This is a genomic window from Pseudomonas sp. sp1636 (assembly GCF_030376615.1).
In the GTDB taxonomy this organism is placed as follows: Bacteria; Pseudomonadota; Gammaproteobacteria; order Pseudomonadales; family Pseudomonadaceae; genus Aquipseudomonas.
In genome coordinates this window covers 1-55150 of the sequence record NZ_JARRAB010000022.1, presented here as the reverse complement: position 1 = coordinate 55150, position 55150 = coordinate 1, and the positions used below count along the sequence as shown (strand labels likewise).

The following is a 55150-nucleotide window of genomic DNA, read 5'->3' as shown; positions in this document are numbered from 1 at the left end:
CGCCTGATCGATGACGGCAAGGCCGTGATCGAGAAGTTCCGTGCCAACGGCTTCGAGCCGGAAGGCTACACCCTGTATTCCTACGCCTCGGTGCAGACCCTGGCGGCGGCCTTCAACGGTGCCGGCGATAACGACCCGGCCAAGGCCAGCGCCTGGTTGAAAGCCAATCCGGTGCAGACCGTGATGGGCAAGAAGGAGTGGGACGCCAAGGGCGACCTGAAGGTCTCCGACTATGTCGTCTACGAATGGGACGAGCAGGGTAAATACCACCAGCAGTAAGTTCAGGGCGCCCGCCTGGCTCTGGCCTGTCCCGCTCGGGATGGCCAGGCCCGGCAGGCGCCTTGCTCGGCTAACCGCTCGGCTGCTGTGTGCGTCTGAGCGGTTAGTGCCTTCCGGGAACTGCTGAGTCGCCGCCCCTGTTCGCCGCTGTGTCCAGTGCAGCGGTGCTCGGCAGTACCCGTCTGAAATCACCTGAGGCATCCGGGCCCACCCAGGCCGGTCAGCCCAGCAGACGAGACTGAGTCAATGGACGGTATCTTCCTGCAGCAAACGATCAACGGGCTGACCCTCGGGGCGGTCTATGGCCTGATCGCCATCGGCTACACCATGGTCTACGGCATCATCGGCATGATCAACTTCGCCCACGGCGAGGTGTACATGATCAGCGCCTACCTCGCGGCCATCACCCTGGCCATTTTGGCTTCTTTCGGTCTCGAATCCTTTCCGCTGCTGATTCTCGGCACCCTGTTGTTCACCATCTGCATCACCGGCGTGTATGGCTGGGTGATCGAGCGGGTGGCCTACAAGCCGCTGCGCAACTCCACCCGCCTGGCGCCGCTGATCAGCGCCATCGGCATGTCGCTGGTGTTGCAGAACTACGTGCAGATCAGCCAGGGCGCGCGCCAGCAAGGCGTGCCGACCCTGCTCGAGGGCGCGTTCAAGCTGAACATCGGCGAGGGCTTCGTCCAGCTGACCTACACCAAGGTGTTCATCCTGATCGCCGCCTTCGTCGGCATGGCGCTGCTGACCTACGTGATCCAGTACACCAAGCTCGGGCGCATGTGCCGCGCCACCCAGCAGGATCGCAAGATGGCCTCGATCCTGGGGATCAACACCGACCGGGTGATCTCCTACGTGTTCGTCATCGGTGCGGCCATGGCCGCGTTGGCCGGGGTGCTGATCACGATGAACTACGGCACCTTCGACTTCTATGCCGGCTTCATCATCGGTATCAAGGCGTTCACCGCCGCGGTGCTCGGCGGCATCGGCTCGCTGCCCGGGGCGATGCTCGGCGGGCTGATTCTGGGCGTGGCCGAGTCGCAGTTCTCGAGTATGGTCAACACCGACTACAAGGACGTGTTCAGCTTCTCGCTGCTGGTGTTGATCCTGATCTTCCGACCCCAGGGCCTGTTGGGCCGTCCCCACGTGGCGAAGGTGTAACCATGTCCTCAACCCTTGCAAGCAAGCGTCTGGATGTAAAGAAGAGCCTGGTCGATGCGGTGCTCGCCGGCCTGATCGCGCTGATCGTGTTCGGTCCGATCGTCGGGGTGGTGCTCGACGGCTATCAGTTCAACCTGGAGATCGAGCGGGTGGCGGCGATCATCGGCGTGGTCATGCTCGGTCGCTTCGCCCTCAGTCTGTTTCTGCAGACGCCCAAGGGCCTGGCGATCCTCGCCACTTTCGAGAGTGCAGGCTCGGGCGTGCATGTGCTGGCGCCGGAGCACAAGAGCCGGCTGCGCTGGGTGCTGCCGCTGTTGCTGGTGGTCGCCCTGATCTTTCCGTTCTTCGCCAGCAAGTACCTGCTGGCCGTGGTGATTCTCGGCCTGATCTACGTGCTGCTGGGCCTCGGCCTGAACATCGTGGTCGGCCTGGCCGGCCTGCTCGACCTCGGCTATGTGGCGTTCTACGCCATCGGCGCCTATGGCCTGGCGCTCGGCTATGAGCACCTCGGCCTGGGCTTCTGGACGGTGCTGCCGCTGGCGGCGCTGCTGGCGGCGACGGCCGGGGCGATCCTGGGGTTTCCGGTGCTGCGCATGCACGGCGACTACCTGGCCATCGTCACCCTGGGCTTCGGCGAGATCATCCGCCTGGTGCTGAACAACTGGCTGGAGTTCACCGGCGGGCCGAACGGCATGTCGGTGCCCTCGCCCAGCTTCATGGGCCTGGAGTTCACCCGCCGGGCCAAGGACGGTGGGGTGCCCTTCCATGAATTCTTCGGCATCGCCTACAACCCCAGCATGAAATTCATCTTTATCTACGCGGTGCTGTTTCTGGTGGTGCTGCTGGTGCTTTATATCAAGCACCGCCTGACCCGCATGCCGGTCGGCCGCGCCTGGGAGGCGCTGCGCGAGGACGAGATCGCCTGCCGCGCCATGGGCCTGAACCATGTGCTGGTGAAGCTCTCGGCGTTCATGATCGGCGCCTCCACCGCGGGCCTGGCCGGGGTGTTCTTCGCCAGCTACCAGGGCTTCGTCAACCCGGCCTCGTTCACCTTCTTCGAGTCGGCGCTGATCCTCGCCATCGTCGTCCTCGGCGGCATGGGCTCGACCGTCGGCGTGGTGCTGGCGGCCTTCGTCCTGACCGTCGCCCCGGAGCTGTTGCGCGCCTTCGCCGAATACCGGGTGCTGCTGTTCGGCGTGCTGATGGTGCTGATGATGATCTGGCGGCCGCGCGGGCTGATCCGGGTCAGCCGTAGCGGTGTGCAACCACGTCAAGGAGTAGCGCCATGAGCGAAGAAATTGTCCTCTCGGTCGACCGCCTGGCCATGCACTTCGGCGGGATCAAGGCGCTCAACGATGTCAGCCTGGACATCAAGCGCAATTCCATCTCGGCCCTGATCGGCCCCAACGGCGCCGGCAAGACCACGGTGTTCAACTGTCTGACCGGCTTCTACAGCGCCACTGGCGGCAGCATCAAGCTCAATGCCCGGGGCAAGAGCACCGACGTGATCAAGGTGCTCGGCGAACCCTTCGCCCTGGAGGATTTCGTCTCCCCGGCGAAGTTCTGCAAGCGCCTGTACTACAAGATGTTCGGCGGCACCCACCTGGTCAATCGCGCCGGCCTGGCGCGCACCTTCCAGAACATTCGCCTGTTCAAGGAAATGTCGGTGGTGGAGAACCTGCTGGTGGCCCAGCACATGTGGATCAACCGCAACCTGCTGGCCGGCGTGTTCAATACCCCGGGCTTTCGCAAGGCCGAGAGCCAGGCGCTGGATCATGCCTTCTACTGGCTGGAGGTGGTCGACCTGGTCGACTGCGCCAACCGCCTGGCCGGCGAGCTGTCCTACGGCCAGCAGCGCCGCCTGGAAATCGCCCGGGCCATGTGCACGCGGCCGCAGATCATCTGCCTGGACGAGCCGGCGGCGGGCCTCAACCCGCAGGAAACCGAGGCGCTCAGCCGGATCATCCGCCTGCTGCGCGACGAGCACGACCTGACCGTGCTGCTGATCGAGCACGACATGGGCATGGTCATGAGCATTTCCGATCATATAGTCGTGCTCGACCATGGCCTGGTGATCGCCCAGGGTGGCCCCGAGGCGATCCGTAACGACCCCAAAGTGATCGCCGCCTACCTGGGCGCCGACGAGGAGGAACTGGTATGAGTCAGCCGATCCTCGAATTGAAACAGCTGGACGTGTTCTACGGGCCGATCCAGGCACTCAAGCAGGTCGACCTGCACATCGACGAAGGCGAGACGGTCAGCCTGATCGGCGCCAACGGGGCGGGCAAATCCACCCTGCTGATGTCGATCTTCGGCCAGCCGCGGGCGGCGTCCGGGCAGATCCTCTATCGCGGCACCGATATCACCCTGAAGTCCTCGCACTTCGTCGCCTCCAACGGCATCGCCCAGTCGCCGGAGGGGCGGCGGGTTTTCCCCGACATGAGCGTCGAGGAGAACCTGATGATGGGCACCATCCCGATTGGCGACCAGCACGCCGAGCAGGACATGCAGGCGATGTTCGAGCTGTTCCCGCGCCTCAAGGAGCGGCGCAACCAGCGGGCCATGACCATGTCCGGTGGCGAACAGCAGATGCTCGCCATCGCCCGCGCGCTGATGAGCCGGCCCAAGCTGTTGCTGCTGGACGAACCGAGCCTGGGTCTGGCGCCGATCGTGGTCAAGCAGATCTTCCAGACCCTGCGCGAACTGGCCCAGAGCGGCATGACCATCTTCCTGGTCGAGCAGAACGCCAACCACGCCCTGCGCCTGTCCAACCGCGGCTATGTGATGGTCAACGGCGAGATCCGCCTGAGCGGCAGCGGCGAGGAGTTGTTGGGTAACGAAGAGGTGCGCAAGGCCTACCTGGGCGGGCACTGAGTCCCTTGCGCTAGCGGAGCGCGCGTGCCGTCCTGGCATGCGCGGCTCCTGCGGTTTGGGGCGCTTGGGCGCGACCCCGTCACGGCTGTGCGCATGCACTTTCTCCGGGGTTGCATGCGCTCTGCTCAAGTTGCCCACAAAGACTGTGGAGCGAGCTGTGGATAAGGTGGGTGTAGGCGTATGCAGGCCTAGTTGTGCGGCTGTTCGGGCGCCTTGTGTGTTTTTTGACCAGCCTGGTTTTCATCGATAAAACAGATGCTTGGCTGAGTTATTCGAGGGTTGGGGATAACAGCCGAAAGTTGTCCACGACTATTGTGGGTAGGCCTGTGGGTAACTCTGTATGCCTGGCTGAATGCCTTGCCAGTCCTGGCGTTGCGCGGGTTGATCAGCTTTTGCTCAATTCGCCCAGGCGTTCGGCGGAGGCATGGCGACTCGCCTCCGGTCAAGGAATAATCCAGCTATTTCAAGGGTTTGTCCGGCGTGTTGGGCGCCGGCCGAACAGTTATCCAGCGCCGCTGTGGAGCGATCTGTGGATAAGCTGAGCGTGCTTGTGCCCAGGCCGTGCAGGACTAAGCGTGGCCGCAGTTGCTGCTTTTTTGCTCAATTGCATGGCTCTGTGCCCGTTAGGTGTTGCGGGGCGGCGGCAGGTTTTGTCCGCTGCGCACGCTGGTGTGGGCAGGATCAGCAGTGCTCGCCACGCCGAAGCTATGGCTGCAATGCTTGCCGGGTTTCTTTTAGTTCGCCGAGCAGTTGCATCGGCTCATCGCTCGGCAGGGCGAAGGCGTTGCTGGCGAACAGAACCAGTAGCAGGCTGGTGGCTAAGGCATGTTTCATGAGGGGCTCCTGGGTGTAGGCCGCAATGGTTACGCTGGCCATACTAAGGCGCTGGCCGTAAAGCAGAAGTCGAACGGCGCGATAGTGCCCATCGATCCTGTCGATGGCGGTGCGCGCGCGGTTGGCCGAATGAGCGATGCTTTCGCCTGATTTCAGGCGAGGCCGGGTCGCGCCCCGCGCACCTGCCGGCCAGACGCTGGCAGTGCAGATCCACGCGTTTGAACAGGGATGATGGGTTATGTCGAATACCGCTGCGCCACGTTACCCCCTGGTGTTGGTGCCGGGCTTGCTCGGCTTCATCCGTTTGCTGGGGTATTCCTATTGGTTCGGGATCATCGCGGCGCTCCGCCGACAGGGCGCCAGGGTCTTTCCGGTGCTGGTGTCCGCGGTGCACTCCAGCGAGGTGCGTGGCGAACAACTGCTCGAACGCATCGCCCAGGTGCTCAAGGAGACCGGGGCCGACAAGGTGCACCTGATCGGCCATAGTCAAGGTGCGCTGAGCGCCCGTTACGCCGCGGCGTTAAGGCCTGACTGGGTCGCCTCGGTGACCTCGCTGGCCGGCCCCAATCATGGCTCGGAGCTGGCTGACTTTCTCCAGCGCAAGGCGCCTCATGGCAGCTGGCGCGAGCGCTTGCTGGCCGCCGTGCTGCGCGGCGTGGCGCGCTGCATGGCCTGGCTGGAGACGGGCTACCAAGGCCCGCGCCTGCCCATCGATGTCGGCGCCGCCCAGCATTCGCTGACCACCGAGGGCGTCGCCGCGTTCAATCGGCAATTCCCCCAGGGCCTGCCGGATACCTGGGGCGGCGAGGGGGCTGCCGAGGTCAATGGCGTGCGCTATTACTCTTGGTCGGGCACCTTGCAAGCCGGTATCACCGACCGTGGCGGCAACCGCTTCGACGGGCCCAACCGTGCCTGCCGCTTGTTCGCCCGCAGCTTTCGTCGCGAAGCCGGGCAGTGCGACGGCATGGTTGGGCGCTACAGCTCGCACCTGGGCACGGTGATTGGCGATGACTTTCCGCTCGACCACTTCGATATCGTCAACCAGAGCTTCGGCCTGGTCGGCAAGGGCGCCGATCCGCTGGGGTTGTTCCTGGAGCATGCCCGGCGCCTGCACGACGCCGGGTTGTAGGGCGTGCAAAGCCCTGGCCGTTTCAGCTTGAGCCGGGCGGCCAGCAACCGGCTGCTGGCGCAGCGCCCGGTTCATGTTGGCTTTACTGAATGTTCAACTAGAGTTTCACAATAGCCAATATTTTGCGGGTATGGTGCATGCCTAAGGTCATACGGGTATTCGTGCGCGCGGTGGACGCGATCAATCGGGTCGTCGGCCGCTTCGCCATGTACCTGATTTTCGTCATGCTGGCGGTGCTGCTGTACTCCTCGGTCAGCAAGACCTTCGCCGACCCGGCGATCTGGACCCTGGAAACCGCGCAGTTCCTGATGGTCGCCTACTTTCTCCTCGGCGGCGGCTACTCCATGCAGCTCGACGCCCATGTGCGCATGGATCTGTTCTACAGTCGCTGGTCGCCGCGCACTGCCGCGATCATGGACGCCATCACCGTCGGCTTCCTGATCTTCTACCTGGTGTTCCTGCTCTACGGCGGCATCTCCTCGACCCAGTACGCCCTGCAGTATGGCGAAACCAGCTATTCGGCCTGGTCGCCGCAGATGGCGCCGATCAAGATCGTCATGACCCTCGGCGTGGCACTGATGCTGCTGCAGTCGATTGCCACCTTCTTCAAGGATCTCGCTGCGGCCCGCGGGGAGACGCTGTAATGAGTTACGAGCTCATCGCGCTGCTGATGTTCTCCTCGATGATGCTGTTGCTGCTCACCGGCAAGCGGGTGTTCGGCGCCATCGGTTTCGTCGCGGTGGCCGCCGCCCTGCTGCTGTGGGGCGACGGTGGTGCGGAGGTGGCCTTCAACGCGGCGATGAAGTTGATGAAGTGGTACCCGCTGCTGACCCTGCCGATGTTCGTCTACATGGGCTATATGCTCTCCGAGTCCGGGCTGGCCGAAGACCTCTACCGCATGTTCCATGTCTGGATGGGGCCGCTGCACGGCGGCCTGGCAATCGGCACTATCGCCCTGATGGTGGCGATCTCGGCGATGAACGGCCTGAGCGTCGCCGGCATGGCCATCGGCGCCAGCATCGCCTTGCCCGAATTGCTGCGCCGCGGTTACGACAAGATCATGGTCACCGGGGTGATCCAGGCCGGCAGCTCCCTGGGCATCCTGATTCCGCCCAGCGTGGTGCTGGTGCTGTACGGCATGATCGCCCGCCAACCGGTGGGCCAGTTGTGGCTGGCCGGGGTGTTTCCCGGGCTGATGATGGCGACCCTGTTCGTGCTCTATATCGTCATCCGTTGCCGGCTGAACCCGGCGTTGGGGCCCGCCCTGGCCGAAGAGGAGCGCCAGCAGATCAGTTGGGGCGAGAAACTGCGGTTGCTCAAGGCCGGCATCGCGCCGCTGTTTATCTTCTTCTCCATGACCGGCCTGTTCCTGATGGGCATCACCAGCCTGGTCGAGAGTTCGGCGGTGGGGGCGGCGGCGGCGACCCTGGCCGCCTTGGTCAAGCGCCGGCTGACCGCCCAGGTGATGGAGGAAACCCTGCGCAAGACCCTCGGCATCACCTGCATGTTCATGTGGATCATCCTCGCCGCCCTGTGCTTCGGCGCGGTGTTCGATGGCCTCGGCGCGGTGAGGGCCATCGAGGGCTTCTTTATCGACCGCCTTGGCCTGGGGCCCTGGCAGGTGCTGATCATGATGCAGCTGTCGTTCATCCTCATGGGCATGTTTCTCGACGATACCGCCATGCTGGTGATAGTCGCGCCGCTCTATGTGCCGCTGGTCGGCGCTTTGGGTTTCGACCTGATCTGGTACGGCGTGCTCTACACCATTACCTGCCAGATCGCCTACATGACCCCGCCCTTCGGCTACAACCTGTTTCTCATGCGCGCCATGGCCCCGCCGGAAGTGACCTTGCGCGACATCTATGTCTCGGTCACGCCCTTCGTGCTGGTGATGATCCTGGCGTTGGTGCTGGTGATGGTGTTTCCGCAACTGGCGCTGTGGCTGCCGCAGTGGCACTACGCACGTTGAACCCCCGAATTCAGGAACGGCAGTACATAACGATTGGATTGCTGATGCGAACCACAACTGTACAGACACCCATGAGGATCGAGTTGCCCACCTGAAACGCTGCACCGACCCTAGGAGCCTGGCGGACTTAACGCTGTCCTACTGCGGAAAAGCCGGATTTGCCCAGTTTTGTTGCTCTTTCTCGTTAAATAGCCAGCTATTCGCCTCGAAAGAGCCACAAAACTGAATCAAACCGGACTTTCCCTCGCTACGGACGGTCAAGCCCGACAGGCTCCTAGCGGTCGCAGTGGTGCTATGCGGATGTATGACATCTGAATCGACACTATTGGAGATAACCGCATGAGTACGAGACGCAGCTTCCTCAAGACCGCAGCGGTCACCACTGGCGCGGTGGGTGCCACCGCTCTGGGGTCGGCGCACATCTATGCCGAGGAACCCAAGAAGATCACCTGGCGCCTGCAGACCTACGCCGGCCCGGCCCTGGCCGAGCACGTGATCAAACCGTCCATCGATGCCTTCAACCAGGCGGCCAACGGCCAGATGGAGATCCAGCTCTATTACGCCGACCAGTTGGTGCCCACCGGCGAGCTGTTCCGCGCCATGCAGCGCGGCACCATCGATGCGGTGCAGAGCGACGACGACTCTATCGCCGCGCCGGTGGATGTCTCGGTGTTCGGCGGCTACTTCCCCTTCGCCACCCGCTACAGCCTGGACGTGCCGGTGCTGTTCGAAAAATACGGCCTGCGGCAGATCTGGGAGGAGGCCTACGGCGAGGTCGAGGGCGTTACCTGGCTCGGTGCCGGCGCCTGGGATCCGTGCCACTTCGCCACGGTCGAGCCGATCAGGAGCCTGGCCGACCTCAAGGGCAAGCGCATCTTCACCTTCCCCACCGCCGGCAAGTTTCTCTCCCGTTTCGGCGTGATCCCGGTGACCCTGCCCTGGGAAGACGTCGAGGTGGCGGTGCAGACCGGCGAGCTGGACGGCATCACCTGGTCGGGCATCACCGAGGACTACACCGTCGGCTGGGCCAACGTGACCAAGTACTTCCTCACCAACAACATCTCCGGCGCCTGGATCGGCTCCTATTTCGCCAATTCGGAGAAGTGGGCCGAGGTGCCTGCGCACCTGCAGACCCTGTTCAAATTGTGCATGGACAGTTCCCACTATTACCGCCAGCACTGGTACTGGGGCGGCGAGGCGCAGTTGCGGGTCGAGGGCGGCAAGCTGCAGTTGACCACCATCCCCGATGCCGAATGGGCCACCGTCGAAGCCGAGGCGCACAAGTTCTGGGACGAGATCGCCAAGATCAGTCCGCGTAGTGCCAAGGTGGTGGAGATCTTCAAGAAGTACAACGCCCTGATGACCAAGGCGGGGCCGCCCTACCGCTACTGAGTCAGGCGGGTGGGGCTCGGCGCGCCCGTGTTCCGCAGATTCGCGGGCACGGGCGCCATCCTGCTGGCCGCTGCCGGGGCGACGAGTGCGGGCCGGCAACGGTGGCTGGGCTGCATGCCAGCGCAAGCGGATGGCGGTCATAACAACAAAACAAGGGGTGCATATGCTCAATCCGCGGGATGTAAAAACCAACGAAGACGCCAGGCGTATCGTCGAGGAGCGCGGTCTCAGTCATATCAAGGTCGGGGTGTTCGATAACGACGGGGTGATGCGCGGCAAGTACCTGAGCCGCAGCAAGTTCTTCTCCGCCCTGGACTCGGGGTTCGCCTTCTGCGACGTGGTGCTCGGCTGGGACGTCAAGGATCAGCTCTACGACAATGCCAGCTACACCGGCTGGCACACCGGCTACCCGGATGCGCCGGTGCGGGTGCTGGCGCACAGCTGCCGGGAGATTCCCTTCGAGAACGGCATGCTGCTGTTCATCTGCGAGTTCGACCGGCAGGCCGAGGCGGTTTGCCCGCGCGCCACCCTGCGCCGGGTAGTCGAGCGCTGCCGGGCGATGGGTTTCGACCCCTTCGCGGCGCTGGAATACGAGTTTTTCATGTTCGAGGAAACTCCCGAGTCGGCGCGGGACAAGGGCTTTCGCAACCTCAAACCGTTCACCCCGGACTGGTTCGGTTACTCGATGATCCGCAACTCGGTGCATGCCGAGCTGTACCACCAGATTCTCGAACTGGCCGAGCAGATGGACTTCCCCATCGAAGGCCTGCACACCGAGACCGGCCCCGGCGTGATCGAGGCGGCCATCGCCTATGACCATGCCGAAGCCGCAGGAGACAAGGGCGCGCTGTTCAAGACCTTCATGAAGGTACTGGCCCAGCGCAACGGCCTGATGGCCACCTTCATGGCCAAGTGGTCGGGCAAGTACCCGGGGCAGAGCGGGCATATCCACGTCTCCCTGCGCGACCGAGCCAGCGGCAAGTCGGCGTTCCACGACCCGAGCCAGGCGCACAACATGAGCCTGATCCAGCGCCAGTTCCTCGCCGGCCAGCAGCGTTTGATGCCCGAATTCCTGTGCATGGTGGCGCCGACCCTGAACAGCTATCGGCGCTTGATCCCCGGCTTCTGGGCGCCGACCGACGCCACCTGGGGGGTGGAGAACCGCACCGCCGCGCTACGGGTGATTCCCGGCAGCGACAAGTCGCAGCGTCAGGAATATCGCCTCGGCGCGGCGGATGGTAACCCCTACCTGACCCTCGCCGTGGCCATCGGCTCCGGCCTCTACGGGGTGATGCAGCAGTGGCAGCCGAGCGCTCCGGTGGTCGGCAATGCCTACGCGCAGAAACATCCGCCGGAGCTGGCCCTGCCGCGCACCCTGTGGGATGCGGCGCAAAGGCTGAAGGCCTCCACGGCGGCCCGCGAGCTGTTCGGCGATCCGTTCGTCGAGCATTTCGCCGCCAGCCGCGAATGGGAGGAACGTGAATACCGTCGGCATGTCAGCGACTGGGAGCTGGATCGCTACTTCGAAATCATCTGAATGATCGGCAACCCCTGCGCGTAGCCCGGATGCAATCCGGGGGCGGCGTTGGCCCATCCTGGATTGCATCCAGGCTAGGTGTTGATCGCGACAGCATTCTACGGAGTGAGCAATGAGCAAATTGCAGTGCATATCCCCCATCGACGGCTCGCTGTATGTCGAGCGCCACCTGGCCTCCAACCCCGAGATCCAGGCCGCCCTGGCCAAGGCCGAGCAGGCCCAGGCACTCTGGAAGCGCACCCCAGTGGCCGAACGGGTGGCCATCGGCCGCCGCGCCATCGCCGCCTTCGCCGCCAAGGAAGACCAACTGGCCGAGGAACTGTGCTGGATGATGGGCCGGCCGATCCGCTACGCCGCCGGCGAGATCCGCGGCTTCGTCGAGCGCGCCAGCCATATGGTCGATATCGCCGAGAGCGCCCTGGCCGACATCCGCCTGCCGGACAAGCCCGGTTTCAGCCGCTTGATCCGCCGCGAGCCGCTGGGTGTGGCCCTGGTCGTGGCGCCCTGGAACTACCCCTACCTGACCGCGGTGAACGCGGTGCTGCCCGCGTTAATGGCCGGCAATGCGGTGCTGCTCAAGCACTCGGCGCAGACCCCGCTGTGCGCCGAGCGCATGGTCGAGGCCTTCGTCGAGGCCGAGCTGCCCGACGGGGTGTTCCAGTACCTGCACCTCAGCCATGCCGACACCGAACAGCTGATCCAGGCTCCGACCATCCAGCACGTGGCCTTCACCGGCTCGGTGGCGGGCGGCGCCATGGTCGAACGCGCCGCCGCCGGGCGCTTCATCAGCGTCGGCCTGGAGCTGGGCGGCAAGGATCCGGCCTACGTACGCGCCGACGCCGACCTGGCCCACGCGGTGGCAACCAGCATAGACGGTGCGTTTTTTAACTCCGGGCAATCCTGTTGCGGGATCGAACGCATCTACGTGCACGAGTCGCTGTTCGACGCCTTCGTCGAGCAGGCGGTGGCGTTGGTTCGGCAATACAAGCTGGGCCGCTCCGACGATCCGGACACCACCCTCGGCCCGCTGGTGCGCGCCGAGGCGGCGGATTTCGTCCGGCGGCAGATCAACGAGGCGGTGGCCCAGGGCGCGACCGCGCATATCGACCCGGCCAGCTTCGCCCTCGACCGCCCCGGCTCCGCCTACCTGGCGCCGCAGGTGTTGACCGACGTCTACCACGGCATGCGGGTGATGACCGAGGAATCCTTCGGCCCAGTGGTCGGCATCCAGAAGGTCAAGGACGACGAGGAGGCTGTGGCGCTGATGAACGACAGCGAATTCGGCCTCACCGCCGCGATCTTCAGCCGCGATGCCGAGGCCGCCCTGGCCCTGGCCGAGCGGGTCGAGGCCGGCACCGTATTCCTCAACCGCTGCGACTACCTCGACCCGGCCCTGGCCTGGAGCGGGGTGAAGCATTCCGGGCGCGGCTGCAGCCTGTCGAGTCTTGGCTATGAACACCTGACCCGGCCGAAATCCTTCCACCTGAAAACCAAGCCGTGAGGCGCGCCATGAACCTGAATCAATACCGCATGAACTGGAACTACCCGACCTCGATCCACGTCGGTGCCGGGCGCATCAGCGAGTTGCCGCAAGCCTGCCGCGCCCTGGGCATGAGCGCGCCGCTGCTGGTCACCGACCCCGGCCTGGCCGCCCTGTCGATGATCGATCATGCCTTGTTGCAGTGCCGCGACGACGGCCTCAAGGCCGGGCTGTTCTCGGCGATCAAGGGCAATCCCACCGGGCAGAACGTGACGGACGGCGTCGCCGCGTTCAAGGCCGGCGGCCACGATGGGGTGATCGCCTTTGGCGGCGGCTCGGCGCTGGACGCCGGCAAGGCCATCGCCATGATGGTCGGCCAGAGCCGCCCGCTGTGGGACTTCGAGGATATCGGCGATAACTGCAACCGCGTCGACGTCGCCGGCATGGCCCCGGTGGTGGCGGTGCCGACCACCGCCGGTACCGGCTCGGAAGTCGGCCGCGCCGCGGTGATCACCGATGAAGTCGAGCACATCAAGCGCATCATCTTCCACCCCAGAATGCTCCCGGCCCTGGTCATCCTCGACCCGCAACTGAGCATCGGCCTGCCGGCCAAGGTCACCGCCGCCACCGGCATGGACGCGCTGTCGCACAGCCTCGAGGCCTACTGCTCGCCGCTGTTCCACCCCATGGCCGAAGGCGTCGCCCTGGAAGGCATGCGCCTGGTTCAGCAGTACCTGCCGCGCGCGGTGACCAAGGGCGCCGATGTCGAGGCGCGCCTGCAGATGCTGGTGGCCTCGAGCATGGGCGCCACCGCCTTCCAGCGCGGCCTCGGCGCCATGCACGCCCTGGCCCACCCGCTCGGTGCGCTGTACGACGCCCACCACGGCCTGCTCAATGCGGTGCTGATGCCCTACGTGCTGCAAGCCAACCGCACCAGCATCGAGCCACAGATGGAACGCCTGGCGCGCTACCTCAACCTGGCCAAACCGGGCTTCATCGGCGTACTCGACTGGGTACTGCACCTGCGCAACGAAGTCGGCATTCCCCACAGCCTGGCGCAGATCGGCATCGACGACAGCCGCATCGAACAGGTCGGACAGATGGCAGCCGCCGACCCCTCGGCCGGCACCAACCCAATCGCCTTCAGTGCAGCCGAGTACAGCCTGTTGTTCGAGAAGGCGTTGCGCGGGGAGTTGTAAAGCGGAGCCAGTTGATGCAGGAGGCAAGAAGACACGCTTGTCAGGCCTTGAGCGCAAATGATGGATGGTCGAAGAGGGTAGGGCGGACTCAGGAGCGGAGCGAACAGTCCGCCGAAGGCGCCGCCTGGCCGAGGGCGTACTGCTTTGCGCGTACGCCCTACGGTGCTGATAAATAAACTGAACCCATTTACCTTCTTGTTTAAAGGCGACATGAATAACTGTGGTCTGTTCCCGATTTACGCGCCCCCGATTTACGTGATTTACGCTAGACCGATAACAATCATGATCTTCGTGACCGATTGAACGCTTGGCCCCCGCTGCGCGAACTACAGAGTGGCCAGGGCGGTGAAGCCCAAAACAGGCCGGATATACGAATGCAACCGCGCTGACGACAGGGGTAAAAGAAAAGCTTTGCTCACTGCTTGTGGGGAGAGTCCATATACCTATTGCTATGTTTCGTCACCACCAAGCTCGGATTCTCGTAATAACTGATTGCTACGCCGTACTGTCAGAATATCAACCTGATCTTTGACGCTATAAATAACCCGATATGCACCAAACATTACCTCTCTGATGCGGTGTGCGCCCACCTCAGGAACAATACGCCCACTCTCAGGAAGGTCAGCCAAGCGTTCTATTGTTGCAAATAGCTCATCGACCCATTTAACTGCAGCAGCAGGCTTGTCTTCGGCGATGTATTGAGCGATATCTTCTACGCGCTCCAACGCAAGCGGAGACCAGACGATTTTCATCGGGACAGCCTGCTCAGCACCTGGGATTTTGCGTCTTGATGGGAAATACCTGTCCCGCTGGCAATTTGCTCCTCGGCTTTATAGATCTCTTCCAGTACCTCCAGGCGCTCCTGCATCCTCTCGTACTCCTGGACATCGACCAGAACGGCAACACCGCGTCCCCTCTGCGTTAGCACCATGGGGCGGCGGGTTTCATGGATCTGTTTTACAAATGTGGCTACGCCCGCTCTGAACTCAGAGAGGGGGCGTATATCTTCATCTACATGGACTCGTGACATGGCGGGCACCTGCGTACGTTTATTTGTACCGCTGAGCGTACGCCAGAAGCTGGGGGAGGGCAAGGTAAGGGCTGGTAAACATAACGTTTGGTTAAGGGGCGGGCTTTAGCCCGTCCCAGTGAGCGAAGCGAGCGATTTGAACCAGTTGTTAGGGCCGTTGAACAAAAATTGATATTGTTGCTAGAACGCCGCACGCCCAGTAGCTAACCAAACTAATTAAAGTAAGGAAGGCTTCGGATGGATCGCTGTGTGCGTATAACGTGTATTGAACAAAAATACCCGTAATTAAACAAGCCCAGCCCAAGCTGAGAGGGAATATTAAACCCTTTCCGTTGAGTATTGATAAGGTAACTATTGTTATTGGCCCTGTCCACCATAGTGAGAGATATAAGGAATCTCCCAGCCAGTAAGGCTTTGAGCCTGTAGCCATATTTATAGCAAGTGCTATTTCACCTACTATCAGAGCCGCAAGGAGAAAAATTGTCACGTATGTGATTTTTTGAAGCTCACGCGACATACGATAAGGCCCTAACGATTAAGCTAAGGGGCGGGCTTTAGCCCGTCCCAGCGAACGAAGTGAGCGATTTGAGCGCATTGTTATATGCCAACTCCGAGATTGAATTCTGCCTCTTTCAAAGCAGCAGTAATGTCGATGCTACTTGGCAAGCTGGAAGACACTGAAAAATTCACTTTTTCTGAGCAACGATGAATTTCTGGCCATACCTCTGAGTATTTTGCGAGGGTTCCAGAAACAACGCGATAATCTGTATCTAGGATTATGTGTGCTAGCCAGTCAAAACCATTTTCTTTGCCTTTAAAGCCTACTGCTCGGGTTTCTTTTTTTACTCCGCCCTCAAGCTTTAATTCATATCTTCGAGTTTTTACTTCAACACGATTGTAGGTTGGGTGTTGCACGTCAAAGCCTTGGTTTGTGGCTGACATGCTTGTACCACCCGCAGCCTCTACAAAAAGGAGTTGTCCATAATCGCCGACAAGATCTTTTATTTTCTTTGAGGCCAAAAAACGATTTACTTCAATTTGAAACTTTATGGCTTCTTGTAATGTACCGATACGCATGTGTGTCCTTGGCATATAACGTTTGGTTAAGGGGCGGGCTTTAGCCCGTCCCAGTGAGCGAAGCGAACGGTTTGAACCAGTTGTTAGATATTTAAACTTCAATTTTTGCTGATTCTGAGCTATTGATCTTTAAGAGGGTGTTTCCGAATTCTGGATTATATTTTCTTGCTTCTTCTAAGGACACTGCCGGTATTTTAACTATAGCTTTGTGGCGGCCTCCAAATACGTCGGTGATTTCTACTTTTATGTTTACCAGCTGATTTTTATTTTTTGGAAAGCAACCACCCCAGCTTTCAGGTTGTTCAAAGTAGACAACGCCATTTATGGACTGGCCTATTTCGAGGAAATTTTCGGGCCTGGCAGTGGATAAATGATTTTTCTGGGTTAGGAATGGATAAATTTTTATGCTATCTCCGATTTCTACTTGGAAATCAGTAAGTGCTGCTGCCTGATGCTCAATCCAAAACCAGCCTATGGAGTTTTTGAGCCAAAGAATGCTCCATGGTTTGAGGTTCCAATGATACCCAACTCTGACTTTATGAATACTAGATGGAGCAGCGCCAATATTTGAGATGTGCAAATAAATGGCTATTGCTGTTTGATGTGCATCATATTCTTGGTGCTTGCTTCCGGTCAGGTATGTGCAGCAAAAGGTTGGGCCGGGAATAGTTTCTATTTTGAATTTTGGCTTTCGACGTAGAGCAGAGAAAATTCCGCTAAACCAGCCAAAAATTACAGTGATCACGAATAGCGCGACACTGAGAATGCCTTGATTCTCATTTGTCCACGTTGTAGCTGTTATGAACCACTCGATTATCTGCATAAATATCTAACGTTTGGTTAAGGGGCGGGCTTTAGCCCGTCCCAGTGAGCGAAGCGAGCGATTTGAACCAGTTGTTAGGTCTTTGGGCGCACCAAAGCCATGTCCATGATGAATTTTTGAAGATCGCTGCCTTGAGGTGAGACGCCAGTTTTACCGCACAAGATGGCTAGCGCCTTGGCCATATCGCTCCTGATTTTTAGAAGTACTCTGTAAGCTTTCATCTCTTCTGATGGAGTTACTGGATGAGAGTTGTGTAATTTATCGAGGCTTTCTTGCAATGAGACGATCAGTTCTCCAAGTAAAACTCCGAGCTCTACATTATTTGGATGGTTGGATCGGAAGTCTCTTATTTTGCGCAAAATATCCGAAAGGCTGGACAGTACAGCTGGCATGCTCTCGTATTGCCATTCGGCATATAGGACTCGGCGATGTTCTAGAGATGACAAGAGCCTCTCAAAATCCTGCTTCAACGGTGCGTTGGTCGCCCAGTCATGAACTGCTTTACCTAGCTTCCATGTGCCAGCGACTGCAGTACTAAGCGTAGAGAATGTTATTGGCATGACTTTTCTCAAAAGACCTAACGTTTGGCTAAGGGGCGGTCTTTAGCCCGTCCCAGTGAGCGCAGCGAACGATTTGAGCCACTTGTTAGGTTGGCTTTTTTGCGTGACCCGCATAAAAGTTTCGTGCTTCGGATTCGGCCATAGAGAAATCTTTCTGCCACTTGGCTATACATGAATCCACACGAATCTTCCCAATTTTTTCCACTAGTTTTTTATATTCTTTCATAACGGATGGGTGGCGCATTACATATTCATCGTCAACTGAAATAAGCTTCCCAGGACCGCTTTCATTTCCGTGATTCATGCATATGTGAGTCTGAAACACCCCTGAAGCATTAAACCCGATTTTTTCATATAACGAAACTAGCTCAGGCTTGCAGGTTAATGACACATGCGAGAACTTCGATTGAATATATTTAACGATCTCTCGAAACACCCCTTTTTTTCTAAAAGATTCTTTTACGGCAATCATGGTAATTGATGTGCTATCTGATTGAACTAGATTTGGAGAGCAAATTGCAAAACCAAGGAACTCACCAGTTTCCGGCAAAACTGCCAGAATTAGATTTTTTCTATTTTCATCTACTGCCCCGACCGAATCAAGTAGTAGATCAGCCCTTATCTTCTCTCTTTCAGAAAGGTAATCAAACAGGTCACTTTTTTTATTGTAAATAAACATGCTAAGATCATTTGAGCAAGATTTAACCAGAGAGATTATCTCCCTATAGGTGCGACTGTGCTTTGGTATGAGACCGGCATGTTCCGTGATTTGTATATTGAGCATTTTAGTTCCCTATTGTGAAACCTACCCTAACGATTAAGCTAAGGGGCGGGCTTTAGCCCGTCCCAGCGAACGAAGTGAGCGATTTGAGCGCATTGTTATGCGAGCTCACTGCTTATTGAGCTTTTAACTAGGGAGGTGAAGTCACCGTAGTATATTGTGTCTAGCCGCAATATATTCCATGCTTGTTTGAACGCCGGCTTTGAGAAAGCAAAGCGCATGCCGGATTCCCATTCTTTCCAAGTGGTATTGTCAAGATTTTTGTTTTTCCATAGAAAATATTCTTCGCTACATAAATCGAAGTACGCTCTCATATAGCGAAGGGTTTTATCTTTGACTTCTGGTGTAAGACTCTCTATCGAGAATTTTTCCTCGTTTATTTGTTCGGGAAAATTAAGCATTATTTCTTGATAGCGTTTTGTGTAATCTGCAAAAAATTGTAATTGCAGCTGTTTTTTGAAGCTACGCACTGTGAAAAATAATGCAAGTGCAGTGATTATTGCCGTTGCTATTGAAGCGACTAGCGTCCATTCGTTTATGTTCAATGCAGTGGACTCCATTTGGCTTTGCATAACGTTTGGTTAAGGGGCGGGCTTTAGCCCGTCCCAGTGAGCGAAGCGAACGGTTTGAACCACTTGTTAGGGTCTTTGAATAAAAATTGATATTGTTGCTAAAAGACCACAGGCCCAGTAACTGGCTAAGCTAATTAAAGTAAGAAAAACTTCCGATGGATCACTATGTACATATAGAGTGTATTGAACTAAAAGACCCGCAGCCAAGCAGGCCCAACCCAAGGTGAGAGGGAATATTAAATCCTTTCCCTTTAATATTGATAGAGCAACTATGGCTATTGGCCCTGCCCACCATAGTGAGAGATATAAAGAGTCTCCTAGCCAGTAGGGTTTTGAGCGCGTAGCCATTTTTATAGCAAGTGCCATTTCTCCTATTATCAGAGCCACAAGGAGAAAAATTGTCACGTATGTAATTGTTTGAAGTTTACGCGACATACGATAAGACCCTAACGATTAAGCTAAGGGGCCGGCTTCGCCGGTCCCAGCGAACGAAGTGAGCGCTTTGAGCGCATTGTTAGGGTTGACGTTCACTGAGTAATTTTTGCAGTTGCTTATTCAGCGATTTCACCATGGCATCAGCCATGGTGAAATTATGCGTAGATTTACCTCGCCAAGCATCTCGCTCTTGCTCCGCTTTGGCTATTTTTGCTTCTAACTCTGCAAGTTTGTCTTGGTATATGTCGTTCATTGTTGTTTACCAAATTATACAGAGGTTAATTTTGTCTGGAGTCTTAATCAATAAAGTTGTTTCGTTTGGCGTCAGCAACTAGTTCCGCCAAAATTAACTTGGCAATGACCTCAGGATTTGAGCTAGGCGTTGCTGATTTTGAGCCATATAGCCAGCTTACAGTCATTGTGCCATTTGAAATTTGGTAGTGCCCATGGTGGATCTTTCCTCCTACTTCACACTGAATGTCGTGTCGGTGTGGTGCTGGTTTCGATGTCTTCGGCATAGTGATCCCTAACGAATGGTTAAGGGGCGGGCTTTAGCCCGTCCCAGCGAGCGGAGCGAGCGATTTGAACCACTTGTTAGACCGCGCCACGGACTCGTGCCGGCAACATTATGCACGTGCTCAGCGATGTTGGCGTGGGCTTGGAACATGCGTGTACCGGGCTTGCGGTTGGAGCGTGTGCTGACCGCGCAGGCGCGAACCGGACGTTCCTTTACGTTTGTGAATAACCTGGTGATCTGGAGCAAATAGTTCGGGCCGGATTCGTACTGCCGCCGCGAAATTTCAGACTGAATGCGTAACAGGTTTTTTGATTGCATAACGTCCGTGTTCCACATGCTTTGCTTTGCTGTCTAACGATAGGTTAAGGGGCGGGCTTTAGCCCGTCCCAGTGAGCGAAGCGAACGGTTTGAACCGCTTGTTAGGCCGCGCCCCGATGGAACGCCGGCAACCGAACGTGATTGCTCAATGCCGCTGGATGTGTGGATTTGAACATGCGCGTGTGGACGTTCAGATTGTGGATTGGAGCATACGTGTGCGGGCGTGCAGATTGGAAGATGCGCACTTGAATACGCGTGCCGGCCGCGAGTCGGATGTGGGTGCACGCGGTGAAACGGCGAGAGCCAAGCACATGCTGCGGGTTGGATTTGTCCAGGCACCACAAAAGATCGGGTAAGAACGAAAACGTTCTGAGTGGATTTTTGGCAACGCTGCCGATGAGTGATTTGCTGAGAGCAATATTTGTTATTTGATTGCATAACTTCCATGTTTGGTCTGCTTTTGTTCTGCCGCCTAACGTTTGGTTAAGGGGCGGGCTTTAGCCCGTCCCAGCGAGCGGAGCGAGTGATTTGAACCAGTTGTTATGCCTTTTGACACTTTATTAAGTAACTGCCAAGAGAGGCAGAGAGACCAACAATAAGCTCTGCTTCATTTAAGGAGGGTTCTCTGCCTTCACGAATGTGGCGGCCATTTTCAGAGGCATAGCCCCAAGCCTTAATTATGGCTTGATCTAGCGGCTCGGGAATTATGTAAGTATGGCGTTTCATAATGTCACCAAGGTTAGCCTTGCGATCTCCCGTTATTTCACGAGCTACGCATTCCAAGGAGGCCATTGCATGTTGAATGGCTCCAGTCGCATCAGGGTGTGGGCGTCTAGATAAATCTCCAAGAGCTTGGTGTAGCTCTTTGCTGGCGGTGATATGACCGGCTTCACTTTCAATAGACTGTGCATTTTTAACCACTGACTCAAATGCTTCCGTACCTCTGAACTCTACTAGACCACCTTCTACTTTCCAGCCAATGCCATTCTCAATATAGTACTCATTTATTTCTTTTTCGAATGAGTTGTATATGTCTGGATCGTAGTTATGTTCCCCCAAGTAATTAAGGATACGTTCAAGTATGTCGTATACCTTGTACCATTTGCAGGCGAAAATTAGATTGGTTACCTCGCCGTCAACGTTGGGGTACTCTGACCAGTTATCTGGATCAGGCATTTTCTTCAATACTTTGCATACAAGGCCACGCAGAGTGGAAGGCTTTAATCCATGCTCGTATGAAAGTTGTATGAGAAAGCCCCGAAAGTCTTCTGGAGCATCCTCGCGAATAGTTATTTCAGACTCTTCCACGGATGAGAAACCATGGCGCTTTGAGAATGAGTCCATCGATTTCTCCTTGAAAGGCATAACGACCGGCGCAGCGGACTTGTTTTTGCGAGGCAGGAGCGAAAACAATGTCCGCCTGCCGCCAATGGTTAAGTGATTTAATCAAAAAAGTTAAACCTAATGACATCTTTGTGCACACCATAAGCCATGCCTATATTATTTTTATTATTATTGAAAAATTGAATCCAGCCGTTATTTATACCTTCTTCCCAGTCCTCAATTTTCCCATAACGTTCTAAATACAAAGTTACTTTTTGATTTATGCCTTCATCAGATTCTCTGCCAGTTGGATCGTTATACCATGCAGCGGTAACTTTACCCTCTGATTGATAAAATCCAATATCAAAATTTTCATATGAAACTTTATAAAAAAGTTCTTCCTCATCATCATGTTCCTCAACTTTTCCTGTTGCACTAAGAATAGATAGCCCTTCTTCTAGTGAGATTCCTGCTGGAATATGAGGTGTTCTAATTTTCATAATTTGAGATTTCATGAAATTCCTTTTTTTCACTTAACGTTTGGTTAAGGGGCGGGCTTTAGCCCGTCCCAGCGAACGAAGTGAGCGATTTGAACCAATTGTTATGTTTTTTAGTTTGGGACAAACTGGATAAGTTTTTTAACGGATCTGGGCGTGCACTCCAAGGTGACTGCCTTGTCGTCCTTGAACTTGACTTCAACGACATTCTTGCTTTCTGAGTAAAATGAACCGGCAATAGCTATTACTATCGCAATCAAGACGCCTACAACATTGAGAAACATGCCAAGAACTATACTGAGTATGATTGCGCCGACTAAAAAACCTAATATTCCGAATTTTTTCTCTTTCGATACATTTGCAGAAACCGAACTAATTTCTTCTGGATCGTATATGCCCTTTGACGCACCTTCGATCACAAGCTTTTGATCGCGGCTGATAAAGGCAGAGCCGTTCACCCCGAAATTGCCACCAAGTATTTTCATTCTTCCTCCGATACTCCAACCATTTTCAGCAGGTGGGAAAAACATAACGTTTGGTTAAGGGGCGGGCTTTAGCCCGTCCCAGTGAGCGCAGCGAACGATTTGAACCACTTGTTAGCCGACATTACGAAAATTGATTTTTGTAAGCTAATACATGTTCCGGAAATAGCTTTTCGTACACTGAGCTTTCAATGCCAAGCACAGAAACTTCAATTGCCTCACCGCCGAATTCGGTTGATAAGTCGGTGATGTGAATACCACCAGTTGCTTCTAAATTAAGATTCTCTGCTGTTTTAGCTGAAAGTGATAAATGATATTGGTCAAGTTCATTGCTAGCAATTATTGAGGCCTGAATTTTATCGTATGAGGTAATGGGTATGAACTGCCCGAATGCCACGCCCATTGGGGGATCGCCTGCTTCTAGGTCCGACCAACCAATTAATGTCTGGCCACTGAGTATCTTGAAACGGCGCATGAGTCTGCCCTTAGCGGCTAACGATTAAGCTAAGGGGCTGGCTTTAGCCAGTCCCAGTGAGCGAAGCGAACGATTTGAGCGCATTGTTATAAGTGTCACTCGCGGTGGTTAGTATTAAGCTTAAAATTTATTGCGGACTACCAATAATTTATATTGTTATCTTCTAGGTAGCGTTTTACTGCGTCATGAGCATTATCAAATGAACCTATTATTTCGCTACTGCCTCTTTCTTGGCGGCAAACGAAATAAGAAGTTGTTGTTTCTTTTGAAAGTACGCCCATGAATTTTACTTTTTCAATATACCAGCCATCGAAAGTTTTATTAATGCAGTTAAATACACTGCTTAGGTTTGGGTCGTCAATGGATTGCAAGTAGTCAAATTCTGCACTGTCAGTAAATAGTTCTAAAACTCGACTTCTATCTCCGTTTAATTTTAGATCTATTTGCTGCAGCAAATATTGCTTTGGGGTCATAGTTGCTCCGGCTGGATGCTTATAACGTTTGGTTAAGGGGCGGGCTTTAGCCCGTCCCAGTGAGCGAAGCGAACGATTTGAACCAGTTGTTAGGCTAGTATTTGTTTGTAGATCACTTCGTAACCTATGGCGACAATATAGAGAGTTAAGCATAAGAGCGATACGGCGCGAAATTTTTTGACGCTAATAGATAAGTTTTCAATGGTTGGGGCTTTTGAATAGTGAATAATGGCTGCCCCGAACAGAAGGAATAGAGAAAGAATGAAGAGCCATAATATATACATGGTTAATAGCTTTGGCGTTGACCATGCATATGATGTGATAACACCCAGTATAAAGCCGATTAGGGCTTTTACTGTGTTTATTCCCGTTTCAATTGGGAATAAACAGAAATTTTCTAGATAATAATTCTGTTTTTCATGGGTGAACGGTCCACGGAATATGTTATGTATGAGAAGTAGCGGGATGGCTGACAAAATAAGCAGGCCAACAAGTGCAGGAGAGCTCAGGCTTTGCTGGACTGATATGAAGGAGTCCCGTCCTGTGGAGTTGGCAAAGTGAAGAAAAGCTCCAGTTAGGATGCCGTATGCGACAAATAAATAAGTGCTTCTGTCGGTCTTGAAATATGTTTTCATGCTGGCCTGCGGATTATATATTTGCCTAACGTTTGGCTAAGGGGCGGGCTTTAGCCCGTCCCAGTGAGCGAAGCGAACGATTTGAGCCAGTTGTTAGGCCTGGCCTGCTCGACACGGTAGCGGCCGCAACGCAGAAAGAAAAGGCTGGCGCCGCCGAACTGGAAGGTGAACGCGGTAAGTTATTTGTGACGGTGCTCGGCATAAACCAACTCCCTCTGATAATGCCACTAACTATGCGACTTACTGGCGACGCGATGTTGCGGGTGTAAACCAACCGGATAGGAACTCTGGAGCTGCCTAACGTTTGGTTAAGGGGCTGGCTTTAGCCAGTCCCGAGTGAGCGAAGCGAACGGCTTGAACCACTAGTTAGGTTGCATTACTACGGCCCGAGTAATAGTAGCCGAGTACTGTTCCGATTAGTGTGCCAGAAAATGCCAAAATTTCGCTAAAGTATTGGCTCTTGAAAATAGCGCTTACGAATACACCAAACATCAATAGTATTACAACCATAAAGCCCATTATTACAGGCATGCGTTTGTTAATTCGCTCAGTGCGTGGTTCGGCTTGCCCAATACCGCCACAAACCCCACATGGAAGACCTGCAAACTCTTTGCCTTTTAGTTCATTTGACTGTATGCAAACAGCGCATGAGTTCTCGCCGGCCCCACTTTTACAAGTGCCTATGCCGGAGCAATGAGCGCAAGGATATAAGTTTGATTTGATGGCGTGCATATTGGCATTGCTACCTAACGTTTGGTTAAGGGGCGGGCTTTAGCCCGTCCCAGTGAGCGAAGCGAACGATTTGAACCACTTGTTAGACCTTGCACTTCTACTTGGATGAACGGGAAAGATGTTCGGAACTCAGTAAGAATTTCATGGTTGTTATGTAGTGAATTCCAAGCTCGATCCTTACTCGGGCCGTCAAATACTTTACGATTACGGAGATATGCAATACCAAAAACTGCCTCATCTTCCTGCTCTGTAAAGCTACGGCCAGGGCTGAAGCCTATTGATCTGATGATGTGGAAGCGAGGCTCGTCAAAGTTTAATAGTTCCGCTATGTAGTCTGGATATGAATCTGCTGACTCCACAACCATGAAAGCCCACTGCTGCAATTCTTCAGTGTCAATTGCATTACTAAAGTAACAATTAACGACAAAGGCGATAGTCGATGGATTTTCGCGTGTAAGTCCATTCATGATCTAGGTCTAACAGTGATTAGATGGAATTCTTCGTTAATCCGATGCTAGTGGATTCCGCATAAGCACGCACCAATTTGAATCTGTAAAACTGAAAAACCCTGCAGATCAACATGTTACGCCAGAGCATCAAATGTTTTCCTGTATTCGCTTGACTTCCGCATTCTGCTCTACCATTACTACTGTATAAAAACACAGCATCCAGGAGCCGACATGGACAGTTCAGCCTCCAAGCCCCGTCTGCGTGAGCAGGTCAGAGCGGTGATGCGAGTGCATCACTACAGCATCCGCACCGAGAAGACCTATTGGTACTGGATTCGCTACTTTATCCGCTTCCATCAGTTGCGCCATCCGCTGGAGTTGGGCGCAGCAGAGGTTAATGCCTTTCTCACTTGGCTGGCAGTGGAACGCAAGGTGGCCGCCGCGACCCAGAACCTGGCGCTCAATGCTCTGGTGTTTCTCTACGGCAAGGTGCTGCATCAGCCACTGGGCCAGGTCGGCGAGGTCGTGCGCGCCAAGCGCTCTGCGCGCATTCCCTGCGTACTGACACATGCCGAGGCGACGGCGCTCATCGGCCTGCTGGGTCAGCCTTACCAGTTGTTGGCCTCACTCATGTATGGCGCCGGCTTGAGAGTCGTAGAAGCGGCACGTCTGCGCATCAAGGATGTGGATTTCGACCGGCAGGTGATCACCGTGCACGATGGCAAGGGCGCCAAGGATCGCACCACTTTGCTGCCGGCCTCGCTAATAACTCCACTGCTGGAGCGCAGGCAGCGCATGTTCGCGGCCTGGAAGCAGCAGGACAGTTTCTATCAGGCTCCCGTTAGCCTGCCCTTTGCGCTGCGGCGCAAATACCCGAATGCGGCCCGCTCGTTCGAGTGGCAATGGCTGTTTCCCTCCACCGGCCTGTGCATGGATGAAGATGGCGCTGCCGTGCGCCATCACATCCATGTCAGCTCCATTCAGAAGGCGGTCAAACAGGCGGTGCGGCGCTCCAGCATTCATAAGCCGGCCGGCTGCCACACCTTGCGCCATAGCTTTGCCACCGAGCTGTTGCGCCACGGCAGCGATATCCGCACCGTGCAGACCTTGCTGGGCCATGCCGATGTGCGCACCACGCAGATCTATACCCATGTACTGGGCCAGGGGTTTGCCGGGGTGCGGAGCCCTTTGGGCTAGCGGTAACTCAGGCAGGCTACCGCCGCCCCTGCGCATAACGGGGCTGGCGACTGCACGACAAAAAGACTGGGGGTGACGGCGATCCTTTCCGGATAGGCGGGGTTGGCTGACCGTCCCTGGGTTTGGCCGAGCATAGTGCAGTGTGCCGTTCGAGCCAAGCCAGGGCGCCTGCGGCCTGGCAACGCACACCCCCGGCGCGTGCCTTGCTGCGCACATCTGGAGCCGGCCTCGCGACGGCGGTCGATATTTGCACAACGTCTGAGGCCTGGGGGGCTCAGCAGCTGCCGGTTGCTCATTACGCTTCATCCGGCTAGAGTGCCTCGGTCACGGTCAATCCCGTGATCGGGTGTGGTAGCCCGAGGGTTTACGAAGGCGCGGTAGCGTCATAGCGAGAGCAGGCGCTTTTTTTGTGCCTGTTGTTTTCTCGTGCAGTTATGGCGGGCCGTGTGAGGCAGGCCTCGGCCTGGCCGGCTGTCCTTCGTGAGTCGGTCTACCACCCTTGCACGGTCCGCCTCCATTCGTGTGGTAGCGAAGAGAGGTGGTTCCTTACTTACACGAAGGAGCATAAGGAAAATGCGCTACCCCCCTTTTACCCAAGGGCTCCGCCTTGGGCTGTCCGTCCTGTCGTCTATCTCCGCCCTGGAGGTGCGTCATGACTAGTTCCAACCCCGTTGTTATCCCCTTCCCGAAACGCTGCAAGCCGCTCGATTGCCTGGATGATCCTGTCTGCTATTTCCAGGCAGCGGCCGAGTTGCGGGTGGCGATGCTGCACAAGATGTTCAACATTCTGGCTCGCTCGGGAGTGGCTGCGCCGGCCGCAACGGAGTTGCACGAGCTCTGCCAGAACGCCCGCGAGCTGCTCAACGATGTGGTGGTGCTGTACCGCAGTTCGTTGGCGCAGGCACAGGGGAGGGTTGGCGATGAGTAAGCCCTGTACCAGCTACCTGCCCAGCCACGACGGCCAGAGCGGTGCGGTGATCGAGTGGCCGTGGGATTGTCAGCAGGCCTTCGACAAGGGTGTGATCTGCGCCCAGGCCTGGTTGAGCAACGACGACACCGGCTGGCTGTGGGCCAACTTGATCATCGAGCGCGACGTGCTGCCCGGCGGGCTGCAACGGCGGGCCTTCGAGGTCGGTTTCCTCAGCCGGGTGCATCAGCGTTTGTGTTCGCCGTTCGGCGGCAATCACCAGGCCAGGAAGACCTGTTTGAGCCTTTGAACCTAGGGCGCTACTCGCCGCAGGCAGTACGCCGACGCTTGGCGGGCTGCGGCGAGGCCGCTCTATCTAAAGCTGCGCAAGTTCTTGCGCAGTCGATGGTTTTAGCTGCGAATCACCGCATAAATCAGACCATTACGATTGCGCCAAGCCGCCCTGTTGCGGCAAGGTCTCGACCCTGCCGTAACCGATAAGGAGATTGGTCATGTCTGGCAAACCTGCTGCCCGTGCCACCGACCCCACCGCCTGCCCCGTTCCCGGGCATGGCAGCAACCCCGTCAGCGCCGGCTCGCCGGACGTTCAATTCGACGGCCTGCCCGCTGCCCGCCAGGGCGACCCCACCGCCTGCGGCAGCGCCCTGGCCGGCAATGTGGTCGCCAATGTGCGGATCAACAACATGCCGGCCACCACCCTCGGCACCATAGGCAGCCACGGCAATGCGGTGATCGCCGGCTCCGGCAGCGTGCTCATCGGCAACAGCCATACGCCCGCGTCGTTTACCCCGCCCACGCCTTTGGCCATCGCTGCGAGTTCCGTCCAGGCCTTGCCCCCCAGCACGCCCTCTCTGCCGCAACGCCCAGCCGACACAATGGCGCGCAACTGGCAGGAAGAGCCCGGCGATGCGGCACCGTTGGGCCTGGAGGAGGACGAGGAAGAAGAGCTGGAGGAGGACGTGCAGCAGGGCATCACCCTGCGCGTAGGCTTCTTCTTCGACGGCACCGGCGACAACGCTGCCAACGTGGCGCGGGGCGAGCAGTGCCGCGCCAACCAACTTGGCTACGACGCAGCCGATGAGCGCGCCCTGCTCGAATACTGCCCGCCGCACCAGATGGACTCTATGAGTAGTTATGGGCGGCAGCGGACCAATATTGCGCGGTTGTACGATCTATATGGAGACGACTCGCTTCAAGCTCTTAAACGTACCGATCAACAAGCCTTGCTCCGCATCTATATCGAAGGTGCAGGTACTGAGACCGACAAGCCGGATCAGCAGTTTCCTGATATGGCTCTCGGCACGGGAGATACAGGTGTACTTGAGAAAGTCACCATCAGCGGAAACCTGTTTCTCGAGCGACTCAAGTTCTTGTTGAGTAAGAATCCAGATATTCTGATCGCGTCATTGGAAATCGATGTTTTCGGTTTTAGCCGAGGTGCAGCGGCGGCCCGGCATTTCGTCAATGATTTGCGTAGGGGCAGTTCATCCGTATTGGCCAAAGCTTTGCCGGCATCCCAAGCGCCACTGGTGAAGAGTTTCACTTGGCGCTTCGGCCACGATGTGCAGGTCAACCTGGTCGGCCTGTTCGACACCGTGGCGGCCATAGGTGGGCTGAGCGATGGCTGGGACGTGAACGACGACCGGAACGGCGACCTGAAGCTGCATCTGGCGCCGGATAGCGCAAAACGAGTGATCCACCTGGTGGCCGGCGACGAATACCGCCACAACTACTCGCTCAACAGCAGCCAGCCGAACTTTGCCGAGATCGTCTTGCCGGGTGCCCATGGCGACATCGGCGGCAACTACCCGCTGGCGGCCGAGGAAAAACTGTTCCTCACCCGCCCCTTCCGTGACGAGGTGGATAACCGCCTGGCCAATGAGGCAAGCCAGGCCTGGAAGCAGGCCAGTCAAGCTTTGGAGTCATGGTGGCAACGTGGCCTGATCGATCTGGCGCGGCCCAATGGCAAGTTGTACATCGACTGGCGGCAGGTGCGTTCCACCGAAAGCCCCATTCGCCGCAAGGTGATCTATGCCCAGGTCAAACTGGAGCGTCGCGTGCGCGGCGAGTATGGGCGCATTCCCTTGCGCATCATGCATGCCCTGGCTCAGGAAGCGGGGGCGCCGTTCAAGTTGCTGGACGAGTTCGATCCCGAAACGGCCATTCCTCGGCAGCTTCAGACCATTGCTGACAAGCTGATGGCCTATGCCCAGGGTAAGGCGCGGTTGAACCTTGAGTTCGAGGAGCAGGATCTGCTCTACGCCCACTTCCTGCACCAGGCGGCCCATTGGAATGTCTATCCCGGCGAGAGTGGCGCGCTGACCGTTCACTTCGTCAACCGCCCGGCGAAGGATAGCCAGCGCGCCATCCATCCGAACAAACCCGATCCGGTATCCCTGTTATGAAACGTTTGCTGCTCGCTCTAGCCCTTCTCACCCCCTGGCCTGCCCTTTGTGGCGAGGCTGAGCCGCCCAAGCCTTTCAACGCCTGGTACCTGAGCTTCTTCGCGCCGGACTATATGGATGTCTGGTTGGAAACTGTCGATGTCACAGATACCCGGGGCATCACCTTTACCGAAGCCATGAAAGGTACGGTCTCGATCCATCAACCTGAGGATGGCTCCGGTGACCCAACGGGTTGGCCTGAATATGTTGGCGCCGGCGCTGGTGTTCATCTCAATCGGATGGAGTTGCCTCAACGTATTTTTGTACGTTGGCAATCGCTGGCAGAACCGCAAACCTACCGAGCCATATTGGATGTCCCGCATTCGGCTCGCGAATTGATGCGCAAACCCGAAAAAGTAAAGTGTCCTATTAGCGGTTGGGCGACCGACTACCGCAATGCGGTAACCATCGGCCTGGCCCCTGGCGGCATTGCCAAGCTGTGGGTCAGCGGCCCCTGCTTCAAAGGTACGGAAATCCTGCGTGTACAGGCCGAGATCGAGCCCAAGGGGCCTTACCAAGGCTTGTCAGAGGGGCGACACCGTCCACTGGAACCCGCCGCCAAGGCCTATATCGAACAGCAGGGTATCCCCTATGGTTCGTGGTGAGTGTTGCGGTTGCATAACCTGGATTACGCCTAGGCTCCGGGCTGAAGGGCGGTGGGATGGTGCGCGCGGCGCACCCTACTTGGAAGGGGGATGCGCGGCTTGCATGGCCTCATAGGCCGGCGCCGCATAGATGCCCACTTCCACCGCCAGTTCCAGCACCCGCGCCAAGTCGCTTCTATACACCAGCACGGCTTGCAGTTCGTCATCCAGCGCTTCGCTGAAGTCCACCAGCACATAGCCGCCGGTTTCCGGCGACAGACTGGCGAGTTGCACCTGGATGCGGTTGAGCGCCTTGAGTGCTTCGGTCTTGGCCAGCTGCTTGGGCTTGAGCACGAAGCTGACCTGCGGGCCGAAGGAGTCGACGATCTGTTGGAACAACTGCTCGTAGCTGTCGGCCTGGAACAATACGGTGTCCGGCAGGCTGCCGACCACCACCCATTCGCCGAGCGGGATGGGGAAGCTGTCGTCGTAGTTGATGTCCGGGTTGGCGGCGAGGAAGGCTTGCGGGTCGGCGTAGGCCTGGGCTGCTTCCGCAGCGATGCGCACGATGTCTTCGGCCAGCATGCAGCCCGAGCTTATCTTGCCGATCAGTTCTTCGAGTTGGGCTTGCATGTGGCGATCCTGTGGGGCGATTGAATATGGGGCGTAAGGATAAGGGAAATGCGCCGCTTCGGCGCAGCGAAAAGTAGCCCTGATTAGTCCGCGTGGGCTAAAGCCCCTCCTGCGGTTATCGGCAGTAATGTAGCCCGGATGCAATCCGGGGAAGTCATTGTCGCCGCCACACCGCCCCGGATTGCATCCGGGCTGCGAGAGCGGGACGCCATTGCCATCCATCCTGGGACGTCGCAAAGCTTACCGATGAACATAGGGTTTGCGGCGCGATGAGGCTAGCGCAGTTGCGCCTCGGCCAGGGTGCGGCAGCGCGGGATGCGGCCGACGTCCCAGTGGCGGACTGCCCAGGCCAGCAGCTCGGGCGGGCGGGCGCGCTCCAGTTCGCCAGGTGGCTCTTGGCCCAGGGCATGCAGGGCGCGAACCAGCAGCGGTGCGGCCCGGTCGGTTGGCAGCGGCGGCGAGCGGTAGGCTTTGCCCAGTTTGTGGCCGTCGGGCTGGATGATCAGCGGTACGTGCAGGTAGCGCGGCTGGGCCAGGCCGAGCAGTTCTTGCAGGTACAGCTGGCGCGGGGTGGAGTCGAGCAGGTCGGCGCCGCGCACCACGTCGGTCATGCCCTGCCAGGCATCGTCGAGCACCACCGCCAGTTGGTAGGCGTAGAAGCCGTCGCGCCGACGGATGACGAAGTCGCCGACCTCGCGGCCCAGGTGCTGGCGGTATTCGCCCTGCACCCGGTCGCTAAAGGCGTAGCTCAGGTTCGGCACGCGCAGGCGGATCGCGGCATTCTGCGGTGAGTGGCCGGCGTCGCGGCAGGTGCCGGGGTAGATGCCGTGGCAGCCCTCCAGTTGCTTGCGCGAGCAGGTGCAGGCATAGGCCAGACCCTGCTGCAGTAAGCGTTCGACCAGCGCCTGGTACTCGGCATGGCGCTGGCTTTGGCGCACCAGTTCGCCGTCCCATTGCAGGCCGTAGCTGTCCAGGGTGCTGAGGATCGCGTCCTGGGCGCCGGGGACTTCCCGTGGCGGGTCGAGGTCTTCCATGCGCAGCAGCCAGCGCCCGCCAGCCGCGCGCGCGTCGAGGTAGGATGCCAGCGCCGCGACCAATGAGCCGAAGTGCAGGTAACCGCTGGGGGTGGGGGCGAAGCGACCGATATAAGCGGGAGCGTTCATACGGGCCAATATAGAGGCTGTGTGCTGGAGGAGGTGAGAGCTTGCGCGGCCGCAGCCGCTCCTGCAGGAGGGCGCAGGAGCAGAAACAACACGGGGCGCCGCAGCGCCCCGTGGGTCAGATCAGGAACCGATCTGTTTTTCCTTGATTTCCGCCAGGGTCTTGCAGTCGATGCACAAGGTGGCGGTGGGACGGGCTTCCAGACGGCGGATACCGATCTCGACGCCGCAGGAGTCGCACCAGCCGTAATCGTTGTCTTCGATCAGTTGCAGCGTTTCGTCGATCTTCTTGATCAACTTGCGCTCGCGGTCACGGGCACGCAGTTCCAGGCTGAATTCTTCTTCCTGGCTGGCACGGTCTGCTGGATCGGGGAAGTTAGCCGCCTCGTCCTGCATGTGATGCACGGTACGATCGACTTCCTGCATCAATTCCAGCTTCCATTTGTTGAGGATGCTGGTGAAGTGGGCGCGCATCGGATCACCCATGTACTCCTCACCCTTGGTTTCTTTGTAGGGTTCGAAGCCACGAATCAGTTGGCTGCTTTTTGCTTTTGCTTTGGTGGGCATGGATGAACGCCTCTCACTCTCTCGATTCCACTGCGCAGGATGCTTTCCATTGCCGGCTATAAACCAGCCCTGCGGCTGCAAGCGGGCGAACTTACCAGAACAACACCAGCCGCGCCACTCCCGGTTGTCGTGGTTGCTGCCGTTTCGCTCAAGGCTTGGGTAGAATCCGCGCCTCAACCTCTATCAAGGCAAGTCCATGGCCACGTCCTACAGTGCGCGCAGCCGCGCCATCGAACCCTTTCATGTCATGGCCTTGCTGGCTCGCGCCAATCAGTTGCAGGCCGCCGGCGTCGATGTCATCCACCTGGAGATCGGCGAGCCGGACTTCACCACCGCCGCGCCCATCGTCGCCGCCGGCCAGGCCGCCTTGGCCGCTGGGCATACCCGCTACACCGCGGCGCGCGGAATTCCGGCCCTGCGTGAAGCGATTGCCGGGTTCTACGCACAGCGTTATCGACTGAGCATAGACCCTGAGCGGATTTTGATTACCCCGGGTGGCTCCGGCGCCTTGTTATTGGCCAGCAGTCTGTTGGTCGACCCCGGCAAGCACTGGCTGCTGGCCGACCCGGGCTACCCGTGCAACCGGCATTTCCTGCGCCTGGTCGAAGGCGCCGCGCAACTGGTGCCGGTGGGGCCTGAGGTGCGCTATCAACTGACCGCGGATCTGGTCGCGCGCCATTGGGACAAGGACAGCGTCGGCGCGCTGGTCGCCTCGCCAGCCAACCCGACCGGCACGCTGTTGTCCGGTGACGAGCTGGCAGGGTTGTCCCGGGCGTTGAAAGAGCGCGGCGGCCATCTGGTGGTCGACGAGATCTATCACGGCCTGACCTATGGCGTGGACGCCAGCAGCGTGCTGGAAGTGGACGACGAGGCCTTTGTGCTCAACAGTTTCTCCAAATACTTCGGCATGACCGGCTGGCGGCTTGGCTGGCTGGTGGCGCCGCAGGAGGCCGTGGCGGATCTGGAGAAGCTGGCGCAGAACCTGTATATCAGCGCGCCGAGCATGGCCCAGCATGCCGCGTTGGCCTGTTTCGAGGCGCAGACCCTGGAGATTCTCGAACAGCGCCGGCACGAATTCGCCCGCCGTCGCGATTTTTTGCTGCCGGCGTTGCGTGAGCTGGGCTTCAAGATTGCCGTTGAGCCCGAAGGCGCCTTCTATCTATATGCCGATATCAGCGCCTTTGGCGGCGACGCCTTCGCCTTCTGTCAGCACTTTCTCGAAACCGAGCATGTGGCCTTCACTCCGGGGCTGGACTTCGGTCGTCATCTGGCCAGCCGACATGTGCGCTTCTCCTACACCCAGGACCTGCCACGCCTGCAGCAGGCCGTCGAACGCATCGCCCGTGGCCTGAAAAGCTGGCGCCCCGATGCGCTTTGAACCGCCGCTGGAGCAGGGGCGGCTGCTGCGCCGCTACAAACGCTTCCTGGCCGATATCGAAACTGTGGACGGTGAGTTATTGACCATTCATTGCCCCAACACCGGCTCGATGCTCAACTGCATGAGCGAAGGCGCGCGGATCTGGTTCAGCCGCAGCAATGATCCCAAACGCAAGCTGCCGGGCACCTGGGAGATCGGCGAAACGCCGCAGGGTCGTCTGGCGGTGATCAATACCGCACGCGCCAACGGCCTGGTCGAAGAGGCGCTGCGTGGCGGGCTGATCACCGAGCTGGCCGGCTTCACCACCCTGAAGCGTGAAGTGCCCTATGGCCAGGAGCGCAGCCGCATCGACTTTCGCCTGGACTACCCGAGCGGCGCGGCCTTCGTCGAAGTCAAAAGCGTGACCCTGGGCTTTGCCGACAGCCGGGTGGCGGCGTTTCCCGATGCGCGCACCGAACGCGGGGCCAAGCACCTGCGCGAGCTGGCGGCGTTGGCCCGCGAGGGCGTGCGCGCGGTGCAGCTGTATTGCGTCAATCTGACGGACGTCGATGCGGTGCGCCCGGCCGAGGAGATCGACCCGGCCTACGCCGCCGCCCTGCGTGAAGCGCTCAGTGCCGGGGTCGAGGTGCTGGCCTATGGCGCGCAGATCAGCCCGCAGCGGATTCAGCTGGTGCGTCGGCTCGAGGTGCGTTTGTAGCCACTCAAATCGCTCCAGGCCGTTGTAGCCCGGATGCAATCCGGGGAGCGCTATCTGGCGCGAGATATTCCCCGGATTGCATCCGGGCTACGAGGTCAGCCAGATCCCTTCGCGGTTTTCCTCGCAGCTCAGCGCTTTTAGCGATTGTCCGGCGCAGGGGCCGGCCACGCATTCGCCCGTATCGATGAGAAACAACGCGCCGTGGGTGGCGCACTGGATCAGGCTGGCGCTGTGGTCGAGAAACTGATCCGGCAGCCATTCCAGCGGGATGCCCTTGTGCGGGCAACGGTTGCGGTAGGCGAACACCTGGCCGTCCTTGCGCACGGCAAACAGTTTTTCGCCGTCAATCACAAAGCCCCGGCTCTGGCCTTCGGCCAGCTCGTTCGGGGCGCATAAGCGCATCATCGGCATCTCCCAGGTAGGCGGCCATTATCCCGATCTGTCGAGGACTGCCAAGTGGCGGGTGGGGCTTGCGCCCTGATGCTTTTGTCGGGGGCGAGCTCCCCGGGATGAACGCTCGCCAGCGCCGCGCTGCTACTCTTTGCATAACCCCCCCAAACACCAAGGATTCCCTTATGCGCGTGCTGCTTGTATTGGCCGTCGTCCTGCTGGTCGGCTGCCAGGCCTGCCTGCCGCCGCTGCCCGCCTGGCAAAGCCCGGAAGGGCGCGAACATGCCGAGCTGGGGCAGATCGTCGATCTAAGAACGGGTCAGCGCCTGAGCCCGCAGCAATTGCTCGAACATCTGGCTCCCGCGCCACGTGTGCTGGTCGGCGAGAAGCATGACAACCCCGATCACCACGCCCTGCAGCTCTGGTTGCTGCAGGCGCTGGAGGCGCGCCGTCGGCAGGGTAGCCTGCTGCTGGAAATGCTCACGCCCGAGCAGCAGAGCAAGGTCGATGCGCTGCATGCCCGTGTGCTCGGGGGGCAGCAGGTCGCCGACCTTCCGGCTGCACTGGCCTGGCAAAAAGGCTGGCCCTGGGCGCTATACGGGCCGATCGTGCGGCACGCGTTAGCCCAGCCGTACCCGCTGTTGGCGGCCAACCTGGAGCGCGCGCAAGTGCGGCAAATTTATCGCAAGCGACCGCCGTTGACCGGCCCACTCTCGACGGCAGCCGCTGTGCACGGGCCCTTGCTGGCGCAGATCGAGACTTCCCATTGCGACAAACTGCCGAAGAGCCAGCTGCCGGCCATGCTCGCCGTGCAGCAGCAGCGTGACCGCCGCATGGCCACGGCGCTGCTGGCTGCGCCACAGCCAAGCCTGTTGTTCGCGGGCATCTTTCATGTGCGTCGCGACCTGGGCGTGCCGCTGCACTTGGCGGACTTGGGCGATAGCGCCGCCAGCCTGGTGCTGATCCTGGCCGAAGTGGGCCAGCCGGTCGGCGCCGCTGCCGCCGATTTCGTCTGGTTTACCCCGGCCTTGCCGAGGCGCGACTACTGCGCCGATTTCGCCGGTTCGTAGAGGGCGCGTGCCTGTTCGCCAGTGCACGCCCCCTACCATGGTCGCGCAGTGCGCGGCGCGAATAATCGGCCACACTTAGCCCAGGAGGTAAGGGCTATGGCCAAGCGCATACTGCGAGCACAGCGGCTGGTGGCATTGTTCATGCTGGGTTGCCTGCTGTTCAGCTATCCCTTGCTGGCGCTGTTCGATAGCGGCGGCGAGGTGTTCGGTATTCCGCTGTTGTTCGCCTACCTGTTCATTGCCTGGGCGCTGCTGATCGTGGCGATGATCCTGGTCGTCGAGTGCTCGAGCCGATGAGGAGGCGCTGCCCATGCCGCTCGCTGGCCTGATCCTGCTGACCTCCTGCGCCTACCTGGGCATCCTCTTCGCTATCGCTTACTGGGGCGACAAGCGCGCCGATGCCGGCCGCTCGATCATCGCCAACCCCTACATCTATGCCCTGTCGCTGGCGGTGTACGCCACCTCCTGGACCTTCTACGGCAGCGTTGGCCGGGCGGCGGCCAGCGGCGTCGGCTTCCTGCCGATCTACCTCGGGCCGACCCTGATGGCGGCGCTGTTCTGGCTGGTGCTGCGCAAGATGATCCGCATCAGCAAGGCCAACCGCATCACCTCGATTGCCGACTTCATCGCCGCGCGCTACGGCAAGAGCGCGCTGCTCGGCGGCTTGGTCACCCTGATCGCGGTGGTCGGGGTCATCCCCTATATCGCCCTGCAACTCAAGGCGGTCTCCAGCAGCTTTCTGATTCTCTGGCAGTACCCGGCGATTCAGATGCCCAATCAGGGTCAGGCGCTCGGTGTCCTGCAGGACACCGCGCTCTATGTGGCGCTGCTGCTGGCGATCTTCACCATCCTGTTCGGCACCCGCCACCTCGACGCGACCGAGCGCCACGAAGGCATGGTGGCGGCCATCGCCTTCGAGTCGCTGGTCAAGCTGCTGGCGTTTCTGGCGGTCGGTCTGTACGTCACCTTCGGCCTCTACCATGGCTTCGCCGACGTCTTCGAACAGGCCGCGCGCTTGCCCGATGTCGACCAACTGCTGACCCTCGGCGGCCCTGCCGGGACTTACGGTTCCTGGGTGTCGCTGATCTTTCTGTCGATGCTGTCGATCCTGTTTCTGCCGCGCCAGTTCCAGATCAGCGTGGTCGAGAACGTCAACGAGAACCACCTGGCCAAGGCCATCTGGTTGTTTCCGCTGTACCTGCTGGCGATCAATATCTTCGTCCTGCCGATCACCTTCGCCGGCTTGATGCATTTCCCCGCCGGCACTGTGGATGCCGACACCTTCGTCCTCACCCTGCCCATGGCCTTGCGCCAGGAGTCGCTGGCGCTGCTGGTGTTTATCGGCGGGCTGTCGGCCGCCACCGGTATGGTCATCGTCGAGACCATCGCGCTCTCGACGATGATCTGCAACGACCTGGCGATGCCGCTGCTGCTGCGCTGGAAGGCCCTCGGCCTGGCGCAGCGGACGGATCTCTCAGGCTTGCTGCTGGGCATCCGGCGCGGCGCCATCCTGTTGTTGATGTTGCTCGGCTATGTGTATTACCGCGCGGCGGGCGAGGCCTATGCGCTGGTCTCGATCGGCCTGGTGTCGTTCGCCGCGGTGGCGCAGTTCGCCCCGGCGATGCTCGGCGGCATGTACTGGAAGCAGGGCACCCGCGCCGGCGCCCTGAGTGGGCTGTCGCTGGGCTTCCTGCTCTGGCTCTATACCCTGTTGCTGCCGGCGTTCGCCAAGTCCGGTTGGTTGCCGTTGAGCTTCATCGAGCAGGGGCCGCTGGCCATCGCCTGGCTCAAGCCGCTGGCGCTGTTCGGCCTGACCGGGCTGGACGAGATCGGCCATTCGCTGTTCTGGAGCCTGCTGGCCAACCTCGGTGCCTATGTCGGGGTGTCGTTGTTCGGCCGCCAGAGCAGCCGCGAACATGCCCAGGCGCTGCTGTTCGTCGACGTCTTCAAGGTGGCCGGGCGCGGCTCCAGCCTGTGGCGCGGCAGCGCCTCGGTGACGGAGGTGATCGCCCTGGTCGGGCGCTTCCTCGGCCCGCCGCGGGCCGCCGGAGCCTTCGCCGGCTACGCCGCGCAGCGCGGCCTGGCGTCGAGTGCCGAACTGGTGCCGGATGCCGATCTGGTGCACTTCGCCGAGCAACAACTGGCGGGGGCGATCGGGGCCGCCTCGGCGCGGGTGATGCTGGCCTCGGTGGTGCAGGAGGAGCCGCTGGGCATGGACGAGGTGCTCGACATCCTCGACGAAGCCTCGCAGGTGATCGCCTACAGCCGCCGTCTGGAGCAGCAGTCGCACGAACTGGAGGTCGCCACCGGCGAACTGCGCGCGGCCAATGCGCGGCTGCAGGAGCTCGACCGCCTGAAGGACGACTTCATCTCCACCGTGACCCACGAGCTGCGCACGCCGCTGACCTCGATTCGTGCCTTCTCCGAGATTCTCAACGACAACCCCGAGCTGGATCCGCTGCAGCGCGCGCGTTTCGTTGCCATCATCGTCAAGGAGAGCGAGCGCCTGACGCGGATGATCAACCAGGTGCTGGATCTGGCCAAACTCGAGTCGGGCCGTGCCGAATGGCACACCGGCGCGCTCGATCTGCGCGAGGTGATCGAGGATGCCCAGGCCAGCACCAGCCAGCTGCTGCAGGAGCAGGGTGTGCAACTGCGCCTCGAGCTGCCGGCGCAGATTCCGCCGGCGCTGGGCGACCGCGATCGCCTGTTGCAGGTGCTGCTCAACCTGATTTCCAACGCGATCAAGTTCTGCGACCGCGAGGCGGGGCGCATCGGCATCGCCGTGCAGGTGCTGCCGCAGGCGTTGCGGGTGGACGTGCACGACAACGGTTGCGGCATCGACCCGGTCGACCAGGAAACCATTTTCGAGAAGTTTCGCCAGGCCGGCGACAACCTCACCGAGAAGCCGCAGGGCACCGGGCTGGGGCTGCCGATCAGCCGGCAGATCATCGAGCACTTCGGCGGCCGGCTGTGGGTGCAGAGTGCGCGCGGACAGGGGGCAACTTTTTCCTTTACCCTGCCCTTGGGACAGGCGAGTGCGGCCGCGTCAGACGCAGGCTGCGAGACGGAGGATGGCGTATGAGCAAAACCGTATTAATCGCCGACGATGAACCGAATATCGTCATCTCGCTGGAGTTTTTGCTCGAGCAGGCCGGCTATCGGGTGCTGGTGGCGCACGATGGCCAGGAGGCCCTGGAGGCCATTGAGCGGCAGCCGCCAGACCTGGTGCTGCTCGATGTGATGCTGCCGCGCCTGAGCGGTTTCGACGTGTGCCAGAAGATTCGCGAGAATCCGCTATGGCAGCATATGCGCGTGGTCATGCTGACGGCCAAGGGCCGCGAGGTCGAGATCAGCAAGGGCCTGGCGCTGGGCGCCAATGCCTACATCACCAAGCCGTTCTCGACTCAAGAGTTGCTGGCGCAGATCGGCGCGCAGTTGGCGGTCGAATAACCAATGAGTCCACGCCTGCGTTTCGCCTTCTGGCTGGCCATCCTCAGCCTGCTGCTCGGCAGTTTGCTGGCGCTCGCCGGGGGGCTGTTGTGGGCCGACTTCAGTAGCCAGGAGCGGGCCGCCGTGCTCGCGCTGCTGGCCGGACGCGGTGCGCTGCTGGTGGTGCTCGCCGGGCTGCTGCTGATCCCGTTCGGCATACTCTTGCGCCTGTGGCTGGCGGCCTACCCCGAGGTGGTGATCCGCCTGAGCGAGGAGGTCGGCATCATCCATCGGGTCAACCCCGCGCACCGCGTGACCCCAGCCGGCAGCCGCGACATGCGCCGGCTGGGCGCTGCGCTGAATGCCTTTGCCGAGGCGCATTGCGCATTGCAGCGCGAGGTGGCGGTGCGCGTCGAGGAGGCCAATGCGCATTTGGAGCAGGAGAAGAATCGCCTGGCCGCGCTGATGTCGGAACTCGAACAGAGCGTGCTGGTGTGTAATCGCGAGGGTCGCATCCTGCTCTACAACAGCAGCGCCAGCCTGTTGCTCGAGCCAGACGCCGCAGGCCCGGCTGGCGCGCCGGTCGGGCTGGGCCGCTCGATCTTCGGCATTCTCGACCAGCGCCTGATCGTGCATGCCCTGGAACGGATCAGGCAGCGTCTTGAACAGGACAACCCCAGCCCGGTGGCGCATTTCGTCACGGCGCGTGGTGCTCATCTGTTGCGGGCACAGATGGCGCCGGTGCTGGATCAGCATGGCGAGCTGATCGGTTTTGTGCTGATTCTCGACGACATCACCCGCTCGGTCGAGCTCAACAGCCGTCGCGATGCGCTGTTGCAACAGCTTACCGAAGGCACCCGGGCGGCGCTGGGCAACATCCGCGCGGCGGCGGAAACCGTGGAGCAATACCCGCAGATGGATGTCGAACACCGCCAACGCTTCGGCAAGGTGATCAGCGACGAGGCGCAGCGGCTGTCCCAGCACCTCGAGCAGACACTGAGTCGGCATGCCGACCTGTTGCGCCCGCAGTGGCCGCTGGAGGACATGCTGGCGACCGACCTATTGCTTGCCCTGCAGCGTAATTTTGCCGCCACGCTTGGGCTGACCGTGCGGTACGAGGGCGGCGACGAATCGCTTTGGTTGAGCCTGGACAGTTACTCCCTGGTGCAGGCGTTGACTCAGCTGATGGGGGCGATGGTCGCCACCTTGGGTATTGGTGAGGTGGTGTTCGAGTTGGCTGTCGAAGGCCACTTCGTGCGTCTGGCGCTGCGCTGGAGCGGGGCGGCGCTCGAGCCCCAGCAGTTGCATGAGTGGGAGCAGCGGCCGTGCAGCCCGGTTGCCGAAAACGACGCCGCCGCGTGCACCCTCAAGGAGGTGCTGGAGCGGCACGGCGGCGAGCTCTGGTGCCAGGCCGACGCGCTTGCCGGAGACAATCGCCTGTATCTGCAGTTGCCGGTGAGCCAGCCGCAAGCGCAGGCGCCAGCACCGGCCAGGATTCAGGGGCGACCGGTGTATTACGACTTCGACCTGTTCAGCCAACCGGGGCAGACTCCCGAGCTGGACGAGCGCCCGCTGCGCGAACTGACCTACACCGTGTTCGACACCGAGACCACGGGGCTGGCGCCCTCCGCTGGCGACGAAATCATCTCGATTGGCGCGGTGCGCATCGTCAACGGCCGTCTGCTCATGCAGGAATGCTTCGAGCAACTGGTCGACCCGCATCGGCCCATTCCGCACGAATCGCAGCAGGTACACGGCCTCTCGCCGCAGATGCTCGCGGGGCAGCCGAACATCGCCGAGGTGTTGCCGTTGTTCCAGCGCTTTGCCGAGGAGACGGTGCTGGTGGCCCACAACGCCGCCTTCGACATGCGCTTCCTGCAACTCAAGGAGGCGCAGACCGGGATCCGCTTTATCCAGCCGGTGCTCGATACCCTGCTGCTGTCCGCCCTGGTGCATCCGGGGCATGCCGCCGATGAACATCGTCTGGAACAGATCGCCGCACGCCTCGGCGTGCAGGTGATCGGCCGGCATACCGCGCTGGGTGACGCCATGGTCACGGGCGAGGTGTTCCTCAAGCTGATTCCCTTGCTGGCCGAGCGCGGCATCCACACCCTCAAGCAGGCACGCGAGGCGTCACGCAAGACGCTCTATGCCAAGCTCGAATATTGAGCAACGGCCTGCTAGGCGTGGAGGCTGAAAGCGGCGCTGAACAGGGGGGGGTACGTTGTTCGAGGACAAAAAAAGACCCGGCAAGAGCCGGGTCAAAACCGTGATTAGCCTGATGAGGAGATAATCTGAAGAGGCCGACTGAAGGTCTCTTGAGTTTACCAGCTGATCTCGCGATCAGTTGTTGCTAATAATATCGATTATCATTTGCAAGTCAACTGGCTTTACTAAAATAATTCCAGGGTGTCGCCAGGCCTTGGCTGAGAAAAAGCAAACCCGGCACTTGGCCGGGTTTGCTTGGGTGGCGCACCGCCTGTTGTCAGGCGGTGGCGGGCAGGCGCAACTGGGTGACTTCCTTGTTCAGCAGGTCGATACGCCGCGCCATGTTTTCTATCAGGCTGTGGGCGATGCGCGGGTTGCTCTGCATCAGGCTGAGGAACTGCTCCTTGGGGATCACCATCACCGTGCAAGGCTCGTTGGCCAGCACGGTGGCGTTGCGCTTCTCGCGGGTGAACACGGCCATGGCGCCGAAGATCTCGTCTTTCTGCACGTCGCCGACTTTGTGCCCGTCGACATAGGCGGTGGCGTGGCCTTCGATGATGATGAATACATGGTCGGCGGTATCGCCCTGGTGGATCAACTCCTCGCCGGCGGCGAAGTGCTGGAAGCCGGTCGCGGGGCGGATTTCCGGTTGTTTGAGACGCGCCAAGGCGTCGGAGAGCAGGGCGGTGTGACCGATCAGGTACTGGATGAACAGCTCCTGGCGCTGCTCGCTGACATAGATGTGCTTGAACACTTCACTGCGTGAATAGGGAATCAGGCTGAGGAGCTCGTCACTGCTGTAGCGGCAACTGGGCAGGTCGATGCCCTGACGCAGGCCGACCAGATCACCTTCCTGCAGATAGAACAACGGGCGTTCGTCGACCAGGGCATGCAGCAAGCCATTTTCGATAACGAACAGCTGGTTGCCTGGAAGCACTGGAGCCAGATCTTCGACTCGCTCCAGTTGCAGGGCGGCACCGCAGGGCGCCAGGCCTTCGAGTAACTGGGTGGGGATGCTTTGCAGTCGGTTGATCAGTTGGTCGGCGTAAGCCGGTTGCTCCCCGAGTAAATACATGAGCGTAATTCCTTGAACTGGCTGGTCTGGCTAAGGCGCACGAACGTCCCTGAGACAATAAGCGTTGCCAGGTCTCAGGTAAATCCTTGCGCGTAGAGGATGTGAGCTAGCTCTTGTTGTGTGCCGGGCAAGCATCGAGTTGGCCATTCAATTCGGCTTTGTGGGCTGGCGGCAACTCGCTCCAGTGCACATCGAGCAGGGCACCCTCGATGGCATAGAGCAAGACTTTGGAGGCGCGAAAGCCGCGCGCACGTACGGCCCGGTAGGCGCCGACGGCGCCCAGTCTGCGCAGATCGTTGGCGCTGTGGATGCCGACTGCATGCAGCCACTGTGCCGAGGTTTTGCCAAGGTTCTTCAGATGTTGCAATTCGTCATTCATCGAGCCTCCTTGCGCTGTCTGTGAGCAGGTGAAGCAATACTCAAGGCGCGGTGCCTACCAGCAAGTGTAGTGGCCAGCGGATAAAGTGTGGCTGCTTGATCTCGCCCCAGGCTTTGAGGAGTGCGGGCTCCAATTCGCTGACCGGATCGCGGCCCTGTTGGCGCTCCCAGTGTTGTACGGCCGACCAGGTGCGCAGATAGCCGGTCAACTGGGTGAAACTCCAGTGCGTCTCGATGGCGAACGCCGGCGCTTCGAGGCGTGGGAAGGGCGCCTGAATATCGCGGTAGCCGGCGTCGACACTGGCGCGTCCGGGCGGCCAGTAACCCTCCAGCGTGCCCCGGTAGAAGGTGTCGATCAGTTGATCCAGGGGGCCGTTGATGCGCATCAAGCCGTAACACCAGGCGGCGAAAAGGCCGCCAGGCTTGAGCAGTCGGGTGACTTCGGTGAAGAAAGCCGGGGTGGCGAACCAGTGCAGGGCCTGGGCGACCACGATCAGGTCGAGGCTGGCGCTGGCCAGGGGTTGTGCTTCGGCGTTGGCAGCGAACAAGCCGATCCCGGCAGGCGCTTCGGCGGCACGCAGTTGCTCGACGCTGGCATCGCAGGCCAGCACCTGGGCGAAGTGCTGGCGCAATGGCCGGCTGGCCTGGCCATTGCCGCAGGCGATGTCCAGGGCGCGTTGCCGTTCGGCGCAGTGGCTGGCCAGCCAGTCGAACAGGGCGGCCGGGTAGTCTGGGCGGAAACTGGCGTAGGCTCCGGCACGGGCGCCGAACAGCCGGGCTATCTCGCTCATGATCAGCGTGTACGGTAGCGCAGGCGTGTGCCGAAGTTGACCGACATGAGTATCTCGTCGGCGCTCAGGTCGGCGGGGAAGTAGGCGCCGGAAATCTGCGCATGGGCCAGGCTGGCGCCTTCAAGCAGTGCCTCGCGCAGATCGAGCCCGCGTAGATCCGTACCGCGGAAGTAGGCGCCGCTGAAATTGATGCGCTTGGCGTCGATAGCACGCAAGTCGAGCCCGCGAAAGTCGCCATTGCACAGGTCTACCTCGCCGTCCTTGGGCTTATGGGCGTTGAAGCCGGCAATGTCTTCATTGTGCAGCAGCTGGTAGAGCGGGCTATCGAGTTGACAGGGCTGGCTCATGAGCGGGACGTCCGTGGTGGGTTCCCAGCCAGTATAGAAGCCGCGACGCGCTTTGCCCGTCGCGGCTGTATTTCCCTAACGCTGGGTTTACAGCCCCGGCAGGTGCTGACGAATCCGCGCGATCAGGCTGTCCAGGCTGGCACTTTCATGGGTGTCGACCCGCGTGCTGAGGAGCAGTTCGTCCTGGGAGAGGGCTTCGCGGTCGGCTTGCTGGGCCTTGATCACCTCCATGGTCGCGTCTGAGGGGTCCTGGCCCCGGTCCTGGCGCAGTGCCAGCCAGCTGGCGATCACGGCGTCGGGGGCGTGGCAGTCGAGAATCAGGAAGGGCACGCCGGTGTCTTCGGCAATCTGGCAGGCCGCCTGGCGCTGCGCCTGCTTGAGGTAGGTGGCATCGATCACCACCGGGAAGCCGGCGTGCAGCGCGGCATCGGCCAGTTGATGCAGGCGTTGGTAGGTGGCCGCGCTGGCATCCTGGTTGTAGATGCCGGCGCTCAGTTGGTCTTTGTCGGCGCTGTTCTGTTCGCCGAACAGGCGCTTGCGTTCGACATCCGAACGCAGGCGAATGGCGCCCAGGGCTTCGACCAGGCGCATGGCGACGTGGCTCTTGCCGACGGCGGAAACCCCGTGGGTGATGGCCAGCAAGCGTGAGGGGATGGCACTGTAGCTCTCTGCCAGGGTGGCATAGCGGCGGTACTGGCGCAGGATCACGGCGCGCTGGACCGCATCGGTCTCCTGGCCGAGGCGGAACAGGCTGACTTTGCCGCGTACCATGGCGCGGTAGGCCTTGTAGAAGTTCAGCAGCTCAAGCGCGGCATAGTCGCCAGTGCGCTCCAGCCAGGCGCTGACAAAGCGTCGGGCGAAGGGCTTGAGGCCGCGGTCTTCCAGATCCATGGCGAGGAAGGCGGCGTCCGAGGCGATGTCGATCAGGCGGAAGGGTTCGTTGAATTCGATGCAGTCGAACAGCACGACCTGGCCGTCGAGCAGGGTGACGTTGCCCAGGTGGATATCGCCATGGCATTCGCGAATCAAACCATCGGCCTTGCGCTGCGCCAGCAGGGGCTCGAGGCGTTCGAAGCTGCTTTCGGCCCAGGCTTGCAGGGCGTCGAGTTGTTGCAGGTCGGCCTTGTCCGCGAGCAATGGACGGATCTGCTCGAAATTCTGCCTGACAGGCGCCATCACCGCTTGCGGCGAGCCCAGTTCATGGGCTTGGGGTACCCGCGGTGCATCGAGGTGGAACTGGGCGATCTGTGCGGCCAGGGCGTCGATATGCGCTTCGCTCAACTCGCCGCGCGCCTGCACTTCGGCGAGCAACTGATCCTGGGGGAACTGGCGCATTTTCAGGGCGTACTCGATGGCCGGATCATCACCCCCCAGTTGCGGTGCTTCGACGCTACCGCCGATCGGCAAAACTTCCAGGTACAGGTCTTGGGTTAGGCGCTGGTTGAGGCGCAGCTCTTCCCGGCAGAAGTGTTCGCGAGCGGCCAGTTCGCTGAAATCGAGAAAGCCGAAATTCACCGGCTTCTTGATCTTGTAGGCGTAGGGGCCGGTCAACACTACCCAGGAGATATGCGTCTCGATGACCTGGAAAGCCTCTACCGGGTGGGGATATAGGGCCGGGTTCTGCAGGGCGGCAATCAGAGCTTGGCTCACGGGCGATCCTTGGCTTTCAAACAAATAAGAGGCGGGCATTATGGCCGCTGAGCGCCGCTGTGCAAACCGCCGGACTGCTCCTGCTTGTCCTCGGCAAAGTGCGTATAATGCCGCGCCATGACTCGTACCCGATCCCCTCGTTCTCGTTCAAAACGCCGCTCAGGTGGCATGCGCCCCTGGCTGGGCTGGGCTATCAAACTCGGCTTGGTCGGTTTGGTCGTACTGGCCGGCTTTGCGGTTTACCTCGATGCAGTGGTGCAGGAGAAGTTCTCCGGCAAGCGCTGGACCGTGCCCGCCAAGGTCTATGCCCGGCCCCTTGAGCTGTTCGTCGGCCAGAAACTGGCCAAAGACGACTTTCTCAAGGAGCTGGATGCCCTCGGTTATCGCCGGGAGAGCGCGGGCAGTGGCCCGGGGGGCGTGTCGGTCGCCGGCAATAACCTCGAACTGCACACGCGCGGCTTCCAGTTCTATGAAAGCCGCGAGCCCTCACAGCGCGTCCGTGTGCGCTTTTCCGGCGATTACGTCGCCGGCCTGAGCCAGGCCAACGGCAGCAGCCTGGCAGTCGCCCGTCTGGAGCCGATGCTGATTGGCGGTCTGTACCCGGCGCACCAGGAAGACCGCTTGCTGATCAAGCTAGAGCAGGTGCCGCCTTATCTGGTGGAAACCCTGGTGGCGGTGGAAGACCGTGAGTTCTTCAACCATTTTGGCGTATCGCCCAAGTCGATTGCCCGTGCCGTTTGGATCAACGCCACCGCTGGTGAGGTACGTCAGGGTGGCAGTACCCTGACCCAGCAATTGGTCAAGAATTTCTATCTGACCAACGAGCGCAGCCTCATCCGCAAGGCCACCGAGGCCATGATGGCCGTGTTGCTGGAGCTGCATTACGACAAGCAGGATATTCTCGAGGCCTACCTCAACGAGGTTTTCCTTGGCCAGGACGGTCAGCGCGCGGTGCACGGTTTCGGTTTGGCCAGTCAGTACTTCTTCAGTCAGCCGCTGTTCGAGTTGAAACTCGAGCAGGTGGCTCTGCTGGTCGGCATGGTTAAGGGCCCGACCTATTACAACCCGCGGCGCAATCCCGAGCGCGCCCTGGAGCGGCGTAATCTGGTGCTCGATGTGCTGGTCGAGCAGGGCGTGATCACGCCCGAGCAGGCCGCCGCGGCCAAGCAGAAGCCGCTCGGTGTGACTCAGCGCGGGAGCATGGCCGATAGCTCGTTTCCGGCTTTTCTCGATCTGGTCAAGCGCCAGTTGCGTGAGGATTACCGTGAAGAGGATTTGACCGAAGAAGGGCTGCGCATCTTCACCAGCTTTGACCCGATCCTCCAGCTCAAGGCCGAAAGTGCCCTGGCCGATTCGCTGAAACGCCTGTCCGGGCGCAAGGGGGTGGATCAGGTTGAGGCCGGAATGGTCGTGACCAACCCGGAAACCGGCGAAGTTCAGGTGCTTATCGGTAGTCGTCAGCCGCGTTATGCCGGCTTCAACCGCGCCCTGGATGCGCTAAGGCCGATCGGCTCCCTGATCAAGCCAGCGATCTACCTGGCCGCCCTGGAGCGTCCGAGTCAGTACACCTTGACCAGCTTGCTGGAAGATCAGCCCTTCTCGATCAAGGGGCAGGATGGCCAGGTCTGGAGCCCGCAAAACTATGACCGCAAGGCCCATGGCACCATTTACCTGTACCAGGGCCTGACTAACTCCTACAACCTGTCCAGTGCCAAGCTGGGGTTGGAACTGGGGGTGCCGAATGTACTCAAAACTCTTGAGCGCCTGGGGGTTACGCGTAAATGGCCGGCCTATCCGTCGATGCTGCTGGGGGCTGGCGCGCTGACTCCGATGGAGGTGGCGGATATGTATCAGACCATGGCCAACGGCGGCTTCAACACGCCTTTGCGTGGTATCCGTAGTGTGCTGACCGCCGAGGGTGAGCCGCTTAAGCGCTACCCCTACCAGATTCAGCAGCGTTTCGATGCCGGGGCGATCTACCTGCTGCAAAATGCCATGCAGCGCACCATGCGCGAGGGTACCGGGCGCTCGGTGTACAGCCGCCTGCCCAGTTCTCTGGCGCTGGCCGGCAAGACCGGCACCAGCAATGATTCACGAGACAGCTGGTTCGCCGGCTTCAGTCAGGATCTGTTGGCGGTGGTCTGGCTCGGTCGTGACGACAATGGCCCTACGCCGTTGACCGGCGCGACCGGTGCCTTGCAGGTCTGGACGGACTTTATGCTCAAGGCCGATCCGTTACCGCTGGATATGCCGCTACCGGATAACGTGGTACAGGCTTGGGTGAATGCCGCCAGCGGCCAGGGTTCCGACCCGAGCTGCCCGAATGCCGTACAGATGCCGTATATTCGCGGCAGTGAACCTGCCCACGGTCAGGCCTGCGGTATTCAGGCTCCGGTCGATTCGGTGATGGATTGGGTGCGTGGTTGGTTGGATTAAGTGAAGAGGGTGCGAAGTGATTAAGTGGTTGATTCCTGCTTTAACCGCCTCGGTAGTGCTGGGCGGTTGTGCCAGTGTGCCGCGCGGCTCCATCCCCGTTGTCGATTCCAGCTCCTCGGTCTATGGCCAGCAGCAAGCCGCTGCGGGTGGTTACGGCGGTTCGACTGCCCAGCCGCCACAGAGTCAGCCGCAGGATTCCGGTGTGGTGGTCATGGTGCCGGGGGGCGGTGGCAGCTCGATGCCGATACAGACTTTTCCAGCGCCAAGCTCACCGCTAAGCAGTGGTGGGGTGGGCGGCGAATCTTTTAGCACCGCACCTGTCATCAGCGAGCCCGCTGGCGGAGGGTATAGCGTGCCGTCGCCTTCGATGCCGAGCGGTATCCCGAGCGCTGGCGGTTTGGCCGCCGACGAACAGCTGGACGGGCCGGTGCTGGCATTGCTTACCGCCGCCCAGCAGCAGCAAGGTAGCGGAGATCTGAATGGTGCAGCGTCCAGCCTGGAGCGCGCCCAGCGCATCGCTCCACGCGAACCGCAAGTGCTTTATCGCCTGGCGGAAGTGCGCTTGGCCCAAGGCGACGCGGCGCAGGCCGAGCAGTTCGCTCGTCGCGGCCTGAGCTATGCCAGCGGTCGTCCGGCGCTGCAGGCCAGCCTGTGGAACTTGATTGCCCAGGCGCGTGAACGTCAGGGTGACCCCGCCGGCGCAGCGCAGGCGCGCGAGCGGGCGCGGGTCAGCCTCTGATGGACGCACGCGTGCCTGCGATTGCCCAGCAGTTGTTGCTGATCGAACGCGAGTTGCGCCTGCAAGGCTGGTGGGGCGACCAGGCGCCGAGCGCTCAAGCCCTGGCCAGTCAGCAACCTTTTTGCGTCGATACGCTGGCTTTCGAGCAATGGTTGCAGTGGGTGTTCCTGCCGCGCATGAAGTGTCTGCTCGAGAGCGGTGCCGAGTTGCCCGAAGCTTGCGGCATTCAGCCAATGGCCGAACAGGTCTATGGTGGGCGCAGTGAGCAGGCCCGAGTGTTGATCAGGCTGTTGGGCGAGTTCGATCGGCTGATTTGTGGTGCGGCCTGAGGCCGCATCCGGTCTAGCGGGCTGCCGCATGTGGCGGCTTACTTGCAGTTCTTGGCAATCGCCTGTTTGGCTTCGTCGATGCGCTGCTGGCGCTCTTCTTCATTCAGGCGGCGTACTTCGCCGTCGACCTCTAGGCGCACACGTGGGTTGTTTTCCAGCTGCGCCAGATTGGTGCGCACGGTTTGGCAGTATTTCTTGCGTTCGGCTTCCTGGATCGCGACTTCTTGCTTCACTTTTTCATCGATAGCGGCTTGCTCCGGATCGGCCATGCTCTCGAAAGTGGGCGTCGCGACGGATCCGCCAGTCTTGGGTGGCGGGGCTGCGGTGTTGATGGTGGTGGCTTGCTGGCCTTGTGGCGGCTGTGCGCCAAAGTGAGTGCCCCCTTGTGCATCGACCCATTTGTATACCTGACTGGCCATGGCGCTTGCGCTCAGGGCGAGCAGCAGGCTGCTGGTGAGGATCATACGGCGCATGCTGTTTCCTTTTTAAGAGCTGCGATACCTGGTGGCTACTATAACCAAAACGGCCGAATCGTCATCCTGTGCTGTGTCACAGCGCGTGGCCGCCTGAACAACTATTTATCCTCTGCTGTGCGGGCGCAAAGCTAAAGAGCCGTACTTGGCTCTGTACGCGGTAGCGCTACTCGTCGCGCGGTTGCAGCAAGCCAATCAGGCCTCTCGGGCACTTTTCGGCGCAAAACCGAACGCCTGCCTTGTCCGGTAGAGGCTTGAAGAGACGTCTCCGGTTGCAGAATCCATCACGGATTACTTGACTTGCCCTCGTCGAATCAGAACAATTCGACGTTCGCTGTAGTGGAGTCCGCCGCAAGCAGGCTTTAGCTCAGTAGACATGAGGTGCTACCCGCGCCGACCTGTTACACCCGCAACGCGTTACCTCGCGCTGGGTGGGAAGACCCCGCAACACTTTGGGGCATTCCCAATACTTGCTCAGTAGTAGCTGACGTAGTCGGCGACCACCGTCGCTCATGCTCTGCTTGGCAGTAAACCTATCTTAGCCGTCCCGCTGCGGGCGGTTTTCTGGCGTTTTAGAGGTGAACAACGTGGAGCTTTTATCCGGCGCTGAAATGGTCGTCCGCTTCTTGCGTGACGAAGGCGTTAAGAACATTTACGGCTACCCTGGCGGTGCCCTGCTGCATATCTATGACGCCTTGTTCAAGGAGCCAGAAGTCAATCACATCCTGGTTCGTCACGAACAAGCGGCGACGCACATGGCTGATGGCTATGCCCGTGCCACCGGTAAGGCCGGTGTGGTGCTGGTGACCTCGGGGCCAGGTGCGACCAATGCCATCACCGGCATTGCCACTGCCTACATGGATTCCATCCCGATGGTGGTGCTGTCCGGCCAGGTGCCGAGCAACATGGTCGGTACCGATGCCTTCCAGGAAACCGACATGATCGGTATTTCCCGGCCGATCGTGAAGCACAGCTTCATGATCAAGCACGCCTCGGAAATTCCGGAGGTCATGAAGAAAGCCTTCTATCTGGCGCAATCCGGCCGTCCCGGCCCGGTGGTCGTGGATATTCCCAAGGACATGACCAACCCGGCGGAAAAATTCGAATACGTCTACCCGAAGAAGGTCAAGCTGCGCTCCTACAGCCCGGCGCTGCGTGGTCATTCGGGTCAGATCCGCAAGGCGGCGGAAATGCTCCTGAGCGCCAAGCGCCCGATTGTTTACGCGGGCGGCGGCGTGATCATGGGGGGCGCGGCATCACCGCTGACTGAGTTGGCGCAAATGCTCAACCTGCCAGTGACCAATACCCTGATGGGCTTGGGCGGCTATCCAGGCAGCGATCGGCAATTTCTCGGCATGCTCGGCATGCACGGCAGTTACACCGCCAACCTGGCGATGCATCATGCGGATGTGATCCTCGCGGTTGGCGCACGGTTCGATGATCGGGTAATCAATGGCGCAGGCAAGTTCTGTCCGCATGCCAAGATCATTCATATCGACATCGACCCGGCTTCTATCTCCAAAACCATCAAGGCGGATATTCCGATTGTTGGCCCGGTGGAGAGCGTACTGACCGAGATGGTGGCGATCCTCAAGGAAATTGGCGAGACCCCGAGCAAAGAGGCGCTCTCCAGTTGGTGGAAGCAAATCGATGAGTGGCGCGGCAGTCGCGGCATGTTCCCCTACGACAAGGGCGACGGCACTATCATCAAGCCGCAGACTGTCATCGAGACGCTCAGTGAAGTGACCCGTGGCGATGCCTTCGTGACTTCCGACGTGGGTCAGCACCAGATGTTCGCGGCCCAGTACTACCGCTTCAACAAACCCAATCGCTGGATCAACTCCGGTGGTCTGGGCACCATGGGCTTCGGTTTTCCGGCGGCCATGGGGGTCAAACTCAGTTTCCCGGATGACGACGTCGCCTGCGTGACCGGTGAAGGCAGCATCCAGATGAACATTCAGGAGCTGTCGACCTGCTTGCAGTACGATCTGCCGGTGAAAATCGTCAACCTGAACAATGGCGCCCTCGGCATGGTGCGCCAGTGGCAGGACATGAACTACGGCAGCCGCCATTCGCATTCCTACATGGAGTCGCTGCCTGACTTCGTCAAGCTGGCAGAGGCCTATGGCCATGTCGGCATGCGCATCACCGATCTGAAAGACTTGAAGCCGAAGATGGAGGAGGCGTTCGCACTGAAGGATCGTCTGGTGTTCCTCGACATTCAGGTCGATACCAGCGAGCACGTCTATCCGATGCAGATCAAAGACGGTGCGATGCGCGATATGTGGTTGAGCAAGACGGAGCGTACCTAATCATGCGACACATTATTTCCCTGCTACTGGAAAACGAGCCAGGCGCATTGTCCCGCGTGGTCGGTCTGTTCTCGCAGCGCAACTACAACATCGAAAGCCTGACCGTGGCGCCGACCGAAGACCCGACCCTGTCGCGTCTGACGTTGACCACCGTCGGCCACGATGAGGTGATCGAGCAGATCACCAAGAACCTCAACAAGCTGATCGAAGTGGTCAAGTTGGTGGACTTGTCGGAAAGCGCCCACATCGAGCGCGAACTGATGCTGGTCAAGGTCAAGGCCACTGGTGCCCAGCGCGCCGAGGTCAAGCGCACCACCGACATCTTCCGCGGGCAGATCGTTGACGTGAATACCAGCGTTTACACCATTCAGCTGGCCGGCACGAGCGACAAGCTGGACAGCTTTATCCAGGCAATAGGCGCCGCCTCGATCCTGGAAACCGTACGTAGTGGCGTCACGGGCATTGCCCGTGGCGACAAAGTACTCAGCATCTAAACCTTTAGCGAACGGCCCTTGAGGCCAGGTAAATAGGGGAATTCTCCATGAAAGTGTATTACGACAAAGACTGCGACCTCTCGATCATTCAGGGTAAGAAAGTCGCCATCATCGGTTACGGTTCCCAGGGCCATGCCCAGGCGTGCAACCTGAAAGATTCCGGCGTCGATGTCACTGTCGGCCTGCGCAAAGGTTCTGCCACTGTAGCCAAGGCTGAAGCTCATGGCCTGAAAGTGACCGACGTGGCTTCTGCTGTAGCGGCAGCTGACCTGGTGATGATCCTCACCCCGGACGAGTTTCAGTCCCAGCTGTACAAGAACGAAATCGAGCCGAACATCAAGCAAGGCGCCACCCTGGCCTTCTCCCATGGTTTCGCCATCCACTACAACCAGGTTGTGCCGCGCGCCGACCTCGACGTGATCATGATCGCGCCCAAGGCGCCCGGTCACACCGTGCGTTCCGAGTTCGTCAAGGGCGGCGGTATTCCTGATCTGATCGCTATCTATCAAGATGCTTCCGGCAATGCCAAGAACGTTGCCCTGTCCTACGCCTCGGGCGTCGGCGGCGGTCGTACCGGCATCATCGAAACCACCTTCAAGGACGAGACCGAAACCGACCTGTTCGGCGAACAGGCCGTTCTCTGTGGCGGTTGCGTCGAGTTGGTCAAGGCCGGCTTCGAGACTCTGGTGGAAGCGGGCTACGCACCGGAAATGGCCTACTTCGAATGCCTGCACGAGCTGAAGTTGATCGTGGATCTCATGTACGAAGGCGGTATCGCCAACATGAACTACTCGATCTCCAACAACGCCGAGTACGGCGAGTACGTGACCGGTCCAGAAGTGATCAACGCCGAGTCCCGTCAAGCCATGCGTAACGCTCTGAAGCGCATTCAAGACGGCGAATATGCCAAGATGTTCATCCAGGAAGGCGCTGCCAACTACCCGTCGATGACCGCCTATCGTCGCAACAACGCGGCCCATGGTATCGAAGTGGTCGGTGAGAAACTGCGCTCCATGATGCCGTGGATCACTGCCAACCAGATCGTCGACAAGAGCAAAAACTAAGCTTTTGTAGTGTGAGAAAAAACGCGGCTATGGCCGCGTTTTTTCATTCTGAGACAAGGCTTCTGGTATAAAGCCTGATCATTGAGTCAAAGCTGACGGCGTATCCTGATTGGAATGGCTGTCGAAATTCTCCAAATCAGTTGCAAGGTGTTGTTCATGAGCGAACGTCCAGAAGAGCCCCTCTCGGCCCCCGACGCCGAAAGCCTGCTGCCCATCGATGAGCATATCGAAGAGGGCCACGATGCCGAGGGCCGCAAGGTGCGTCATCGCGGCATCTATCTTCTACCCAACCTGTTTACTACCGCCAACCTGTTCGCAGGGTTCTACGCCATCATCAATGCCATGAACGGCAACTTTTATGTGGCTGCTGCTGCGGTGTTCGTGGCCATGGTGCTGGACAGTCTCGATGGTCGAGTGGCGCGACTGACCAATACGCAGAGTGCGTTCGGTGCGGAATATGACTCGTTGTCCGATATGGTCGCCTTCGGCGTAGCGCCGGCATTGCTGGCCTTCGAATGGGCGCTGGGTAGTATGGGCAAGGTCGGTTGGATGGTTGCCTTCATCTATGTTGCGGGTGCGGCATTGCGCCTGGCTCGTTTCAATACGCAGATAGGCAGCGTCGACAAACGCTATTTCATTGGCTTGGCGAGTCCCGCTGCAGCCGGCGTGGTTGCCGGTACCGTGTGGGCCTTCAGTGACTTCGGCATCAAGGGGTCAAACATGGCCTTTGCCGTTGCCATATTGGTGGCAACTGCCGGCATGCTGATGGTCAGCAATATCAAATACTACAGCTTCAAGGATCTGGATCTGAAAGGGCGGGTGCCTTTTGTTGCCATCCTGGCAGTCGTATTGGTCTTTGCTGTGGTGTTCAGTGATCCTCCGCGGATTCTGCTGATTATCTTCCTGGCGTACGCGGCCTCTGGCCCGGTGCAATACTTGCTGCAATTGCGTCGTCGTAAAACTGTCGACTAATCATTGCTCATGCTGTTGTCACAAAGCCGTTGATGGTGTTGCATCAACGGCTTTGTCGTGTCTGCGCTATCGATATGTGGTGCTGCTGTTTCGGCCTTTTAGCGAGGGTGGTTGCGTAGCGACGAGACGTTAATATCCATAAAAGCCAAATAACCGTTGACGCAGTTTCTTTTGGGCCTATAATTCGCCCCTCTTTCGGCGCAGGTCTCTCTGGAAACCTCTTGTAAAACAAGAAGTTAACTTAAAATGAGAGATTGCAAAGCAGCGCAAGCTGTGTAGAATGCGCCGGGCTGACAGGGGCTGATTTGCGCTTGTCGGTGCTTCGGTCGAGGTGATCGAAAGCGGGTGGAAAGGGTGGTTGACAGCGGG

The 55150-nt window shown here is 59.3% G+C and carries 57 protein-coding genes (1 of these 57 cut by a window edge); 31 read left to right on the top strand and 26 right to left on the bottom strand.

The genetic code is table 11. The features are described 5' to 3' along the window. The 5 genes from P8H27_RS18675 to P8H27_RS18655 all read left to right on the top strand — a co-directional run. Positions 1–279, top strand: partial view of a branched-chain amino acid ABC transporter substrate-binding protein gene (locus P8H27_RS18675; RefSeq protein ID WP_289639193.1) — the 3' end only. It extends 843 nt beyond the left edge of the window; the window shows 279 of its 1122 coding nt (coding positions 844–1122); its start codon lies off the left edge, out of view; its stop codon occupies positions 277–279. 246 nt (positions 280–525) lie between these two features. Further along, on the top strand, positions 526–1440 hold the full coding sequence (locus tag P8H27_RS18670; RefSeq protein ID WP_289639192.1) for a branched-chain amino acid ABC transporter permease LivH: 915 nt from the start codon (positions 526–528) through the stop codon (positions 1438–1440). A 2-nt stretch (positions 1441–1442) separates the two neighbouring features. Continuing rightward, positions 1443–2729, top strand: a complete 1287-nt coding sequence (gene livM, locus P8H27_RS18665; protein ID WP_289639191.1) for a high-affinity branched-chain amino acid ABC transporter permease LivM — start codon at positions 1443–1445, stop codon at positions 2727–2729. After that, complete coding sequence (locus P8H27_RS18660; RefSeq protein ID WP_289639190.1) at positions 2726–3601, top strand: ATP-binding cassette domain-containing protein; 876 nt, start codon at positions 2726–2728, stop codon at positions 3599–3601. Before livM ends, P8H27_RS18660 begins: the two co-directional genes overlap by 4 nt. Continuing rightward, on the top strand, positions 3598–4314 hold the full coding sequence (locus P8H27_RS18655; RefSeq protein ID WP_289639189.1) for an ABC transporter ATP-binding protein: 717 nt from the start codon (positions 3598–3600) through the stop codon (positions 4312–4314). The genes P8H27_RS18660 and P8H27_RS18655 overlap by 4 nt, the downstream gene beginning before the upstream one ends. Positions 4315–5019: 705 nt before the next feature. Here the strand turns inward: P8H27_RS18655 and P8H27_RS18650 are convergent. Further along, positions 5020–5148 carry a hypothetical protein gene (locus tag P8H27_RS18650; RefSeq protein ID WP_289639188.1) on the bottom strand — a complete coding sequence of 43 codons (129 nt, stop codon included), beginning with the start codon at positions 5146–5148 and terminating at the stop codon, positions 5020–5022. A 238-nt stretch (positions 5149–5386) separates the two neighbouring features. Here P8H27_RS18650 and P8H27_RS18645 point away from each other — a divergent pair, with 238 nt between their 5' ends. The 7 genes from P8H27_RS18645 (at position 5387) to P8H27_RS18615 (ending at position 13854) form a co-directional block, all read left to right on the top strand. After that, entirely contained in the window at positions 5387–6277 is an 891-nt protein-coding gene (locus tag P8H27_RS18645; RefSeq protein WP_289639187.1) for a triacylglycerol lipase, read from the top strand. 137 nt (positions 6278–6414) lie between these two features. Beyond that, positions 6415–6921 carry a TRAP transporter small permease subunit gene (locus P8H27_RS18640; RefSeq protein ID WP_289639186.1) on the top strand — a complete coding sequence of 169 codons (507 nt, stop codon included), beginning with the start codon at positions 6415–6417 and terminating at the stop codon, positions 6919–6921. Beyond that, a complete protein-coding gene (locus tag P8H27_RS18635; protein WP_289639185.1) occupies positions 6921–8246 on the top strand; it encodes a TRAP transporter large permease subunit in 1326 nt (441 codons plus the stop codon). Before P8H27_RS18640 ends, P8H27_RS18635 begins: the two co-directional genes overlap by 1 nt. Before the next feature lie 339 nt (positions 8247–8585). After that, complete coding sequence (dctP, locus tag P8H27_RS18630; protein ID WP_289639184.1) at positions 8586–9638, top strand: TRAP transporter substrate-binding protein DctP; 1053 nt, start codon at positions 8586–8588, stop codon at positions 9636–9638. A 163-nt stretch (positions 9639–9801) separates the two neighbouring features. Then, positions 9802–11175 carry a glutamine synthetase family protein gene (locus P8H27_RS18625; protein ID WP_289639183.1) on the top strand — a complete coding sequence of 458 codons (1374 nt, stop codon included), beginning with the start codon at positions 9802–9804 and terminating at the stop codon, positions 11173–11175. A 112-nt stretch (positions 11176–11287) separates the two neighbouring features. Further along, positions 11288–12676: an aldehyde dehydrogenase family protein gene (locus P8H27_RS18620; RefSeq protein WP_289639182.1), complete on the top strand. Its 1389-nt coding sequence runs from the start codon at positions 11288–11290 to the stop codon at positions 12674–12676. Positions 12677–12684: 8 nt separating this feature from the next. Further along, positions 12685–13854, top strand: a complete 1170-nt coding sequence (locus P8H27_RS18615) for an iron-containing alcohol dehydrogenase (protein ID WP_289639181.1) — start codon at positions 12685–12687, stop codon at positions 13852–13854. 449 nt (positions 13855–14303) lie between these two features. Here the strand turns inward: P8H27_RS18615 and P8H27_RS18610 are convergent, their stop codons facing one another. The 15 genes from P8H27_RS18610 to P8H27_RS18540 all read right to left on the bottom strand — a co-directional run bounded on the left by P8H27_RS18610 (position 14304) and on the right by P8H27_RS18540 (position 25051). Next, positions 14304–14606 carry a type II toxin-antitoxin system RelE/ParE family toxin gene (locus tag P8H27_RS18610; RefSeq protein ID WP_289639180.1) on the bottom strand — a complete coding sequence of 101 codons (303 nt, stop codon included), beginning with the start codon at positions 14604–14606 and terminating at the stop codon, positions 14304–14306. Next, positions 14603–14884 (bottom strand): type II toxin-antitoxin system Phd/YefM family antitoxin, encoded by a 282-nt coding sequence (locus tag P8H27_RS18605; RefSeq protein WP_289639178.1) that lies wholly within the window; start codon positions 14882–14884, stop codon positions 14603–14605. Before P8H27_RS18605 ends, P8H27_RS18610 begins: the two co-directional genes overlap by 4 nt. A 597-nt stretch (positions 14885–15481) precedes the next feature. Beyond that, positions 15482–15961 carry a hypothetical protein gene (locus tag P8H27_RS18600; RefSeq protein ID WP_289639177.1) on the bottom strand — a complete coding sequence of 160 codons (480 nt, stop codon included), beginning with the start codon at positions 15959–15961 and terminating at the stop codon, positions 15482–15484. A 91-nt stretch (positions 15962–16052) separates the two neighbouring features. Beyond that, positions 16053–16784, bottom strand: coding sequence for a hypothetical protein (locus P8H27_RS18595; RefSeq protein WP_289639176.1), 732 nt, complete (start codon positions 16782–16784; stop codon positions 16053–16055). 74 nt (positions 16785–16858) lie between these two features. Then, positions 16859–17344: a hypothetical protein gene (locus tag P8H27_RS18590; protein WP_289639175.1), complete on the bottom strand. Its 486-nt coding sequence runs from the start codon at positions 17342–17344 to the stop codon at positions 16859–16861. 85 nt (positions 17345–17429) lie between these two features. Next, positions 17430–18023, bottom strand: a complete 594-nt coding sequence (locus P8H27_RS18585) for a GNAT family N-acetyltransferase (RefSeq protein WP_289639174.1) — start codon at positions 18021–18023, stop codon at positions 17430–17432. A 200-nt stretch (positions 18024–18223) separates the two neighbouring features. Further along, positions 18224–18670 carry a hypothetical protein gene (locus P8H27_RS18580; protein ID WP_289639173.1) on the bottom strand — a complete coding sequence of 149 codons (447 nt, stop codon included), beginning with the start codon at positions 18668–18670 and terminating at the stop codon, positions 18224–18226. A 541-nt stretch (positions 18671–19211) separates the two neighbouring features. Then, positions 19212–19385, bottom strand: a complete 174-nt coding sequence (locus tag P8H27_RS18575; protein WP_289639172.1) for a hypothetical protein — start codon at positions 19383–19385, stop codon at positions 19212–19214. 1122 nt (positions 19386–20507) lie between these two features. Beyond that, positions 20508–21311, bottom strand: a complete 804-nt coding sequence (locus P8H27_RS18570; RefSeq protein WP_289639171.1) for an AbiJ-NTD4 domain-containing protein — start codon at positions 21309–21311, stop codon at positions 20508–20510. Between the two features lie 98 nt (positions 21312–21409). After that, on the bottom strand, positions 21410–21805 hold the full coding sequence (locus tag P8H27_RS18565; protein WP_289639170.1) for a hypothetical protein: 396 nt from the start codon (positions 21803–21805) through the stop codon (positions 21410–21412). Between the two features lie 95 nt (positions 21806–21900). After that, positions 21901–22272, bottom strand: a complete 372-nt coding sequence (locus tag P8H27_RS18560; protein WP_289639169.1) for a hypothetical protein — start codon at positions 22270–22272, stop codon at positions 21901–21903. Positions 22273–22393: 121 nt separating this feature from the next. Next, a complete protein-coding gene (locus tag P8H27_RS18555; RefSeq protein WP_289639167.1) occupies positions 22394–22744 on the bottom strand; it encodes a hypothetical protein in 351 nt (116 codons plus the stop codon). A 137-nt stretch (positions 22745–22881) separates the two neighbouring features. Continuing rightward, entirely contained in the window at positions 22882–23217 is a 336-nt protein-coding gene (locus P8H27_RS18550) for a hypothetical protein (RefSeq protein WP_289639166.1), read from the bottom strand. Between the two features lie 89 nt (positions 23218–23306). After that, positions 23307–23852 (bottom strand): hypothetical protein, encoded by a 546-nt coding sequence (locus P8H27_RS18545; RefSeq protein ID WP_289639165.1) that lies wholly within the window; start codon positions 23850–23852, stop codon positions 23307–23309. A gap of 746 nt (positions 23853–24598) precedes the next feature. Continuing rightward, positions 24599–25051 carry a hypothetical protein gene (locus tag P8H27_RS18540; RefSeq protein ID WP_289639164.1) on the bottom strand — a complete coding sequence of 151 codons (453 nt, stop codon included), beginning with the start codon at positions 25049–25051 and terminating at the stop codon, positions 24599–24601. Between the two features lie 213 nt (positions 25052–25264). On the opposite strand from P8H27_RS18540, the gene P8H27_RS18535 reads away from it, so the two are divergent. The 5 genes from P8H27_RS18535 (at position 25265) to P8H27_RS18515 (ending at position 30207) form a co-directional block, all read left to right on the top strand. Next, positions 25265–26230: an integron integrase gene (locus P8H27_RS18535; protein WP_289639163.1), complete on the top strand. Its 966-nt coding sequence runs from the start codon at positions 25265–25267 to the stop codon at positions 26228–26230. Positions 26231–26882: 652 nt separating this feature from the next. Continuing rightward, positions 26883–27158: a hypothetical protein gene (locus P8H27_RS18530; RefSeq protein WP_289639162.1), complete on the top strand. Its 276-nt coding sequence runs from the start codon at positions 26883–26885 to the stop codon at positions 27156–27158. Next, complete coding sequence (locus P8H27_RS18525; RefSeq protein WP_289639161.1) at positions 27151–27447, top strand: LasR-specific antiactivator QslA; 297 nt, start codon at positions 27151–27153, stop codon at positions 27445–27447. The genes P8H27_RS18530 and P8H27_RS18525 overlap by 8 nt, the downstream gene beginning before the upstream one ends. Before the next feature lie 202 nt (positions 27448–27649). Beyond that, positions 27650–29563 carry a PAAR domain-containing protein gene (locus P8H27_RS18520; protein WP_289639160.1) on the top strand — a complete coding sequence of 638 codons (1914 nt, stop codon included), beginning with the start codon at positions 27650–27652 and terminating at the stop codon, positions 29561–29563. Next, positions 29560–30207 carry a DUF2931 family protein gene (locus tag P8H27_RS18515; protein ID WP_289639159.1) on the top strand — a complete coding sequence of 216 codons (648 nt, stop codon included), beginning with the start codon at positions 29560–29562 and terminating at the stop codon, positions 30205–30207. Before P8H27_RS18520 ends, P8H27_RS18515 begins: the two co-directional genes overlap by 4 nt. A gap of 75 nt (positions 30208–30282) precedes the next feature. Here the strand turns inward: P8H27_RS18515 and P8H27_RS18510 are convergent, their stop codons facing one another. The 3 genes from P8H27_RS18510 to dksA form a co-directional block, all read right to left on the bottom strand. Continuing rightward, positions 30283–30819, bottom strand: coding sequence for a hypothetical protein (locus P8H27_RS18510; RefSeq protein ID WP_289639158.1), 537 nt, complete (start codon positions 30817–30819; stop codon positions 30283–30285). Positions 30820–31094: 275 nt separating this feature from the next. Next, positions 31095–31982 (bottom strand): tRNA glutamyl-Q(34) synthetase GluQRS, encoded by an 888-nt coding sequence (gluQRS, locus tag P8H27_RS18505; protein WP_289639157.1) that lies wholly within the window; start codon positions 31980–31982, stop codon positions 31095–31097. Positions 31983–32102: 120 nt separating this feature from the next. Next, the gene (gene dksA / locus P8H27_RS18500) at positions 32103–32546 is read right to left on the bottom strand and encodes an RNA polymerase-binding protein DksA (protein ID WP_289639155.1); all 444 of its coding nucleotides are present in this window, start codon (positions 32544–32546) and stop codon (positions 32103–32105) included. A 196-nt stretch (positions 32547–32742) separates the two neighbouring features. On the opposite strand from dksA, the gene P8H27_RS18495 reads away from it, so the two are divergent. Further along, positions 32743–33924, top strand: a complete 1182-nt coding sequence (locus P8H27_RS18495) for a pyridoxal phosphate-dependent aminotransferase (protein ID WP_289639154.1) — start codon at positions 32743–32745, stop codon at positions 33922–33924. After that, positions 33914–34621 carry a DNA/RNA nuclease SfsA gene (gene sfsA / locus P8H27_RS18490; protein WP_289639153.1) on the top strand — a complete coding sequence of 236 codons (708 nt, stop codon included), beginning with the start codon at positions 33914–33916 and terminating at the stop codon, positions 34619–34621. The genes P8H27_RS18495 and sfsA overlap by 11 nt, the downstream gene beginning before the upstream one ends. Positions 34622–34708: 87 nt before the next feature. Here the strand turns inward: sfsA and P8H27_RS18485 are convergent, their stop codons facing one another. Next, positions 34709–35026, bottom strand: a complete 318-nt coding sequence (locus P8H27_RS18485) for a Rieske (2Fe-2S) protein (protein WP_289639152.1) — start codon at positions 35024–35026, stop codon at positions 34709–34711. Positions 35027–35196: 170 nt separating this feature from the next. On the opposite strand from P8H27_RS18485, the gene P8H27_RS18480 reads away from it, so the two are divergent. The 5 genes from P8H27_RS18480 (at position 35197) to P8H27_RS18460 (ending at position 41682) form a co-directional block, all read left to right on the top strand. Next, entirely contained in the window at positions 35197–36081 is an 885-nt protein-coding gene (locus P8H27_RS18480) for a ChaN family lipoprotein (RefSeq protein WP_289639151.1), read from the top strand. Between the two features lie 96 nt (positions 36082–36177). After that, positions 36178–36378, top strand: coding sequence for a hypothetical protein (locus tag P8H27_RS18475; RefSeq protein WP_289639149.1), 201 nt, complete (start codon positions 36178–36180; stop codon positions 36376–36378). Between the two features lie 13 nt (positions 36379–36391). Next, the gene (locus tag P8H27_RS18470) at positions 36392–39166 is read left to right on the top strand and encodes a sensor histidine kinase (RefSeq protein ID WP_289639147.1); all 2775 of its coding nucleotides are present in this window, start codon (positions 36392–36394) and stop codon (positions 39164–39166) included. Beyond that, on the top strand, positions 39163–39534 hold the full coding sequence (locus P8H27_RS18465) for a response regulator transcription factor (protein WP_289639145.1): 372 nt from the start codon (positions 39163–39165) through the stop codon (positions 39532–39534). Before P8H27_RS18470 ends, P8H27_RS18465 begins: the two co-directional genes overlap by 4 nt. Before the next feature lie 3 nt (positions 39535–39537). After that, positions 39538–41682: an exonuclease domain-containing protein gene (locus tag P8H27_RS18460; protein WP_289639144.1), complete on the top strand. Its 2145-nt coding sequence runs from the start codon at positions 39538–39540 to the stop codon at positions 41680–41682. A gap of 316 nt (positions 41683–41998) precedes the next feature. Here the strand turns inward: P8H27_RS18460 and P8H27_RS18455 are convergent, their stop codons facing one another. The 5 genes from P8H27_RS18455 to P8H27_RS18435 all read right to left on the bottom strand — a co-directional run bounded on the left by P8H27_RS18455 (position 41999) and on the right by P8H27_RS18435 (position 45962). Further along, complete coding sequence (locus P8H27_RS18455) at positions 41999–42796, bottom strand: Crp/Fnr family transcriptional regulator (protein WP_289639143.1); 798 nt, start codon at positions 42794–42796, stop codon at positions 41999–42001. Between the two features lie 106 nt (positions 42797–42902). After that, the gene (locus P8H27_RS18450) at positions 42903–43175 is read right to left on the bottom strand and encodes a TfoX/Sxy family protein (protein ID WP_289639142.1); all 273 of its coding nucleotides are present in this window, start codon (positions 43173–43175) and stop codon (positions 42903–42905) included. A gap of 40 nt (positions 43176–43215) precedes the next feature. Beyond that, positions 43216–43965, bottom strand: a complete 750-nt coding sequence (locus P8H27_RS18445) for a class I SAM-dependent methyltransferase (RefSeq protein WP_289639141.1) — start codon at positions 43963–43965, stop codon at positions 43216–43218. Positions 43966–43967: 2 nt separating this feature from the next. Continuing rightward, positions 43968–44312 carry a pentapeptide repeat-containing protein gene (locus P8H27_RS18440; protein ID WP_289639140.1) on the bottom strand — a complete coding sequence of 115 codons (345 nt, stop codon included), beginning with the start codon at positions 44310–44312 and terminating at the stop codon, positions 43968–43970. Between the two features lie 87 nt (positions 44313–44399). Beyond that, entirely contained in the window at positions 44400–45962 is a 1563-nt protein-coding gene (locus tag P8H27_RS18435) for a bifunctional aminoglycoside phosphotransferase/ATP-binding protein (protein ID WP_289639139.1), read from the bottom strand. Positions 45963–46079: 117 nt separating this feature from the next. Here P8H27_RS18435 and mrcB point away from each other — a divergent pair, with 117 nt between their 5' ends. Genes mrcB through P8H27_RS18420 form a run of 3 tightly spaced genes read left to right on the top strand, consistent with a single transcriptional unit; the run spans position 46080 to position 49466 of the window. Beyond that, entirely contained in the window at positions 46080–48398 is a 2319-nt protein-coding gene (gene mrcB, locus P8H27_RS18430; protein WP_289639137.1) for a penicillin-binding protein 1B, read from the top strand. Positions 48399–48414: 16 nt separating this feature from the next. Then, the gene (locus tag P8H27_RS18425) at positions 48415–49137 is read left to right on the top strand and encodes a tetratricopeptide repeat protein (RefSeq protein WP_289639136.1); all 723 of its coding nucleotides are present in this window, start codon (positions 48415–48417) and stop codon (positions 49135–49137) included. Then, a complete protein-coding gene (locus P8H27_RS18420; RefSeq protein WP_289639134.1) occupies positions 49137–49466 on the top strand; it encodes a YqcC family protein in 330 nt (109 codons plus the stop codon). Before P8H27_RS18425 ends, P8H27_RS18420 begins: the two co-directional genes overlap by 1 nt. A 38-nt stretch (positions 49467–49504) precedes the next feature. Here P8H27_RS18420 and P8H27_RS18415 read toward each other — a convergent pair whose 3' ends face one another. Beyond that, complete coding sequence (locus P8H27_RS18415) at positions 49505–49939, bottom strand: DUF4124 domain-containing protein (protein ID WP_289639132.1); 435 nt, start codon at positions 49937–49939, stop codon at positions 49505–49507. A 587-nt stretch (positions 49940–50526) separates the two neighbouring features. Here P8H27_RS18415 and P8H27_RS18410 point away from each other — a divergent pair. The 4 genes from P8H27_RS18410 (at position 50527) to pssA (ending at position 54781) form a co-directional block, all read left to right on the top strand. Continuing rightward, the gene (locus tag P8H27_RS18410; RefSeq protein WP_289639130.1) at positions 50527–52251 is read left to right on the top strand and encodes an acetolactate synthase 3 large subunit; all 1725 of its coding nucleotides are present in this window, start codon (positions 50527–50529) and stop codon (positions 52249–52251) included. A 2-nt stretch (positions 52252–52253) separates the two neighbouring features. Beyond that, complete coding sequence (gene ilvN / locus P8H27_RS18405) at positions 52254–52745, top strand: acetolactate synthase small subunit (RefSeq protein ID WP_079204842.1); 492 nt, start codon at positions 52254–52256, stop codon at positions 52743–52745. Between the two features lie 47 nt (positions 52746–52792). Then, positions 52793–53809, top strand: a complete 1017-nt coding sequence (gene ilvC / locus P8H27_RS18400; RefSeq protein WP_289639128.1) for a ketol-acid reductoisomerase — start codon at positions 52793–52795, stop codon at positions 53807–53809. Between the two features lie 156 nt (positions 53810–53965). Continuing rightward, entirely contained in the window at positions 53966–54781 is an 816-nt protein-coding gene (gene pssA, locus P8H27_RS18395) for a CDP-diacylglycerol--serine O-phosphatidyltransferase (RefSeq protein WP_289639127.1), read from the top strand. Positions 54782–55150 lie beyond the last annotated feature (369 nt).

What these genes read in the sequence shown, in the direction of transcription:
- P8H27_RS18670 (WP_289639192.1), top strand. Translation starts at nt 526, where the DNA reads ATGGACGGTATCTTCCTGCAGCAAACGATCAACGGGCTGACCCTCGGG.
- livM (WP_289639191.1), top strand. Translation starts at nt 1,443, where the DNA reads ATGTCCTCAACCCTTGCAAGCAAGCGTCTGGATGTAAAGAAGAGCCTG.
- P8H27_RS18660 (WP_289639190.1), top strand. Translation starts at nt 2,726, where the DNA reads ATGAGCGAAGAAATTGTCCTCTCGGTCGACCGCCTGGCCATGCACTTC.
- P8H27_RS18655 (WP_289639189.1), top strand. Translation starts at nt 3,598, where the DNA reads ATGAGTCAGCCGATCCTCGAATTGAAACAGCTGGACGTGTTCTACGGG.
- P8H27_RS18650 (WP_289639188.1), bottom strand. Translation starts at nt 5,148, where the DNA reads ATGAAACATGCCTTAGCCACCAGCCTGCTACTGGTTCTGTTCGCCAGC.
- P8H27_RS18645 (WP_289639187.1), top strand. Translation starts at nt 5,387, where the DNA reads ATGTCGAATACCGCTGCGCCACGTTACCCCCTGGTGTTGGTGCCGGGC.
- P8H27_RS18640 (WP_289639186.1), top strand. Translation starts at nt 6,415, where the DNA reads ATGCCTAAGGTCATACGGGTATTCGTGCGCGCGGTGGACGCGATCAAT.
- P8H27_RS18635 (WP_289639185.1), top strand. Translation starts at nt 6,921, where the DNA reads ATGAGTTACGAGCTCATCGCGCTGCTGATGTTCTCCTCGATGATGCTG.
- dctP (WP_289639184.1), top strand. Translation starts at nt 8,586, where the DNA reads ATGAGTACGAGACGCAGCTTCCTCAAGACCGCAGCGGTCACCACTGGC.
- P8H27_RS18625 (WP_289639183.1), top strand. Translation starts at nt 9,802, where the DNA reads ATGCTCAATCCGCGGGATGTAAAAACCAACGAAGACGCCAGGCGTATC.
- P8H27_RS18620 (WP_289639182.1), top strand. Translation starts at nt 11,288, where the DNA reads ATGAGCAAATTGCAGTGCATATCCCCCATCGACGGCTCGCTGTATGTC.
- P8H27_RS18615 (WP_289639181.1), top strand. Translation starts at nt 12,685, where the DNA reads ATGAACCTGAATCAATACCGCATGAACTGGAACTACCCGACCTCGATC.
- P8H27_RS18610 (WP_289639180.1), bottom strand. Translation starts at nt 14,606, where the DNA reads ATGAAAATCGTCTGGTCTCCGCTTGCGTTGGAGCGCGTAGAAGATATC.
- P8H27_RS18605 (WP_289639178.1), bottom strand. Translation starts at nt 14,884, where the DNA reads ATGTCACGAGTCCATGTAGATGAAGATATACGCCCCCTCTCTGAGTTC.
- P8H27_RS18600 (WP_289639177.1), bottom strand. Translation starts at nt 15,961, where the DNA reads ATGCGTATCGGTACATTACAAGAAGCCATAAAGTTTCAAATTGAAGTA.
- P8H27_RS18595 (WP_289639176.1), bottom strand. Translation starts at nt 16,784, where the DNA reads ATGCAGATAATCGAGTGGTTCATAACAGCTACAACGTGGACAAATGAG.
- P8H27_RS18590 (WP_289639175.1), bottom strand. Translation starts at nt 17,344, where the DNA reads ATGCCAATAACATTCTCTACGCTTAGTACTGCAGTCGCTGGCACATGG.
- P8H27_RS18585 (WP_289639174.1), bottom strand. Translation starts at nt 18,023, where the DNA reads ATGTTTATTTACAATAAAAAAAGTGACCTGTTTGATTACCTTTCTGAA.
- P8H27_RS18575 (WP_289639172.1), bottom strand. Translation starts at nt 19,385, where the DNA reads ATGAACGACATATACCAAGACAAACTTGCAGAGTTAGAAGCAAAAATA.
- P8H27_RS18570 (WP_289639171.1), bottom strand. Translation starts at nt 21,311, where the DNA reads ATGGACTCATTCTCAAAGCGCCATGGTTTCTCATCCGTGGAAGAGTCT.
- P8H27_RS18565 (WP_289639170.1), bottom strand. Translation starts at nt 21,805, where the DNA reads ATGAAATCTCAAATTATGAAAATTAGAACACCTCATATTCCAGCAGGA.
- P8H27_RS18560 (WP_289639169.1), bottom strand. Translation starts at nt 22,272, where the DNA reads ATGAAAATACTTGGTGGCAATTTCGGGGTGAACGGCTCTGCCTTTATC.
- P8H27_RS18555 (WP_289639167.1), bottom strand. Translation starts at nt 22,744, where the DNA reads ATGCGCCGTTTCAAGATACTCAGTGGCCAGACATTAATTGGTTGGTCG.
- P8H27_RS18550 (WP_289639166.1), bottom strand. Translation starts at nt 23,217, where the DNA reads ATGACCCCAAAGCAATATTTGCTGCAGCAAATAGATCTAAAATTAAAC.
- P8H27_RS18545 (WP_289639165.1), bottom strand. Translation starts at nt 23,852, where the DNA reads ATGAAAACATATTTCAAGACCGACAGAAGCACTTATTTATTTGTCGCA.
- P8H27_RS18540 (WP_289639164.1), bottom strand. Translation starts at nt 25,051, where the DNA reads ATGAATGGACTTACACGCGAAAATCCATCGACTATCGCCTTTGTCGTT.
- P8H27_RS18535 (WP_289639163.1), top strand. Translation starts at nt 25,265, where the DNA reads ATGGACAGTTCAGCCTCCAAGCCCCGTCTGCGTGAGCAGGTCAGAGCG.
- P8H27_RS18530 (WP_289639162.1), top strand. Translation starts at nt 26,883, where the DNA reads ATGACTAGTTCCAACCCCGTTGTTATCCCCTTCCCGAAACGCTGCAAG.
- P8H27_RS18525 (WP_289639161.1), top strand. Translation starts at nt 27,151, where the DNA reads ATGAGTAAGCCCTGTACCAGCTACCTGCCCAGCCACGACGGCCAGAGC.
- P8H27_RS18520 (WP_289639160.1), top strand. Translation starts at nt 27,650, where the DNA reads ATGTCTGGCAAACCTGCTGCCCGTGCCACCGACCCCACCGCCTGCCCC.
- P8H27_RS18515 (WP_289639159.1), top strand. Translation starts at nt 29,560, where the DNA reads ATGAAACGTTTGCTGCTCGCTCTAGCCCTTCTCACCCCCTGGCCTGCC.
- P8H27_RS18510 (WP_289639158.1), bottom strand. Translation starts at nt 30,819, where the DNA reads ATGCAAGCCCAACTCGAAGAACTGATCGGCAAGATAAGCTCGGGCTGC.
- gluQRS (WP_289639157.1), bottom strand. Translation starts at nt 31,982, where the DNA reads ATGAACGCTCCCGCTTATATCGGTCGCTTCGCCCCCACCCCCAGCGGT.
- dksA (WP_289639155.1), bottom strand. Translation starts at nt 32,546, where the DNA reads ATGCCCACCAAAGCAAAAGCAAAAAGCAGCCAACTGATTCGTGGCTTC.
- P8H27_RS18495 (WP_289639154.1), top strand. Translation starts at nt 32,743, where the DNA reads ATGGCCACGTCCTACAGTGCGCGCAGCCGCGCCATCGAACCCTTTCAT.
- sfsA (WP_289639153.1), top strand. Translation starts at nt 33,914, where the DNA reads ATGCGCTTTGAACCGCCGCTGGAGCAGGGGCGGCTGCTGCGCCGCTAC.
- P8H27_RS18485 (WP_289639152.1), bottom strand. Translation starts at nt 35,026, where the DNA reads ATGATGCGCTTATGCGCCCCGAACGAGCTGGCCGAAGGCCAGAGCCGG.
- P8H27_RS18480 (WP_289639151.1), top strand. Translation starts at nt 35,197, where the DNA reads ATGCGCGTGCTGCTTGTATTGGCCGTCGTCCTGCTGGTCGGCTGCCAG.
- P8H27_RS18475 (WP_289639149.1), top strand. Translation starts at nt 36,178, where the DNA reads ATGGCCAAGCGCATACTGCGAGCACAGCGGCTGGTGGCATTGTTCATG.
- P8H27_RS18470 (WP_289639147.1), top strand. Translation starts at nt 36,392, where the DNA reads ATGCCGCTCGCTGGCCTGATCCTGCTGACCTCCTGCGCCTACCTGGGC.
- P8H27_RS18465 (WP_289639145.1), top strand. Translation starts at nt 39,163, where the DNA reads ATGAGCAAAACCGTATTAATCGCCGACGATGAACCGAATATCGTCATC.
- P8H27_RS18460 (WP_289639144.1), top strand. Translation starts at nt 39,538, where the DNA reads ATGAGTCCACGCCTGCGTTTCGCCTTCTGGCTGGCCATCCTCAGCCTG.
- P8H27_RS18455 (WP_289639143.1), bottom strand. Translation starts at nt 42,796, where the DNA reads ATGTATTTACTCGGGGAGCAACCGGCTTACGCCGACCAACTGATCAAC.
- P8H27_RS18450 (WP_289639142.1), bottom strand. Translation starts at nt 43,175, where the DNA reads ATGAATGACGAATTGCAACATCTGAAGAACCTTGGCAAAACCTCGGCA.
- P8H27_RS18445 (WP_289639141.1), bottom strand. Translation starts at nt 43,965, where the DNA reads ATGAGCGAGATAGCCCGGCTGTTCGGCGCCCGTGCCGGAGCCTACGCC.
- P8H27_RS18440 (WP_289639140.1), bottom strand. Translation starts at nt 44,312, where the DNA reads ATGAGCCAGCCCTGTCAACTCGATAGCCCGCTCTACCAGCTGCTGCAC.
- mrcB (WP_289639137.1), top strand. Translation starts at nt 46,080, where the DNA reads ATGACTCGTACCCGATCCCCTCGTTCTCGTTCAAAACGCCGCTCAGGT.
- P8H27_RS18420 (WP_289639134.1), top strand. Translation starts at nt 49,137, where the DNA reads ATGGACGCACGCGTGCCTGCGATTGCCCAGCAGTTGTTGCTGATCGAA.
- P8H27_RS18415 (WP_289639132.1), bottom strand. Translation starts at nt 49,939, where the DNA reads ATGCGCCGTATGATCCTCACCAGCAGCCTGCTGCTCGCCCTGAGCGCA.
- ilvN (WP_079204842.1), top strand. Translation starts at nt 52,254, where the DNA reads ATGCGACACATTATTTCCCTGCTACTGGAAAACGAGCCAGGCGCATTG.
- ilvC (WP_289639128.1), top strand. Translation starts at nt 52,793, where the DNA reads ATGAAAGTGTATTACGACAAAGACTGCGACCTCTCGATCATTCAGGGT.
- pssA (WP_289639127.1), top strand. Translation starts at nt 53,966, where the DNA reads ATGAGCGAACGTCCAGAAGAGCCCCTCTCGGCCCCCGACGCCGAAAGC.